This window comes from Streptomyces sp. NBC_01261, assembly GCF_036226385.1.
In the GTDB taxonomy this organism is placed as follows: domain Bacteria; phylum Actinomycetota; class Actinomycetes; order Streptomycetales; family Streptomycetaceae; genus Streptomyces.
Genome location: NZ_CP108463.1, coordinates 3,896,030 through 3,952,945 on the forward strand (window position 1 = coordinate 3,896,030; position 56,916 = coordinate 3,952,945).

Here is a 56,916-nt window from a genome sequence, read left to right on the forward strand (position 1 = left end):
GGGGCCGAAGCGGAGTCCGTACGGGCTGTGTCCGCCGCGCTCGCGGAGATCACGGACCGTCGGCACCGGGCGGGCCGGGCATGCCTCCCTGGCCGGAGCCGAGGGCTGCTCGGGCAGCGCTACGGCCGAGGTCGTGGCGTACACCGTGGTCCTTGTCACCGTGATCGTCCTCCCTGCGGGGTCGGGAAAGGTTCTCCCCACTGAACGTAAAGAGAAGGTAATGCACGGTGTCTCGCGGTTCCGTTCGCGTCCGGCCACAGGCCTGTTACAAAGCCTGTGCGATGATGTGCCCGCCTAACTGCATACCGGCCGCTTGAATCCGCGCGGGAGAGTCCCCAGCCAGCTGTTGCTGGGGCGCCGAAGGAGCAAGTCCCTCCCTTGAATCTCTCAGGCCCCGTTACCGCGCGGGCGAGGCACATCTGAAAAGCGGACCGCCGGCGACGGTGGTCCCACCCAAGGTGCAACCCATGTTCCGCGTGCGGTCATGGCGAACCTCTCAGGTCCCGATGACAGATGGGGAGGAACGACCTCGCCGTCATGCCTTGGGAGACCGACCGATGAGCAGTACCGCCACCCCCGAGAAGCGCCGTACCGCGCTCGACGCGCTGCACCGCTCGCTCGGTGCGACGATGACCGACTTCGCCGGCTGGGACATGCCCCTGCGCTACGGCTCGGAGCGCGACGAGCACCTCGCCGTCCGCACGAAGGCCGGCCTCTTCGACCTCTCCCACATGGGCGAGATCACGGTCACCGGACCGCAGGCCGCCCAGCTCCTCAACTACGCCCTCGTCGGCAACATCGCCTCCGTGGGCCTCGGCCGCGCCCGCTACACCATGATCTGCCGGGCCGACGGCGGCATCCTGGACGACCTGATCGTCTACCGGCTGGCCGACACGGAGGCTGCGTCTTCCACCTACATGGTGGTCGCCAACGCCTCCAACGCCCAGGTGGTGTTGGACGCGCTGGTGGAGCGTGCCGAGGGCTTCGACGCCGTCGTCCGCGACGACCGGGACGCGTACGCCCTGCTCGGCGTCCAGGGTCCCGAGTCCCCCGGCATCCTCAAGTCGCTCACCGACGCCGACCTCGACGGCCTGAAGTACTACGCCGGTCTGCCGGGCACGGTCGCGGGCGTCCCCGCGTTGATCGCCCGCACCGGGTACACCGGCGAGGACGGCTTCGAGCTGTTCGTCTCCCCCGCCGACGCGGAGAAGTTGTGGCTCGCGCTGACCGAGGCCGGAGCCCGGGTCGGGCTGATCCCGTGCGGCCTGTCCTGCCGCGACACCCTGCGCCTGGAGGCGGGCATGCCGCTGTACGGGCATGAGCTGTCGACCTCGTTGACGCCGTTCGACGCGGGGCTCGGCCGGGTCGTGAAGTTCGAGAAGGACGGCGACTTCGTCGGGCGTACTGCCCTGGAGGCCGCCGCCGAGCGCGCCGCCTCGCAGCCGCCGCGCGTCCTCGTCGGGCTCGTCGCCGAGGGCCGCCGGGTCCCGCGCGCCGGGTACCCCGTCGTCGCCGCCGGCCAGGTGATCGGCGAGGTCACCTCCGGCGCCCCCTCCCCCACCCTGGGCAAGCCCATCGCCATGGCCTACGTCGACGCCGCGCACTCCGCGCCGGGCACGACCGGTGTCGGCGTGGACATCCGGGGCAGTCACGAGCCGTACGAAGTCGTGGCGCTGCCGTTCTACAAGCGCGAGAAGTGACAGTCGTCGTAGCGTCACGTCCGTGACCCGGGGCGGATCGCCCCTGTCCGCCGATGTCCTCCGTAGTACCCCATTCATCAGCACTCCCCCGCGTACAGGAGAATTCAGGCCATGAGCAACCCCCAGCAGCTGCGCTACAGCAAGGAGCACGAGTGGCTGTCGGTCGCCGAGGACGGCGTCTCGACGGTCGGCATCACCGAGTTCGCGGCCAACGCGCTCGGCGATGTCGTCTACGCCCAGCTCCCCGACGTCGGCTCCACGGTGACCGCGGGCGAGTCCTGCGGTGAGCTGGAGTCGACGAAGTCGGTGTCCGACCTGTACTCGCCCGTCGGTGGCGAGGTCACCGAGATCAACGAGGACGTCGTGAACGACCCGTCGCTGGTGAACTCGGCCCCCTTCGAGGGGGGTTGGCTGTTCAAGGTGCGCGTCGCGGAGGAGCCGGGCGACCTGCTCTCCGCCGACGAGTACACCGCGTTTTCCGCCGGCTGAGGAGTCGTACACCTGATGTCTGTTCTGAACACGCCCCTGCACGAGCTCGACCCGGACATCGCCGCGGCCGTCGACGCCGAGCTGCGCCGGCAGCAGTCCACGCTGGAGATGATCGCCTCGGAGAACTTCGCTCCGGTCGCGGTCATGGAGGCGCAGGGCTCGGTCCTCACCAACAAGTACGCCGAGGGGTACCCGGGCCGTCGTTACTACGGCGGCTGCGAGTACGTCGACGTGGCCGAGCAGATCGCGATCGACCGGGTCAAGGAGCTGTTCGGCGCCGAGTACGCCAACGTGCAGCCGCACTCGGGCGCCTCCGCGAACCAGGCCGCGCTGTTCGCGCTGGCCCAGCCCGGCGACACCATCCTCGGCCTGGACCTGGCGCACGGCGGCCACCTGACCCACGGGATGCGGCTGAACTTCTCCGGCAAGCAGTTCAACGTGGTCGCCTACCACGTGGACCCGACGACCGGTCTGGTCGACATGGCCGAGCTGGAGAAGCTCGCCAAGGAGCACCGCCCGAAGGTGATCATCGCGGGCTGGTCGGCGTACCCGCGCCAGCTGGACTTCGCGGAGTTCCGCCGGATCGCGGACGAGGTCGAGGCCTTCCTGTGGGTCGACATGGCGCACTTCGCGGGCCTGGTCGCGGCCGGGCTGCACCCGAACCCCGTCCCGTACGCGGATGTCGTCACGTCCACGACCCACAAGACGCTGGGCGGCCCGCGCGGCGGGATCATCCTGGCGAAGAAGGAGTTCGCGAAGAAGCTGAACTCCTCCGTCTTCCCGGGCTTCCAGGGCGGTCCGCTGGAGCACGTGATCGCCGCGAAGGCCGTCTCCTTCAAGGTCGCGGCGACCGAGGACTTCAAGGAGCGGCAGCGGCGTACCGTGGAGGGTGCGCGGCTGCTGGCCGAGCGCCTGGTGCGGGACGACGTGAAGGCCGTAGGGGTCGACGTCCTGTCCGGTGGTACGGACGTGCACCTGGTCCTGGTCGACCTGCGCACCTCCGAACTGGACGGTCAGCAGGCCGAGGACCGCCTCCACGAGGTCGGTATCACGGTCAACCGGAACGCCGTCCCGAACGACCCGCGGCCCCCGATGGTCACCTCGGGCCTGCGCATCGGCACCCCGGCGCTGGCGACCCGCGGCTTCACGGCCGAGGACTTCGCCGAGGTGGCGGACGTCATCGCCGAGACGTTGAAGGCGCCCGCTCCCTTCGGGGAGGCCGAAGTGGCCGCCCTCAAGGCGCGGGTGACCGCGCTGGCCGAGAAGTACCCGCTGTATCCCGGGCTGTAGTCGCCCGCTGGGGGCGCCGCGCACACTGGAAGGTGTGCGCGGTGTCCTACCCCTTGCACCACCCCGCACGTCTTGCGTTCTGAGGAGTCACCGTGGCCATCTCGGTCTTCGACCTGTTCTCGATCGGCATCGGCCCGTCCAGCTCCCACACGGTCGGCCCGATGCGGGCGGCCCGCATGTTCGCGCGCCGGCTGCGCAACGAGGACCTGCTGGACTCCGTCGCCTCCGTCCGCACCGAGCTGTACGGCTCCCTCGGCGCGACCGGCCACGGCCACGGCACCCCGAAGGCGGTGCTGCTCGGCCTGGAGGGCGAGTCACCGCGCACGGTCAACGTGGAGAAGGCGGACGAGCGGGTCGAGCAGATAAAGGAGGCGGGCCGCATCCGCCTCCTGGGCGAGCACGAGATCCCGTTCTCCTACGACTCCGACCTGAAGCTGCACCGGCGGAAAACCCTGCCGTACCACGCGAACGGCATGACGCTGTGGGCGTACGACGCGGCGGGCACCGAGCTGTTGTCGAAGACGTACTACTCGGTGGGCGGCGGTTTCGTCGTCGACGAGGAAGCGGTGGGCGCCGACCGCATCAAGCTGGACGACACGGTCCTCAAGTACCCGTTCCGCACGGGCGACGAGCTGCTGCGCCTCACCCAGGAGACCGGCCTGTCGATCTCCGCGCTGATGCTGGAGAACGAGCGCGCCTGGCGCACGGAGGAGGAGATCCGGGCCGGGCTGCTGGAGATCTGGCGCGTGATGCAGGCATGCGTGTCGCGGGGCATGTCGCGGGAGGGCATCCTGCCGGGCGGCCTCCGGGTCCGCCGCAGGGCCGCCATGTCGGCACGCCAACTCCGGGCGGAGGGCGACCCGTTGGCGCACGCGATGGAGTGGATCACGCTCTACGCGATGGCCGTGAACGAGGAGAACGCGGCGGGCGGGCGCGTGGTGACGGCCCCGACGAACGGCGCCGCCGGCATCATCCCGGCGGTCCTGCACTACTACATCAACTTCGTGCCGGGCGCCGACGAGGAGGGCGTGGTCCGCTTCATGCTCTCCGCCGGCGCCATCGGCATGCTCTTCAAGGAGAACGCCTCCATCTCCGGCGCCGAGGTCGGCTGCCAGGGCGAGGTGGGCTCCGCCTGCTCGATGGCGGCGGGCGCGCTGGCCGAGGTCCTCGGCGGTTCCCCGGAACAGGTCGAGAACGCGGCCGAGATCGGCATGGAACACAACCTCGGCCTCACCTGCGACCCCGTCGGCGGCCTCGTCCAGATCCCCTGCATCGAGCGCAACGGCATGGCCGCGGTGAAGGCGGTCACCGCGGCGCGGATGGCGATGCGGGGGGACGGGTCGCACAAGGTGTCCCTCGACAAGGTCATCAAGACGATGAAGGAGACCGGGGCGGACATGAGCGTGAAGTACAAGGAGACGGCCCGGGGCGGGCTCGCGGTGAACATCATCGAGTGTTGAGGGAGTGGAGGCCGAACAGCGGGTTCTTGTCTTTCAGCGCTATCGGGGCCTTCCCTGCTCACACGGCGGAAAGTCCCTGGAATCTCCCTGGGATGTCTCCCAGGACAGGCGCCTGACCTGAGGAATCGCAACACCTTCGATGGCCGCTCCGCTTCGCGCAGGCCGTCGACAACCGCGAGGATGTATCAAATCGATCCCCTAATGCCAACATAGGGGCACCATTCGATACAGAGTGCTGCGGAGAACTCACGCCTGGAGCAGCGACTGGCCGGCCTCGCCCCCACGTTCACGACGGCACAGGCATGTCAGGCCCTGCTCTCTCCCCCCCCCCCCGTGATCTGGCGTCCTTGGTCGCGGCGGGAGAGATAGACGAACTGTCCCGGGGGGTCTACCGACGGGCAGACGCACCAGAGACAGCGCACGCCGATCTGCTGGCCGTGTGCGCGCGGGCTCCGCGCGCCGTCGTGTGCGGCGAGTCCACCCTGGCCCTGCATGAGCTCATCGACGACATCCCCACAGCGGTACACATCGCTGTGCCACGCGGTACACGCCGCCCCACGATCTCCTACCCCCCAACCGTGGTGGCGCAGTACGCCCCGGCGACCTTCGCCCTCGGCGTCGAACGATTCGAAGCAGCCCCGGCAGAGACCGTCCCCATGTACAACGCCGCCCGCAGCGTCGTCGACGCCATGCGCCACCGCAGCCGTATCGGCGAGACCCTCGCCCTGTCCGCACTCGGCCGCTACCTGCGCTCCAACGGCCGTAGCGGCGTCGGCGAACTCCACCATGTCGCAAGCGAGTTGGGTGCTCTCTCCGTCATCCGCCCTGCCGTCGAGGCGATGCTCGCCTGATGGCCGACCCCACGCGTGACACCACCGCCGGCCGCGTCTACAACGACCTGCGCAACCTGGCCCGCCGCACCAGCCGCTCAACAGACGAAATCATGGTCGAGTACGTCCTCGAACGCTTCCTCTACCGCCTGGCCGCATCGCCCCTCGGCCGCGAACACTTCGTCCTCAAGGGCGGCCTGCTCCTCGCCCAGTTCGGCGCACGCCGGATGACCCGCGACATCGACATCCTCGGCCGCTCGTTCCCCGGCACCGAGACCGAGACCGAGACCGTCCACAGGATCGCGGCCATCGCCGCTACCGGGATCGACGACGGAGTCGTATTCGATCCCGCGACGCTGAAGACCGTGCCCATCCGCCGTCGGTGCGCCACACTTCTCCGTTCCGGGCGATGCCCCGAAGCGACAGGGAAAAGTCGACGGTCACCGGCGGCCCGCGCGGACCGGGCTCGCCGAGGTGCCCGAGTTGGTCAGGGAGTCGCGGGACGCGGGCATGAAGGTCGACCTCGACATGGGCGGCGTCGGACCGGGCAGCGGTAACGGTGGCGGTCCCGCGGGTATCGCCGGACTCGCCGCCTACCGGTTCGTGCAGGAAGGGCTGACGAACGCGAGGAAGCACGCCCCCGGTACGCCGGTCAGGATCACGGTGGCGGGCGGCCCCGGCGACGGGCTCACCCTGGAACTGACCAACCCGGCCGATCCCGCCCACCCGGCGGGACGAGGTGGCCCGCGCGACGGCGTCCCGGGTTCCGGGCAGGGGTTGATCGGTCTCGCGGAACGCGTCGCGCTGGCGGGCGGCCGGTTCGGTCACGGCAGGGACGGAGCGGAATACGCGCTTCGGGCCTGGCTACCCTGGCCCGCATGATCCGTGTGCTGCTCGTCGACGACGACCCGCTGGTCCGCTCAGGACTCCGCCTCATGCTCAGCGGCGCCGACGACATCGAGGTCGTGGCCGAGGCGGCGGACGGCGGCGAGGTGCCCGCCCTGGTCGACGAGCACGCCCCCGACCTGGTGCTGATGGACATCCGGATGCCGGGCGTGGACGGCCTGAGGGCGACCGAGCTGCTGCGGGCCCGGCCCGGCGCACCGGCCGTCGTGATGCTGACGACCTTCAAGGACGACGAGCAGGTCCTCGGTGCGCTGCGCGCGGGCGCGGCCGGTTTCCTGCTCAAGCACACCCCGCCCGCCGAGATCGTCGCGGCGGTGCGCCGGGTGAAGGCGGGCGAACCGGTGCTCTCCCCCGCGGTGACCGAGCAGCTCATCGCCCGGGTCACCCAGGGCGGCGATACGACAGGCCCGCGTCGGCCGGAGACCGCCGAGGCCAGTATCCGCCTCGACCGGCTGGGCGACCGGGAACGCGAGGCCGCCGTGGCCTTCGGCCGAGGCAGGACCAACGCGGAGATCGCGGCCGAACTGTACATGAGCATGGCCACCGTCAAGGCCCATGTCTCCCACATCCTCACCAAGCTGGAACACACCAACCGGGTCCAGATCGCCCTGACCGTGCACTACGCGGGGCTGGTCTGAGCGGCACCCTCCCGTCTCGGCTTCCAGGGCGACGAGTTGTGGTGGACCGAACCCCGGCCGCGGGAAGACGGACACCGTGAGCACGAGCGGGTCGTTTCCGTCGGCCGTCGGTACTTCCCTGTGAGAACCGCCCACGCGCCGCCACGAGGACTATGCTGCTGTACGCACGTCCCAGACCCCGGCGGCTCGTCGTAGCTCGGTACAGATGCTCGACACAGATGGTCGCGGGAAGCGGATTCTTCGTCCGTCACCCGGCGCATCCCCGTACGCCCCCCTGTCGGCAGCGCGCCCTCGGCGCCGGAACTCCCGTCGCCACCACGCCCGTTGCCGGATGGTCCCCCGAACCGAGGCGTCATGCCCCGCACGCAGCTCACCGTCTACCGCCATGACCGAAGGAAACGGGCACTGATCACCCTGGTCGGCGAGATCGACCTGGATTCGGCCCCGCTGGTGCGCACGGCACTGGTCGAGTGCCTGCGCGACGGCATCCGTACCCTCGACGTCGACCTCACCCCCGTCTCCTTCTGCGACTGCAGCGGCCTCAACGTCTTCCTCCACGCGGCACAGAAGGCCGCCGAAGTCGGAGGCACCCTGCGCCTGCACCACCCGCCACCGACACTCGGCCTGATCCTCGACCTCACCGGCTCCCAATTCCTGCTCCTCGGCGTGCCGTTGGGGTGTCTGTCCTCCCCTGTCGACGGTGTCCCGGACCCTGCCACCGCCCACACACCGCCGCACCCAACCCTTCCCCTCGCCTCCCTGCTCTCGGGCGACGTACGGTGACCGCCCGGCCGGGGCGGATCCGGACCCCTCCCACGAGGGGCCCAACAGACTTACAGACGCCGGGACTTGGGGACGACCTCCGGACGCGGTGGCTCGCATGAGGGCCGACAGTCGGTCGGCCCGGATCCAGGTGCTGGTCGCCGAGCAGGCGGCGCGGCGTGGTGGGCGGGCCGCCGTGGTGGACGTGTGCACCGCCGCCGTGTCCGCGCTCCCGGTCGGCGGGGCGGGGCTGTCCGCGATGTCCCGCACCGCGGCGAGCCATCCGCTGTGCAGCACCGACGACATCAGCGAGCAACTGGAGGAACTGCAACTGACGTTGGGCGAGGGCCCGTGCGTGGACGCGTTCCTGGACGGTTCGGCCGTCCTGACGCCGGACCTCCTCACCGGTCGACTCCAGGACCGCTGGGCGGTGTTCGCGGACGCGGCCCTGGAAGTCGGGGCACGCGCCGTCTTCGCCCTCCCTCTGCAAGTGGGCGCGATCAGCCCGGGAGTCCTGGACCTGTACGCCGACGTGCCGACCGTACTGGACGCCGAACAGCTCGCCGACGCCCTCGCGTTCGCCGATCTCGCGACGCTGCTCCTGCTCGACGCCCGGATCGACGGGACGGGCGGACCGTCCGGCCAACAGGCCCCGTCCGAGAGGGACTTCGGGGACCTGGACGGATACCGCGCGGAGATCGACCAGGCCACCGGCATCCTCACCGTCCAGCTCGGCATCGGCATCGACGAGGCCTTCGTACGACTGCGCGCGCACGCCTATATGCGGGGGCGCCGGCTCGCCGACGTGGCCGCAGACGTCGTGGCCCACCGGCTCCGATTCTCCCCGCACGCCGAGCCGGACCATGACGACGAGGACACCTGACGTGTCGGCCGACCCACAGCCGGACGACGCGTCGACGGCGGCCGGCGGACGTGCCGCACTTCCCGCCCCCTCCCGGCGGGACCCGGTCCCCAACGAAGGTGACACGATGAATCAGCAGCTCCTGGCCAAGACCTTCGTCGAACTGGCGGACAACCTGGTCGCCGACTTCGATCTGATCGACTTCCTGCGCCTGCTCACCGACCGCTGCGTGGGCATGCTCGGAGCCGACGCGGCGGGCGTGCTGCTCGCGGACCGCGACGGCGAACTGCGTGTGATGGCGGCCTCCGACGAACAGGTACGGCTCCTGGAGCTCTTCCAGCTCCAGAACGACGAGGGCCCCTGCCTGGAGTGCTTCCGCTCCGGCACCCCCGTGATCGTCCCCGATCTGACCCGGGAGGCCGAGCGCTGGCCGCGCTTCGTCACGACGGCCCACCGCAGCGGTTTCACCGCCGTGCAGGCGCTGCCGATGCGGCTGCGGGACGAGGTCGTCGGCGCTCTCAACCTCTTCCGGGCCGCCCCCGGTCCGTTCGACCCGGCGGCCACGCTGATCGCCCAGGCCCTGGCCGACGTAGCGACCATCAGCCTGCTCCAGCAGCGCTCCAGTCACCTCAGCACGATCCTCAACGAGCAGCTGCAGACCGCGCTGAACAGCCGCGTCCTGATCGAGCAGGCCAAGGGCAAGCTCGCCGAACGCCTCGGCATCGACATGGAGCGCGCCTTCACCACCCTGCGCGGCTACGCCCGCGCGCACAACCGGCGCCTGTCGGAGGTGGCCCGCGCCTTCGTGGACGACTCCGAGCCGCTGCCCGGCCTGGGGGTATGACGCGGAGACGAGAGGCGCCCTCCGCCGTTTCCTCGCGCGTGTCCTGCACGGCGGCGGGTCCGGTGGGAGCACTCCCTACGCCCCAGCCGCAGCCGGAGTGACCGGGTACCGGTGGACAGGTGGCAGGCCGGGCAGCAACCCCGGCCAGACCGTGTCGATGACATGCGCGCTCGGCGTGAACAGCGGCTGCGGCAGGGTGGGCAGGTCGGCGACCTCGTGCCACTCCCAGCGGTGGATCAACTGAGGTTCGGTGACGGTCGGTCGACCGGTCCAGGCGGTGACGCGGACGGCGCCCGTCAGCCGGGGCATGCCGTGCGTGGAGTCCATCAGGAGGGCGAGCAGCCGTGCGCCTCCCGGGAGCGGGTCGGCCTTCAGTCCGGTCTCCTCCTCCAACTCCCGTACGCCCGCCTCCAGAAAGCCCTCGCCGGCGTCGTTCTTGCCACCCGGCAACTCCCAGACCCCGCGCACCGACCAGCCCAGCAGGATCCGCCCCGCCGGGTCGGTCACGACCACACCGGCACCGGTGAGGGCATGCGGCGAAGGCCGCTTCTTGCCCGCGCAGGTGACGACCGCGGGGGCGGGATCACGCAGGACGACGAACGCGAGACCGCCGGCGTCGTACCGCTCGGCCACCGTCCAACTCCCGCCCAGCGCACGGATCTCCTCGTCGTCGAGGGCGATGGAACGCCTGCCGTCGACCTCCTTCTCCGCCTCCGCGACGGGCGTGATGACACACACGACACCCCCCGGTCGCAGCCGCTCCCGCAGCCGGTTCATCACCCGGGTGCGGTCGTGGACGAAGGCCCAGCCGAGGCGGAGGGTGATCAGGTCGTAGGCGGGATGCGGCAGGGCGTCAAGGCTGTCGCGTTCGATGTCGAGCAGGTGGTAGTTCACCGCCGGGTCGGGGGTGGCGGAGGGTTGGTCTCCGGCACGGGCGCGCGCGAGGGCGGCGGGCGCGAAGTCGACGGCGTCGACCTCGTACCCCGACTCGGCCAGATGGCGGGCGAGTTCGCCCAGCCCGCAGCCGACGTCCAGGGCGTGTCCGCCGCCATCGGGGGCCGGGGCGTGCTCGGCGAGGAGCGCGCGTTCGGAGTCGTGGAGCGGGCTGAAGGTGTTGCCGTCGGCGTAGTGCGCGTCCCATGCGTCGGTCACGGGGTTCTCCCTGCGAGGTGGTGGTCGGTCAGCGGTCGTTGGACAGGGCCAGGAGTTCCGCGAACAGGCCGCCGCCGTGGGCGAGTTCGTCGTAGGTGCCCTGTTCGGCGATGCGGCCGTGCCGCATGACCACAACCCGGTCGGCGATCTTCGTGTTGACCAGTTGGTGGGTGACGACGATCGTCATGCGGCGGGCGGCGATCGCCTTGATCTGTTCGAGGATGGCGTGTTCTCCGCGGGCGTCCATCTGGCTGGTCGGCTCGTCCAGGATCAGCAGGTCCGGCTGCCGGTACAGGGCCCGCGCACACGCCAGCCGCTGCCACTGCCCACCGGACAGTTCGGTACCGCCCCACAACTCACGGGCCAGCAACGTGTCCAGCCCATAAGGGAGTTCGTCCACCGCCTCCCGCAGTCCTACGGCGTCCAGCGCCTCCCGCACCAGCAGGTCGTCGCCGGTGCGGGGCTGGCCGAGGGTGACGTTGTCGCGGACGTTGAGGGGCCACTGGGCGAAATTCTGCGGCACCAGACCCGACAGCTCCCACAGCTCGTCCGGTGCGAGACCGGCGAGGTCGTGCCCGTTCCAGCTGACCGTGCCCTTGTCGGCGAGGAAGATGCCCGCGAGGAGCCGGGTCAGGGTGGACTTTCCGGAACCGTTCTCGCCGACCACCGCGAGGATCTCGCCGCGCCGCACGGTCAGCGAGACCCCGGCCACCGCGGGGATCTCCTTGCCCGGGTAGCAGTAGACGGCCTCGTCGAGCCGGATCTCCTCCACCGGCGTCCCCGGTCCCGACCGCCCTCGTTTCGGGGCGCGTTCGGCGGCGAAGGCGAGGAAGCCCTCCAGGTCGGCGAGATAGAGGGCGGTGTGGAACATCGCGGCGCCGTAGATGACGAGTTGGCCGAGTGCGGCGAGGGTGGTCTGGACGGCGACGACCGCAGTGGCGGCGATGGCGGGTTCGACGCGTCCGGTGGCGGCCAGCCAGGCGAGCGCGGCCCAGGTCCCGATGAGGAAGACCCCGCCGATCGCCGAACTGGCCAGCACGATGCGCAACATGCGCGGCGCCACGTCCAGCACCCGGCGGTCGATGCGTTCGGAGATCGTCCGGTGCCAGAACCCCAGGTAGGGGACCATCCCGTTGGCGCGGATCTCGTCCGAGAACTTCGGGCTGGTCACCCAACCCCGCATGTTCTGGCGGACGTTGCGATCGCCGACGTTGGCGTAGTGCGTCTCGTACTGGACCTTCGCGTGCAGGATCGCGCCCACGCCCGCGGGCACGACCGCGAGCAGCAACAGGGGCAGCATCAGCGGGTGCAGCACGGACAGCACCCCGCTCGCGCTGAGCATCCGGACCACGGCGGCGGTGAAACGCGTGGCGTCCTGCACCATCACATGGCCCCGGATCACCCCCATCTCCGCGGCCTCCTGCCGGTCCGCGAAGCCGTCCTCGGCGCGCGCGGCGGCCTCCACCCGGCACACCGCCTCGACCAGGGAACTGTCCGCCGCCGTGGTCAGCCGCGGGGTGATCCGCCCGTCCGCGTACGAGGACAGCGCGCTCGCTACCCGGCCGACCGCCGCCGCGACGGCGATGACCAGCAGCGCCGGCAACGCCTGATGCAGCCGGTCGCTCACGGGCCCGGCCGCCAACACCGAGCGCATCGCCCGCGCGGTGGACAGCAACAGCACTACGGCAGTGGCGCCGACGGCCAGTTGGCAGCCGGCCAGCAGCAGCACGGCGGCCCGGTCGATGGCCCACGCCATCCGCGCGGTCTGTGTGAGCACGGAGGGCAGCCGTGCGCACAGCTTCCCGAACTCGGCCTCGGCCAAGGGGTTCTGGGCATGGCGGCCCTCGTAGCGGATCTCGGCGGGTTGCGGTGGCGGCACACGCGAGGCGGTCCCGGGCGACGGGGTCCGGCCGGCCGTCCCGGCGGTCATCGGGCCGCCCCCTCGGCACGGCGGGGCATCAACCGACGTTCTGGTAAGCGGTGTTGGCGGTGAGTCATACGGCAGCCTCCCCCGACGGCCCCCGCACTAGCCGCCCGACCATCTCCTGCCGCGCGGGTGCTGCCCCAGGGGCCGCTGGGACGTGTGGTCACGACACGGTGTTCGAGTGGCCGTACAGTCGGCCGTCACCTGACCGAGGGATGGCCGGACAACGCTGAACCGTCCCGGTGGCGCGGGGGATTGGCCACCGGGACGGTGCATCGGGCGGGCTCCTCGGCCGCGTGGTGCGGTCAGGCCGGGGCGCCGACCGGGAGGTCCGACGCGTCGTCGGGGCGTACCTCGCCGTCCTCGTCGACGTCCGGGGGGATCGTCGACAGGGCGCTGGAGTGGAGGTCCTTCGTGCGGAGCATCGTGAAGCCGATGACCGCGGCGATGAAGCCGAGGATCGCGCTGAGGGTCATCGCGCCGTGGAAGACGTTCATGAACGCGTCCTGTCCGGCGGCCAGTACCTTCTCGCGCAAGGGGACCCGCGGCCTTGGCGACGGCGTCGAGGCCACCGGCGCTGACGCCGTGCGCGGCGCTCTCCGCGTCGGACGGGTGCGACGAGGAGCGGCTGACCGTACTGCGGAGCCAAGCCGAGCAACTGCGGCGGGAGTTGGACGCGCTGCTCGCCCGGGTGACCGAGATCCGGCGCTCGACGGCCGGCCACCCCCCGGAGTCCACCGGCACGTCGACCAAGTCCACCGCGCCCCGGCTGATCCGGGTGGCGGAGGAACTCCGCTCCCCGCACGCGAAGGTGGCAGCGCCCGGCACCTCTCGGCGTCCGACACCGAGGGGCAGGTCCGCGCCATCCGAACGGCCCTTCGGGACGCGGAGTTGGAACCGTCCGACATCGGCCATGTGCACGCCCACGCCACCTCCACCCCGGGCGGCGACCTCGCGGAGGCGGACGCGGTGGCGAAGGCGCTGGGCACGCACCCGGTGGTGACCGCGACCAAGTCGATGACGGGCCACATGCTGGGCGCGTCGGGGCGTTCGGCGCGATGTCCGCCCTCCTCGCCCTCCATCACGGGGTAGTCCCGGCCACCCGCAACCTCGACGCCATCGACCCGCGGATCCACCTGGACGCGGTCAACGGCGCGAACCGTGAGGGCGGTTGGGACGCGGCCCTCCCCAACTCCTGCGGCTTCGGCGGCCACAACGTCAGCCTGATCCTGAAGCGGACGCCATGAACGAGGAGTTGGAGCCGGAGCAGCGGGACGTGCCGCCGACGATCGGCGTACTGGGCGCGGGCGGCATCGCCGTGGCGCTGGCGACGATGTTCGCCCGTGCCGGGCACGAGGTGCGGATCGGCGGGCGCGACGAAGACGTCGTGGCGGAGTCCTCGGTCGTGATCCCCACGGCCCTCGGCGTGCAGGGAGCGGTGCAGCGGCTCCGCCCCTGGCGCGCCGAGCTGCGCGGCAGGATCCTGGTGGACATCACCAACCCGTTCACCGGCGGCCATGTCGACTTCGTGAGCCCCTGGGCGACCGGCGGCACCCCCGACCCGTCCGTCCCCGACATCCACGTGATCTCCGACGACGAGGAGGCGAAACGGACGTTCCTGGGCCTGTGCGCGGCGACACCCTTCACGTACGTCGACGGGGGCGGGGTGGACCAGGCGCGCCGGGTGGAACGGATGGCGTTGCGCGAGGTGGGCTCGGCGGGGATGCTCGCGGCCTGAACCGATGGAATCCAGCCCTTCGGGGGCTGGAGTACCGTGGCACTACCGAGCGCACCTCGCACGCCGTCAGCCGTTTCGGCGTCGCCCTCGGGGAACGGCAACGCCGGAGCGCTTCGTGTCCGGCCGGAAATGAGCCGCCCCACATGAGCCTGATGAGTCTCGGAGTACTGCACTCCTCCCGCAAGGAGAACGAGTTCCGGCTGCCGCTGCACCCTCGGCACCTGGACCGGATCGACCCGGACCTACGAAAGCGGATCTTCCTCGAAGAGGGTTACGGCGAACGGTTCGGTATCGCCGACGACGCGCTGCGGCCCCTCGTCGGCGGCCTCCGTTCGCGTGAACGCCTGGTCGCGGAGTGCGACATCATGCTGCTGCCCAAGCCCATGCACGAGGACCTCGCCGAGCTGCGCGAGGGCCAGGTGCTGTGGGGCTGGCCGCACTGTGTGCAGGACGAGAAGACGACGCAGATCGGCATCGACCGCCGGCTGACCCTGATCGCCTGGGAGGCCATGAACCACTGGACCTCCACGGGCGCCTTCAGCGTCCACGTGTTCCACAAGAACAACGAGCTGGCCGGTTACTGCTCGGTGCTGCACGCGCTGCAGCTCGGCGGGCTGACCGGGAGCTACGGCCGCCGGCTGCGCGCGGTGGTCATAAGCTTCGGCGCCACGGCGCGCGGCGCGGTCACGGGGCTGGGTGCGATGGGTGTCTCCGACGTCACGGTGCTCACGCAGCGCGCGGCGGCGGCCGTCGCGTCGCCGATGCCGTCGGTCGTGATGGGCCACTTCCAGGAACGGGAGGACGACCCCACCCGGCTGGAGGCCGTCACCGGGCTCGGGCCGGTGCCGCTCGCGCAGTATCTGGCCGGGTTCGACATCGTCGTCAACTGCGTTCTGCAGGACACCGACGCTCCGCTGACGTTCGTCAACAACGAGGAACTCGCGCTGTTCCAGCCGGGGACCTTCTTCATCGACGTGGCCTGCGACGAGGGCATGGGCTTCGCCTGGGCCCGGCCGAGCGGCTTCGGCGACCCGATGGCCACGGTCGGACCGGGGTGCCACTACTACGCCGTGGACCACAGCCCGTCCCACCTGTGGAACTCCGCGACGTGGGAGATCAGCGAGGCGCTCCTGCCGTATCTGCGTACGGTCATGAGCGGTCCGGCCGACTGGGACGGCGACGTCACGGTCCGGAAGGCCATCGAGATCCGGGACGGAGTCGTCCAGAACCCGAAGATCCTCTCCTTCCAGCACCGGTCGGCCGCCTACCCGCACAGCCCCGAGGCGCAAAGGCCCGGAGGTCATGAGGTGAGGCGGCCTGACGGCAAGCCGGTTGAGGGCCCGGTGGTGGTCTAGTTCCGGTTGACACCGGTGGCCACCGCGTGGCCGATGAAGAGATAGACGAGGGCGGGCAGGCCGTAGTTGACGACAGTGCGCCAGTCCGCCGAGTGGATGGTGAACAGGTTGTGCGACCAGCCTGAAAGCCAGTTGGCCGCGTTGTGGACCCAGTCGACCGAGTTGTTCGCGGTGTTGGCGTCGAACAGATAGAGAGCGATCCACAGGATCAGGATCAGTGCCGCGATGTCCGCGATGACGGAGATGACCGTCCCCGCGGGGCTTCCGCCGTAGCGTCTGGACATGTTCAACGGATGGCCCGGAACGCCGAGTTGAAACCTCTCGGCGTCCGGTGCCGTCAACGCCGGGCCAGTTGCCGCTCGCCGCCGGCACCCGGCTGGTACGGCAGCCCGTAGTGCTTGAAGATCCCTTCCTCCTGCTCGGCGGGCAGCACGTCGTCCGTACCGATCGAAGGGGCCTGCTTCACCAGAGCCTTGGGATACCCGACCTTCACGTAGTCCGGCCCCACGATCGCGTCGTCCAACGGCACGAAGATCAGCCGATGCCGCGTGGGCAACCCGACCCGAACCGTCGCCATGGCCGGCTCATCGGTCGCGGTGTCCACATACACGGCCTCCAGCACCCCGATCTTGTGCGCCTCCGCATCCACGACGTCCCGCTCCCGCCACTCCCGAACATCGGCTGCGTGAATCATGGCCTTCTCCTTCGGACGGCTCGTCCAACAGCGGGGTCCAGAACGCCAGGGCCAGGGCCAGGGCCGGTTCGACCAGCGTAGTCCTCACCGCGGGACGCGGACAGTGATCGGGGACAGTGATCGGGGACGGCGGCCGGTGGCGGATGGCCACCGGACGCCTGTTCGGGAGGTGTGGAGAGGGCTAGCCTGTGGCCTACGGCCCCAGCCCCCGGCAGCGTCGACCCTCGCTCTCCCGTGCTCCTCGGGGGCGCATCTCGCACATCGGTGCCGGATCGCCACGCGGCATCGACGCGCTCCGTGCGGGCGCCTTTCCGCCGCCCGCCGCCTCGCTCGCGTTTCACGACAGGCGGACACATGTACGCGCTGATCGTTCCGGCTTCGACCCCCTTCGTCCTGCTCGCCACCGTCCTGGGCCTGTCCTGGTGGGAGGACCGCATCCTGCCGACACCGGCCCCCGCACCGGCTCCACTCCCCCAACTCCGCGGCGCCGACGCCCCGTTGACCGAGTCTCCGGCTAACGCGGACTCACCGGCCGCCCACCCGGAAAGTGACGTTCGATCACCTGTGCCACCCCGTCCTCGTCAAGGGACGACGTGACCTGGGCGACCGCGTCCAGCACACTCGGGTGGGCGTTGGCGACGGCGTACGGCATGCCCGCCCAGGCCAGCATCGGGAGGTCGTTGGGCATGTCGCCGAAGGCCATCGTCTCGGCGGCGGTGATGCCGCGGTCGGCCGCGAACCGCCGTAGGGCATGGGCTTTGCTCACACCCGCGGCGACGGCCTCGACGAGCCGTTCGCCGTTGGAGTGGTAGACGGTGACCAGGTCGTCCAGTGCCGGGGCGGCGAGGGCGAGCAGCTCGTCGGCGGTCAAGTGCGGGTGCCGGCCGACGAGTTTGGGCGCCGGACGGTCCCACAGGCCGGCCTCGCCGGGCCGCCGGACGGTGATGTCGTCGTCCCAGACCCCTGCCTCGTAGAGGTCGTCGCCGTCGAGTTCGGTGGCGTACTCCACGGCGAGGCCGATGCCCGGGATCGACGCCCGGAGCCGACGAACGGTCTCGGCGAGGGTGCGCGGGTCAATGGCGTGCTCCGCTACGACAGTTCGGGTGCCCATGTCGTAGAGGAACGCCCCGTTGGAACAGATCGCCGTCCCGAACGCGCCGAAGGCGTCCGCGATCGGGCCCATCTGGCGCGGCGGCCGTCCGGTGGCGAACACGAACTCGGCACCCGCGTCCCGGACCCGGGCGAAGGCCTCGACGGTACGGGCGGACACGGTGCCGTCCTCGCGCACGACGGTCCCGTCGAGGTCGGTGGCGACGAGCCGGGGCTGAAGCCGAACACTGCCGCCGGTCGTGTGCGTCATGCGTGACTCCTCGCCGCAAGGTGTTCTCACGGGGTGGTGGCGTGGTCCCCAACTCCCCTGTGAGGATGGGTTGTTCGCGTGCGGCACCCGCGGGGCCGACGTGATCACCTTATGCAGGGCCGGTGCACTCGGCTCGCTCGGTAAAGTGATCCCATCACCCGCCCGGTGGGCCGGTCGGCGTCGTCCTCGCCCAGGGGGACACGAAAGGGAGAGATGACCATCGCCCCCGCCAGCGATCCCGCACTCGTCCGCGCCCTGCTCGCCGCGCAGTTCCCGCACTGGTCCCACCTCCCCCTGAGACTCCTGGAACCCGCCGGTTCGGACCATGTCATCCACCGCCTCGGCGACACCATGTCCGTACGACTGCCCCGGAGCGACTGGGCGGACGGCGAGGCCGCCAAGGAACACGCCTGGCTCCCCCTTCTCGCGCCCCGACTCCCCCTGACCGTCCCGGAACCGCTCGCCCTCGGCACACCGGGCTGCGGCTACGCGTGGCACTGGTCCGTCACCCGCTGGCTCGACGGGACGACGGCGACCGTGGAGGGCCTCGCCGACCCGGAGCTGGCCGCCGCTCAACTCGCCGATTTCCTAAGGGCGTTGCAACACATCCCCGCCGCCGACGCCCTGACCCCCGGACCTCACCCCGAGCTGACCCGCCCCTCGCTGGCCACCCGCGACCAGTCGACCCGGGTGGCGATCAGGGCCGTGGACGGAGTCTTCGACACGGCCGCCCTGACCGAGGTCTGGGACAACGCGCTCGACGCCCCCGCCTGGGACCGCGCACCCGTCTGGTGCCACGGCGACTTCCACACGGGCAACCTGCTCACCGTCGACGGCCGGATCTCCGCCGTCATCGACTTCGGCGGCCTGAGCATGGGCGATCCCGCCTGCGATCTCGTCGTCGCCTACACCTTGTTGTCGGCCACGACCCGCCCGCTCTTCCGCACCGCACTCGCCCTGGACGACGCCACCTGGACGCGCGGCATGGGCTGGGCCCTGACCACCGCGCTGAACGCGTACACGAGTTACGCGGCCACCGAACCCAACGTGGCCCGACAGACCACCCGCCAGCTCACCGAGGTCCTCACCGAGCACGCGGCACGCGGGCGTCATCCCAACACACCGGCGGGTGCCCGCAGTTCGGAATGAAGCGGGAGCCGGACCCTGAAGGTCGCCCCCCGTCCGGGCGCCGAGTCGATCTCAACTCGCCCCGCGTGCGCGGCGACCAGGGAGTCGACGATGGCCAGACCCAGGCCGGCGCCACCGGTGGCGCGAGTGCGGGACGTGTCGGCGCGGTAGAAGCGTTCGAAGATGTGGGCGGTCCGGGCCGGCCTGAGCCCCGGCCCCTCGTCCGCCACCTCCAGGACCGCGTCCCCGCCGGCCGTGCCCACACCGATGCGGATCGGGGTGCCGGGCGGGGTGTGGGCGACCGCGTTGCCGACGAGGTTGGTCACGACCTGGCGCAGCCGGGCCTCGTCGGCCAGGGCGGGAGCCGAGGCGGGGGCGCCCGTGCCGTGCGGGCCGGTGAGGGTGACCGGGCGGGTCGCGTCCAGGGCCCGTACGTCGTGCAGGGCGTCGGCGGCGAGGGTGCGCAGATCCGTGGGAGCCAGTTCGAGGACCGGGCCGGAGTCGCCGGTGGTTCCCAGGCTCAGCTCGTCGAAGCGGGCCGGCAGCAGCATGTCCTCCACCAGCCGGGCGAGCCGGTCCGACTCCCGGGCGATACGGGCCATCGTGGTGTCGATGTCCTCCCGGTCGGAGACCGCGCCCATGCGACGCAGATCCGTGAGGCCCTTGATACCGGCCAGCGGGGTGCGCAGCTCGTGGCCGGCGTCGGCGACGAAGCGGGTCATCCGCGCCTCGGACTCCGCGCGGGCGGCGAACGCGGTCTCCACCTGCGCGAGCATGCCGTTCAGCGCAGTGGCCAGACAGCCCATCTCCGCGCGCGGGCCCACCAGTTCGAGCACGCAGCGAAACAGGTCACCGGCCGCGATCTCAGCCGCCCATGCGGCCATGTCGAGGGCTGCCGCGTACCGGTCCGCCATGGCCGTACCGGCCGACTCGGGGTTACGGAAGTCGAACCTGAGGGCGACCTCCACACCAGGACGGGTCATCGTACGAGAATATGATTCTCGCCATGAAGAATGAAATATGCAGAAAAAGACAACAATCCTCCCTGACCTCCGCGGAAGCCTATGTTCCTCCAGGGGCTACCGGGCGGTAACCGCTTCGCCCTACGCTGCTGCCGCCACCAAGGCTCCAACTAGGCCACGGCGAAGGGGACTTGACACTCATGAAGGCGATAAGACGGCTGGCGGCGCTGCTGGGTACCGCCGCCCTGCTGCTGACGGGGGCCGCGGGCAACGCCCACGCGGCGGCGGCGAAGTTCTCCGAGACGACGACGATCGGGACGCACAACGCGTACGAGAAGGACAAGTACACGTACTGGGCGCAGGCGTTGGACTCCGGGGCCTCGCTGCTCGAACTCGACGTCTACGTCGACAGCTTGAGCAAGCGGTGGCGGGTCAGCCACAGCGACCTGTTCTCCAACGACAACAACTGCGAGCACGCGAGCACCCCCGCCGACCTGTACAGCAAGGACCGCGACCAGGACCTCGGCAGCTGCCTGGACAACATGGCCGCCTGGAACACCCTGCACCCGGACCACGCGCCCATCATCATCAAGGTGGAGATGAAGGTGGGTTTCAACCAGACCATCGGCCTGGGCCCGACCGCCTTCGACACCCTGGTCTCGCAGAAGCTCGGCAGCAGCGTCTACAAGCCGTCCGACCTGCTCGGCTCCTCCTACTCCACGCTCGACGCGGCGGCCCAGGCGAACGCGTGGCCCTCACGTGACGCCCTCAAGGGCAAGTTCATCTTCGAGTTGATCCCCGGCACGGTCGAGCAGGCCAACCCGTTCGACCACTACTGGACCGACCAGGAGTACGGCGACCATCTCCGCGACCTGTACGCGGCCGGCACGATCGCCCAGGCGCAGGCCTTCCCGGCGGTGCTGGGCGCGGCCAACGGCGATCCCAGGGCGACCCGTTGGACGTCGGACACGTCGATCCGCCCGTGGTTCGTCTTCTTCGACGGTGACGCGGCGACGTACGTCAACAACGGCTACGACACGTCGTTCTACTCCACGAACCACTACATCCTGATCATGACGGACGCGTACGCGGTGGCCCCGGCGATCTCCTCAACCGCCCCCACGGACGCGGAAGTCGCCGCCAAATTGGCACTACTGGCAGCGGACCACGCAAGCGTGATCACTTCTGACTGGTCGTCGAAATCGGCGTCGGTCCTGTCCTCGGCGGCCACCAGAAGCTGAGGTTCCGGATAGCGGGGACGGGGCACAAGTCCCCCATGTTGCATGGCATCGACGTAAGCGCGTTCCAGTCCACCGCGTACGACACGGACGGCTCCTCCTTCGTCTTCATCAAGGCGACGGAGGGCCATTCGTACGTCAACCCCAGACTCACGGCCCAGACGAAGACGGGCCGTGACGCGGGACTGGTCGTCGGCTTCTACCACTTTCTCTGGCCGGGCGACATCACCGCCCAGGCGGAGTACTTCGTCGGCAAGGCCCCTGAAAAAGCGGGCGACTTGCTGGCCGTCGACTGGGAGACCACCGGCGACGGCACCCACGCCACGAACGCCGAGAAGGACAGCTTCATCCGCAAGGTGAAGTCCCTCCGCCCGAACAACCGGGTGATCCTGTACACGAACCGCGACTTCTGGCTCACCATCGACAAGACGTCCTACGCGGGCGACGGCCTGTGGATCGCCGACTACACGACAGCCGGCAAGCCCCGCATCAAGGCGGACTGGAAGTTCCACCAGTACACGTCGGACCCCCACGACAAGGACGTCGCCGACTTCACGACCAAGGCGTCCCTGCAGACGTGGGCGAAGGACGCCTGACGGTCGTGCGAGCCGGGCCGGTCAGCCCTTGAAGTCCCCGGTCCGCTCCCGCGAAGCCTCCGCCAGCCCCTTCTCGACCCCGGCCACGCCCTCCCGCAGCCCGTACACCGGCGTCCCCGGCTGCTGCCGCCAGGAGTCGTCGAGGGTGCCCGCGTCGACCGTGTCGAAGCCGAGGTCGTCGATCAGGGCCCGGACCACGCGCTTCGCGGCCTCGTCGTCGCCGGCCACCGGGAGGGCGAGGCGGTCGGGGTCGCCGGACGGACGGGGGCGGTCCAGGATGTCCTGGGCGTAGGTGCCGTTGAAGGCCTTGATCACGGTGTGGCCGATCTGCCGCGCGGTCCAGCGGCTCTCGGTGAGGTCGTCGTCGAGGATCGCGGCGATGCGGCCGTCGCGCCCGGGGTAGTAGTTGCCGGTGTCGATGACGGCGACGTGCTCCGCGGCGCCGTCCAGGAAGCCCTTGGGCAGGTCCGGGACCGCCTTCAACGGGACGGTGACCACGACGACCTCGGCCCCCTTCGCCGCCTCCTCGACGGGTACGGGCGTCGCGCCCGTCTCCTCGGCCAGCGCGGTGAGTGTCTGCGGGCCGCGCGAGTTGGCGACGGAGACGTCGTGCCCGAGCGCGGTGAGCCGCCGGGTGAGGTTGCCGCCAATGTTGCCCGCGCCGATGATGCCGATCTTCATGACAGACCCTTCGCCGATCCGGATTCCATACGATCCATGCATGCGCATGCGTCTGGGGGCCTCAACCCCGGGTCTCCGTCACCTATTCCGCCCCCTCCGCCGTACGAGTGACGGCGACCCGCGGCACCTGCGCACCGAACGGATCCTCCAGCTCCGCCCGCAGCACCTCCGCCGCCGTCTCCGCCGCCCCCTCCACGACCGCCCGCACCAGCGCCTCATGCGCTTCGTCCCCGGTGTTCGGATCGTGCGCGCGCAGCTCCGTCAGCGCCAGCAGCTCCACCAGCCCCTTCCGCAGCACCGGCGTGAACTGGCCGAAAATATCGGCTAGTACGGGATTGTGGGCGGCGGCGACCACGGCCGCGTGGAACGCGATGTCGGCGTCGACGAACGCGCTGTCGTCGGCTCCGGCAGCGGCCCGGCGGTCCTCCAGCGCGCGCTCCATCGCCGTCACGTCCTCGGGCGTACGACGGCTCGCCGCCAGCCGGGCCGCCTGGACCTCGATGCCCATCCGCACCTCGTAGACGTCGGTCACCGCGGCCCGCCGCAGCCGGGTCGGCCAGTCCTCGGCGGGCTCGGTGGCGACGACGAACACCCCGGCGCCCTGCCGCGGCCGGACCAGGCCCGCCCCCGCGAGCGCTCGCAACGCCTCACGGACCGTGGAACGGCCCACGCCCAACTCCGTTGCCAGAGTGGTCTCGCCGGGCAGTCTGCTGCCGACGGGCCACTCCCCGGCGGTGATCTGCGCGCGCAGCCGGTCGGCGGCCTGTTCGACGAGGGGACTGGGGCGGACGGGACCTAGCGGCACGGGCAGCTCACCAACTCGGAGATCATCGGGTTCATCGACACTCAGGAGATTCTCACTTGTCTGAGGACCTGAGGTGTGGCTAGCCTACCGGCATGACGCTTCGCGGTCTCCTTCTTCTCGGCTGCCGCGGCGGGGCCTGACGCGACCGGCACCCCGCCGCGGGTCGCCGTGCTGCCGGTCACCGTCCGACCGAGCCGAGAGCAGTCAGCAGACGATGACCACCGCATCCCCCTTCCGCTGGAACCCCCAGCGCCCGAGCCCGATGCCGTACGACCGCTACCGCCCCTTCCACGAACGCGTGAACGTCCCTTCCGGGGGCCGGAGTTGGCCCGCTGCCCGGATCGACCGCGCTCCCCTCTGGGTCCCCGTCGACCTGCGCGACGGCAACCAGGCGCTCGCCGAGCCGATGGACACCCCGCGCAAGCGCCGGCTGTTCGACCTGCTGGTGGCGACCGGTTTCAAGGAGATCGAGGTCGGCTACCCCTCCGCGAGCCGCACCGACTTCGACTTCGTACGGCATCTGGTGACCTCCGGGGCCGTGCCGGACGATGTCACGCCGGTCGTGTTCACCCCGGCCAGGCCTGAGTTGATCGACCGCACCTTCGACGCGGTCGAGGGACTGCCCCGCGCGGTGGTCCACCTGTACATCGCGACCTCGCCGGTGTGGCGTGAGGTCGTACTGGGCCGGGACCGGGGCGAGGTGTGGGCGACCGTGCGCGCGGCGGCCGAGCACATGGCGCGCCGGGCCGGGGACGCGCCCGGCATCCGCTTCCAGTTCTCCCCGGAGACCTTCAACCTCACCGAGCCCGACTTCGTCCTCGAACTGTGCGACGGGCTCACGGAGTTGTGGGACGCGAGCCGGGACCGGCCGGTCACGCACAACCTCCCGGCCACGGTCGAGATCGCGACGCCGAACGTCTACGCCGACCAGATCGAGTACGCCCACCGGAACCTGTCCCGGCGCGACGCGGTGATCCTCTCCGTCCACCCGCACAACGACCGCGGCACCGGCGTCGCCTGCGCCGAACTCGCCGTCCTGGCCGGTGCCCAGCGCGTCGAGGGCTGTCTGTTCGGCAACGGCGAACGCACCGGCAACGTCGACCTGGTGACCCTCGCCCTCAACCTGTATGCCCAAGGCGTGGACCCCATGGTCGACTTCGGGAACATCGACGCGGTCCGGGAGACCGTCGAGCACTGCAACCGGCTGCCGGTGCATCCCCGCCACCCGTACGCCGGCGAGCTGGTGTACACGGCGTTCTCGGGTACCCACCAGGACGCGATCAGCAAGGGGTTCGCGCAACACGCCCGCAGGGCAGTGGAGTCGGGGCTCCCCGAGGGACGCGTCCCCTGGTCCGTCCCCTACCTGCCCATCGACCCGGCCGACGTGGGCCGTTCCTACGAGGCGGTGATCCGCGTCAACTCGCAGTCCGGCAAGGGCGGAATGGCGTACCTGCTGCGCACCCACCACGGCCTCGACCTGCCGCCGCGTATGCGGCCCCACTTCTCCCGGGTCGTCCAGGAGGCGACGGACGCGAGCGGGCGGGAGGCGACACCGAAGGAGTTGTACGAGCTGTTCCGGGAGACCTACGTGGTCGAAGGACCGCCCGAACAGGGCGAGTTGGCGGGCCTGGGCACCTCCGCCCTGGTCGAGACGCTCGCTGCGGCCGGCTGCGCGGTGGACGTGCTGGAACTCACCGAGGACGGGACGGCCGCCTACGCCGAGTGCCGGGTGAACGGCGTCACGGTGTGGGGTGCGGCGGAGGGTCCGGCGGCCTCCGTACGGGCCGTCCTCTCCGCGGTGAACCGGGTGCCGCGATGACGGACGTGCTGCGCGCCGAGAACGTCCAGGTCGTACGCGACGGCCGCCCCATCCTGGCCGAGGTCTCCCTCACCGTCCGCGCCGGCGAGCACTGGGCCCTCCTCGGCGCCAACGGGGCGGGAAAGTCGACCCTGTTGAGCCTGCTCGGGGCGCAGGTCCACCCGACAGGAGGGACGGTGGAGGTCCTCGGCCGACGCCTGGGCCGGGTCGACGTACGGGAGTTGCGGTCCTACGTCGGTCACGTCAACCCCCGCCACCCGCTCACCGAACCCCTGCGGGTGCGGGAGGTGGTCCTGACCGGGGTGACCAACTCCGTGGCTCCGCTTCCCCGTTGGCGACCGACGCCCGCGCAGCTGGCGCGGGCCGAGCGGCTCATCGGGACGTTGGGGCTGACGGAACTCCGTGACGCCCGCTGGCCCACCCTCTCCCAGGGGCAGCGCGGCCGGACCCTGATCGCCCGTGCGCTGATGCCCGAGCCCCGGCTCCTGCTGCTCGACGAACCGGCCACCGGCCTGGACCTCCCGGGCCGGGAGCGGCTGCTCGACGCTCTGGACGGGCTGCGCCGGGAGCATCCGGACCTGGCCACGGTCCTGGTCACCCACCACCTGGAGGAACTGCCCGTCGGCACCACCCACGCCCTGCTCCTGCGCGACGGCCGCCCCCTCGCACAGGGCCCGGCGGACGAGGTCCTCACCAGCGACCAGGTCGGCAAGTGCTTCGACCTGCCGCTGGTCCTGGAACGGCACGAGGGCCGCTGGAGCGTACGGATCAGGAACACCCGACGCCGGACATGACGGAGGGGCGCCCGTCCACCGTGGGACGGGCGCCCCTGCCGCTCAGGCGAAGATCACTCTCGGGTCACTTGTTCAGGTGGGCCCAGAACTCGTCGAACGACAGGACCTTGTCCCCGTTGAGGTCCCGGCTCTTGATGATGGCCTCGGCAACTGTCTCGGTGACGTTCCAGTCGCCTCCCTGGGCCAGGGCGGTCTTGAACTCGGCCGCGGTGATGACACCGTCACCGTCCGTGTCGATCCGCTGGAAATGCTTGCGTGCTTCCTCGATGTCCGCCACCGGATCCGCCCCTTCGTAACGCTTTACTGCCTGTTGACGGACGTCAGACTAACCGGCCGCGCGCGCCCGTAGTGCGGCGACCACCCACGCGAACTCCGGCCGGTGCGCCGCCGCGGGCCCGCCGCCCTTCACCGTGGCCAGCAACTCCCGGTAGCGGGCGAGCCGTTCGTTGGACGCCGACTCCATCCGTTCGAGTACGGCGGCCGGGTCACCGCCGTCGCCCAGCACCTCCCGCAGGATCGCCTCGGCCTCCGGCGACCCGGGGGCGATGCCCCGCTCCCTGGCCTCCGCACCCAGTTGCACCAGCCGCATGGGAAACCAGGTGGACCGGCCGCGGACGGCGGCGCGCTCCTGGTCCGAGGCGTTGAACTCGACGGCCTTGCGCATCTGCGCCCGGAACTCCGGGTCCTGCACCATCTCCGCCAACTCCACCCAGGCGTCGACCTGTTCGGGGGTCGGGTCGTCGGGCAGATCCACCGCGATGGAGCGCATCCGCTCCTTGATGCACGGATCGACGGCGTCGAGTTCGTGGAACAGTTCCTCCACGAACTCCTCCATGATCCGCCTGCGTTCGGCCGCCGACAGCCGTGCGAGTTTGTTCATGAGCGTCATCTCCTCCGCGGTCGAACCGCGTCTCGCGACGGTCGACAGCACCGCCCGGGTCACCCTCAGCGACCTGATCTGCGCGTCCAGCGCCACCACATGCGCGGCGGCCACCTCCGCGACCGTCGTCTCCCCGGCCAGCACCTTGCGTACGTCGGCCAGGCCGAGGCCCAACTCCCGGAGGGTGCGGATCAGTTCGAGACGCGCGGCGCACTCGGCGTCGTAGAGCCGATAGCCGCCCGCGGAGCGGGTCACCGGGGTGAGGACGCCCTCGTCGGACCAGTAGCGGATGGTGCGCACGGTCAGTCCGGTAGACCTGGCCAGCTCCCCGATGGTGAGGAGTCCGGTGCCGTCGTACGGGGGGTGTGGGGGGTCTCCCCCCGGATAGAGCAGCATGTCTGTGAGTGTGGGCCTTCCAGTGGGTGGAGACTCAAGCGGCGCAAGGAGCCTGGTGATGGAGACTCTTCGGGACATTCTCGACGCGGTGGCCCGGGACGACCTCCCGCCGGCGGACGGCCGCGTGACCGTCGTACCGCAGCTGTCCGGGCGGGACGCGGGAGTGCTCGCCTTCACCGCGCACGCCGTCGTCTTCATCGACGAGGACCCGCGGTGGGTCCACGACACCCTCGCCGCCGTTCCGTGCGACGCGCTCGCGGCACCGATGAACCCGTGGTTCCTGACGGCCCTGCTCGACCGTACGGGCCGCAGGGCGGAGACGATCGACGCGATGCTCGTGGGTTCCCCGCTGCCGGGCGAACCCCCGCTGCCCCTGCGGGAGATCGCGGACGGCGACCATCCGCGCATCGTGTACGCCCGCGGCCGGCGCGACGACGTCCGCGCGTGGACGACGGAGGGGGGCGTGATCGTACTGGGGCGCGGGGTCGGGGGCCGGCTTGAGGTCTCCGTCGAGATCGACGAGGACGTACGGCACCGGGGGCTGGGCCGCGCCCTGGTGGCCGCCGCCCGTCACCTCACCGCCGAGCCGCTGTGGGCGCAGGTCGCACCGGGGAACGCCCGCAGCATGCGGGCGTTCCTGGCGGCGGGCTACCGTCCGGTGGGGTCGGAGGCGGTGCTGCTCAGCGCCCGCTAGACCGTACTCGTACCGGATGAGACGCGGCGGGTCTCAGCGGAAGATGCCCGTGTGGCCCAGCGAGTAGCGGCCCGGCTGCGGGTACACCGCGAGGCCGTGCGGGCCGCCGCCGACCTTGATGCGGGCGAGCTGCGTGCCGGTGCGGGTGTCGATGGCGTAGACCTCCGAGTTGTAGCGGCCGGAGAGCCACAGGACCTTGCCGTCGGCCGAGACGCCGCCCATGTCGGGGCTGCCGCCGTTGGGGAGGTGCCACTTCTTGGTGAGCTTGTTCTTGGTGAAGTCGAAGATGGAGATGGTGCCTTCGCCGCGGTTGGAGATGTACATCTCGCGCGAGTCCCGGCTGATGTACAGGCCGTGGCAGCCCTTGCCGGTGGGCAGGAAGTCCGGCTTGGCGAAGGTGTCGCCGTTCAGGACCCACATGCCGTTGGCCATCATGTCGGCGATGTAGAACCTCTTGCCGTCCGGCGAGATCTTGACGTCCTGCGGCATCGAGCCGTGGAACGGCAGTTTCTGCTGCCCGATGACCTTCATCTTCTCGGTGTCGACCTTGAGCAGCTCACCGCTGAACTCGCAGGAGACGATGAAGTACCGGCCGTCCGGGGAGAAGTCGGCGTGGTTGACGCCGTAGCAGCCGACGTGGACCGCCTTCACCGTCTTCATCGTGTGCGCGTCCCGGAACACCAACTGCCGGTCCAGCGAGGCCATGACGATCGCGTACTTCCCGTTGGGCGTGAAGTACAGGTTGTACGGGTCGTGCACGTCGACGGGCTTGCCCGCCCTGCCCGTCCGCGGGTCGATCGGGGTGAGGGTGTTGCCCCGGTCGTTGTTGACCCACAGGGTCTTCAAGTCCCAGGAGGGGACGACGTGTTGGGGCTGGACACCGACCGGGATGGTCTCGACGACCTTGTACGTCCTCGGGTCGATCACCGAGACCGTGTTGGAGTTGGTGTTGGGGACGTAGACCCGAGAGGGGAAGTCCCGTACGACCGGGGAGAGTTGGTTGGGGCGGTCGGCCGCGTACACGTCGGCCGGGTCGAGCACCGGCGGCATTCCGGGCAGCGCCCGCGCGACCTGCGCCTTCTGCTGCTGCTGCGGCTGGAGCGCGGCCTTGGTGCCGAGGGCCTCGTCGGCGTGGTCCTGCGAACCGCAGCCGGCGAGGGCGGCAAGGGCGATCCCGGCGACGAGGGCGCGGGTGAGGGGGATGTGTCGCATCAGCTCAGCAGCTCCGTGGTCGTCACCGCGCGCAGTCCGCGGCGGTGGAGTTCATCCAGTACGGCGGGGAGCGCGGCGACCGTGTCGGCGTACCCGAAGTGCATGCTGACGACCGACCCGTTGCGGACCTCGGCGAGCACCTTGCGGGTGACGGCGGGGGCGCCGGGTGCGGTGAAGTCGAGGGAGTCGACGTCGTAGGACAGCACGTGCGGGTAGCCCACGCGGTGGGCCAGGCGCTGGACGAGCGGGGACGCGGCCGGGGCGCGCGAGGGCCTGAACCAGGTGCCGATCGAGCCGGTGAGCCGCTTGAGGCGGTCGGCGCAGCCGGTGATCTCGGCCAGCGCGTCGGTCTCGGACAGGGTGTTGACGGCGATGTGCCGCTGGGTGTGGTTGCCCAGGTCGTGGCCGCCGTCGAGGATGCGGCGGGCCATCTCGGGGTGGGTGTCGAGCCAGGTCCCGACGGCGAGGACGGTGATGTGCGCGCCGTGTTTCTCGGCCTCGGTGAGAAGGGCGGTGGCGATCTTGGGGTCGCCCTGCCCGTGGAAGGTGAGCGCGACCTTGGGGTGGTCGCGGGGTCCGTGGGTGATCTGCGCGGGCTGCTGGGGGAAGGCGCGGGGGGCGGGTGCGGGGGGCGGCGTCGCCCTGGCGGCGGGCGCGGGTCCGCTGGCGGGGGCGGCGGCAGGTGCGGTGGAGCCGGTCGTGGCACACCCGGCGGCAAGAGCGCCCCCGGCGACAAGCCCGGCACCCGCACGCAACGCCGTACGGCGGTCGGTCGTGGTCACCCGCCCCATTTAAGGGGCGCCGAGTAAGAAACCGGGGCATTAACCCGTACGGGGGACCCGCACGGGTCGCGCCCCGAACGGAGTTCCGTGACAGGGCTCTCAGCCGACCGAAAGCAATCAACTCCGGTCCGGCGCACCCCCAAGGGGCGCGGGGAACCGCGCGACCAGCCACAGCGCGCCTGCGGAAAACCGACAACCTGACCCGGCATCCACAGCGGTTCGCTCAACGATCAGAGACGCGCATCTCGAACCAAGTCGTCTTTCCGCGGGGCAGCAAATCCACGCCCCACCGATCGGAGAGCTTGTCGACGAGGAACAACCCCCGCCCGCTCAGATCCATCTCCTGAACCGGCATCAGACACGGCAGCCCACGCGAGGGATCACGAACCTCAACCCGGATCCACCCCCGCCGCCGCTTCATCCGCAGCCCGAACACCCGCGCACCGGTGTGCCGGACGGCGTTTCCGACAAGCTCCGAGACAAGTAAGACGGCGTCCTCGGTCAGTTTCGGACTGAGCCCCCAGTGCCGCAGAACGACGATCTGGGTGAGCCGGCGGGCCGTCGCCGCGGACTCCGGACGGGACGGCAGCGGAACCTCCGCCTCCGTCGGATTGCCGAACAACTCGATCGCCTTGAGCGCCCGCTCGTCCTCGACCGCAGGCGACCAGCGCGCCGCGGTCGCACGGCCTTGTCCCCGCGGCTGTCCGATACCTTCCAGCCCCGCCATGCGTCCATCATGGCCGCCCCGAACGGGCTCCGGGGCGGTTCCGGAGGAATACGCCCCCCGGAAGCCTCCGTTCCGCGACATCCGATTGGCATGTGCCAACGGCATTTCAGGGCTCGCGACAGCCCCTCCGACCTGCGGTGAAGGCTCTGTTGGAGGCAATCGACAGGCTCCCTCGACAAGGCAGGCTTAAGGTCACGTTAAGGTTCCCATAAACCGCGCCGCCGAGGGGCCCGTATGAGACATCACGTCAATTGCAAGTGGTTGAGCGGTATTTGACGGTCCGGTTCACCTGAACTTGGCCTTGCCGGGGCCCTCTTCGACGAAGCTCCGCATCCCGCGCTCACGGTCCTCGGTCGCGAACAGCCCCGCGAACCACGTGCGTTCGACGGCCAGCCCGGTCTCGATGTCCGTCTCCAACCCCGTGTCGATCGCCTCCTTCGCGGCACGCAACGCGATCGCCGGACCCTGCGCGAGCTTCGCCGCCCACGCATACGCCTCGGCATACACGTCGGCAGCGGGCACCAGCCGGTCCACCAGACCCAGTTCGAGCGCCTCATCGGCCTTGACCATCCGACCCGTGAAGACCAGGTCCTTCGCCTTCGAGGGACCGATCAGCCGCGCCAGCCGCTGCGTACCACCAGCCCCCGGAATCAACCCCAGCAGAATCTCCGGCTGCCCCAACCTCGCGTTGTCCGCCGCGATCCGGAAGTCCGCACACAACGCCAACTCGCAACCCCCACCCAGCGCATAGCCCGTGATCGCCGCGACCACCGGCTTCGGAATACGGGCCACCGCCGTGAACGACTCCTGCAACGCCCGCGACCGCACGACCATCCCCGCATGGTCCATCCGCTGCATCTCCTTGATGTCCGCACCCGCGGCGAACACCTTCTCCCCGCCGTAGACCACCACGGCCCGCACATCGTCGCGACGCGAGACCTCCTCGGCGAGTTCCTTGAGGCGGTCCTGGGTGGCGACGTCCAGCGCGTTCATCGGCGGGCGGTCGAGGCGGATGGTGCCGACGCCCTCGGCGACTTCGAGATTCACGGTCATGGGGGCATTATCGGGGGTCTGGGGGTCGTCCCCCAGATGGGCGCAGCACGCGCGCCAACACCTGCGGGCCCGGTGCTGTGTGTCACAGCACCGGGCCCGCAGGTCAGGCCAACTCAGCCCAGCTCAACTCCCGTAAGGCTTACGCCTTCCACTTCGCCCACGACATGTTCCAGCCGTTGAGCCCGTTGTCCGGCGCCACGGTCTCGTCGTTGGAGTGCTTGACGACGACCACGTCGCCGATCATCGAGTGGTTGTAGAACCAGGCGGCCGGCACGCTGCTGCTGTAACCGCCCTTGACGTCCTGGAGGCCGACGCAGCCGTGGCTGGCGTTGTAGTTGCCGAAGGCGCCGCCGCCCCAGTAGTTGCCGTGGATGAAGGTGCCGGAGTTGGTGAGGCGGATGGCGTGCGGGACGTCCTTGATGTCGTACTCGCCGCCGTAGCCGACCGTTTCACCGTTCATCCGGGTCACTTCGAGCTTCTCGCTCATGACCATCTGGCCGTTCCAGGTGTCGTAGCCGGGCTTGCCGGTGGTGACCGGGATGGTCCTGACGGTCCTGCCGTCCTGGGTGACCTTCATGGTGTGCTTCTTGGCGTCGACCACGGAGACCTGGTTGCGGCCGATGGTGAAGGAGACCGTCTTGGTCTGCTTGCCGTAGACGCCCGGGCGGCCCTCGACGCCGTCGAGGTTGAGCTTGACGGTGACCTTGGTGCCGGACTTCCAGTAGTTCTCGGGGCGGAAGTCGAGGCGGTCGTTGCCGAACCAGTGACCCTCGACGTCGACGGCCGGCACGGTCGTGATGGTGATGGCCTTCTTCACGTCGTCGGGGTGCGTGATGCCCCGGGTGAAGTTGACCGAGAACGGCATCCCGACGCCGACCGTGGAGCCGTCCTCCGGGGTGAAGTCGCCGATGAAGGTGTTCTTCGGGGTCAACGTGGTGAAGCTGGAGTCCTCGGCGGCGACCCGGCCGTCGGAGTCCTTGGCGACCGCGTGCACGGTGTACTTGGTGGCGGCGGCCAGGTGCGTGGCCGGCGTCCAGCTCGCGCCGCCGCCGGTGATCGCGCCGGAGACCTTGGCGCCGTCGGTGTCCTTGACCTCGACCTCGGTCAACTTGCCCTTCGCGGCGCTGATCTTGAGGGCGCCGCTGGTGTCGACGGACTTCGAGCCGTTCTTCGGGGCGATGGTGACGACCGCCTGCGACTGCTTGGTCTCGGCCGTGTCCGACCCCTTGGCCTTGCTGTCGCTGGAGCCGGACCCGGAGTTGGAACCGCCGCCTCCGCACGCGGTGACGGCGAGCAGCAGCACGCCGAGTATCAGCGCCAGCAGTCCCTTGTTTCTCCGGCCGCGCGCGTCAACCGACGCCCCCGATATCGGTCGCACGTTCAAGACTTTCTCCCCTCGCCGGGCCCGGTCCGGCCCGCACCCCTTCGCGCATCTGACGTGCACGTCCGCGCATATTAACCGCCAGGTTTTGAGCTTCATGTCAGGCGAGTGTCACCATTCGGTCGCAACTTCAACTGCCGCCTGACACAGGGACCCGGCGCCTTCCCGGGTCACCTCAGCGCACTGCCCGCCTTCCACTCCCTCCAACCCATGTTCCACCCGCCGAGGCCATTGTCCGGAGCGACCTGTTTGTCGTTGCTGTGCACAACCTCGACGACGTCCCCGACGATGCTGCGGTCGAAGAACCATCCGGCGGGGGTGTCCGAGCTGCCGCCCTTGACGTCCCGCAACCCGACGCACCCGTGGCTGACGTTGACGCGTCCGGGGGCGGTCGGCGCCCAGTAGTTGCCGTGCAGGAAGGTGCCGGAGTCGGTGAGCTTCATGGCGTGCGGGACGTCGGGGATGTCGTACTCGCCGCCGAAGCCGACCGTGCGGCTGTTCATGCGGGTCACCTCCAGCATCTCCATGACCACCATTTTCCCGTTGTACGTGGTCTTCCCGGGGGCGCCGGCCGTGATCGGCACGGTGGCCAGCAGGTCGCCGTCGCGCCGCACCTCCATGGTGTGCTTGGCGGCGTCGACGAGGGAGACCTGGCTGCGGCCGACGGTGAAGGAGAACGTCCTGTACTGGAGGCCGTAGACGCCCTGTGCCCCTTCCACGTCCCGCAGGCGGAGGGAGACGGTGACCTGGGTGCCGGGTTTCCAGTAGGTCTCGGGGCGGAGGTCGAGGCGGGTCCTGCCGAACCAGTGCGGGCGGATCTCGACGGCCGGTTTCGCGGTGACGTGGATCGCGCGCTCGACGGCGGCCCGGTTCTCGATCTCCCGGTTGAAGCCGAGGGAGACGATCATCCCGGTGCCGACGGTGGCACGGTTCTCCGGGGTGACGTAGGCGATGAACCGCTCGTCGGGGACGTAGGTCGTGAACGTGGTGTGCCGGGCGGAGCGGCGGCCGTCGCCGTCGAGGGCGACCGCGTCGACGGTGTACTCGGCGGCCAGCGCGAGCTTCCCGTCCTCGGGTTCCCAGCGCAGTCCGTCGTCGGAGATGTGGCCGGGGACGGGGGTGTCCTGGGCGTCCTGCTCCTTCACGACCTGCACGGACTCCAGCCGCCCGCTGGGCACCCGGACCAGGAGCCGCTGGTCGGGTTTCACCGCCTTGCCGGCGTCCTCGGGCGAGATCCGGATCACATCCTCGGGCGACGGTGCCTTGCCGAAGATCTCGCCGATACCGCCCCCGCCCGAGCCGTCCGAAGTACAGCCGGTGGCTCCGGCCAGCAGTCCTGCCCATGTCAGTACGGCGGCCAGTGCGACCCCCGCGCGTCGCGCGCGCCCTTGTGCATGCCTCACGGGGTGCCCAACGAGCGGGCACGCTCCGGGGAAACGTGAGTGCGACCCAAGCTCTGGGCAGAACAGTGGGGAGGATGACAGGACAGGGGCTCGCGAACGGGACGTCGCGCGGTCTTCACCTCGTCGTTCCATGAGCCGCGGGAGGCCGGACGGTGTCGAGCGCAGCCGAGCAGGAGGCCGTGCAGGAGGGGCGCGTCGACGACGGCGTGCCGATGGAGCGAGCCGTCGTCGAGGCGGCCGTGCCGTCGCCGCGCGCCGCGCCCGTCCTGACCGGCGCCCCGCACACGGGACCGCCGGTGCCCGTGTGGCCGGGGACGCCGATGCCGTTGGGGGCCCGGTACCGGGTCGGCCCGGACGGGGTGGCGGGCACCAACTTCGCGCTGTGGGCGGGGGGTGCGGAGGCGGTCGAGCTGTGTCTCTTCGACGCGGAGGGCGTGGAGACGAAGGTGCCGCTGACCGAGCTGACGCACGAGATCTGGCACGGCTTCCTGCCGGGCGTGCTGCCCGGACAGCGCTACGGCTTCCGGGTGCACGGCCGCTGGGACCCGTGGACCGGCGCCCGCTGGAACCCGGCGAAGCTGCTCCTGGACCCCTACGCCCGCGCGGTGGACGGCGAGTTCGGGCTGCCGCCCGAGGTGTACGCGCACGTCCGCGACTGGCCGCAGCAGCAGGTCGCGGACACCGTGCGCGACGACCGCGACTCCGCCCCCCACGTCCCGAAGGGCGTCGTCGTCCACGACGACACCACCGACGACGAGTGGATGGACGACCGCCGCCCGAAGACACCGTGGGCGGACTCGGTCATCTACGAACTCCACGTCGGCGGCTTCACCAGACTGCACCCCGGGATACCCGAGGAACTCCGGGGCACCTACGCCGGGTTGGCGCACCCGGCGGCCATCGAGCACCTGGTGAAGCTGGGCGTGACGGCCGTGGAACTGCTCCCCGTCCACCAGTTCGCGCACGAGGACCATCTGCTGCGCAGGGGGCTCAAGAACTACTGGGGTTACAACTCCATCGGCTACTTCGCCCCGCACGCGGGCTACGCGGCGACCGGTACCGCCGGGCAGCAGGTCGGCGAGTTCAAGCGGATGGTGCGGGCGCTGCACGAGGCCGGGATCGAGGTCATCCTCGACGTGGTGTACAACCACACCGCGGAAGCGGGCGAGTTGGGCCCGATGCTGTCGCTCAAGGGCATCGACAACCGCGGCTACTACCGCCTCCAGAGCGACGCCCGCCGCTACACGGACTACACCGGCTGCGGCAACACCCTGCACGTCGTCCAGCCGCACGTGCTCCGGCTGATCACCGACTCCCTGCGCTACTGGGTCACCGAGATGGGCGTCGACGGCTTCCGCTTCGACCTCGCGGCGGCGCTGGCCCGCTCGATGCACGACGTCGACATGCTGTCCCCGTTCCTCGCGGTGATCGCCCAGGACCCGGTGCTACGACGGGTGAAGCTGATCGCCGAGCCCTGGGACGTCGGCTCGGGCGGCTACCAGGTGGGCGCGTTCCCGCCCCTGTGGACGGAGTGGAACGACCGCTACCGCAACGCCGTCCGGGACTTCTGGCGGGGCGCTCTGCCGGACGTACGGGACCTCGGGTACCGGCTGTCGGGATCCAGCGACCTGTACGCGTGGGGCGGCCGTCGCCCCTACGCCTCGGTCAACTTCGTCACCGCGCACGACGGTTACACCCTCCGCGACCTCGTGTCGTACGAGCGCAAGCACAACGAGGCCAACGGCGAGGGCAATCGGGACGGGACCGACGACAACCGCTCCTGGAACTGCGGGGTCGAGGGCGAGACCGACGACGAGCGCGTGAAGGCGCTGCGGCGACGGCAGTTGAGGAACCTCCTCACCACCCTCCTCCTCTCCACGGGCGTGCCGATGCTGGTCGCGGGTGACGAGCTGGGGCGGACGCAGCGGGGCAGCAACAACGCCTACTGCCAGGACAACGAGATCAGTTGGGTGGACTGGGGCCTGCGGGAGGACCCCGGCTGGGCGGCGCTGACCGACCTCACCGCCCGGCTGATCGACCTGCGCCACCGTCACCCGGTGCTGCGCCGCCGGGCGTTCTTCTCCGGGCGGGCCCATTCGGCGGACGGCATAAGGGACTTGGCCTGGTTCACCGAGCGCGGCACGGAGATGACGGAACGGGACTGGTACGCGCCCGCCGCCACCCTCGGCATGTACCTCTCGGGCCGGGACATCCCCGGCCGCGACGAACGCGGCGCCCCGATCGTCGACGACAGCTTCCTCGCCGTGCTGCACGCGGGCCACCGGCCGGTGAGTTTCGTGCTGCCGGGGCCGCCGTGGGCGGACCGGTACGAGGTGGTCGTCGACACGTCACGGGAGGAGCAGGGGGAGGCGCCGGGGGTGGTGCACCGGGCGGGGGCGGCGATCACGGTGCCGGCGCGGGCCGTGCTGTTGCTGAAGGTCGGCTGAGGGACGGCTGAGGGGCGAGCGGGGTTCCGGCCGGGGTGACGTTTCAGGTCCGTGAACTCCCGGGCGGACGGCTGGGCTTGGGGTGGGCCCGGTGATCACATGGAGGGCACGCCCCCCACGGCTTCCGCTGTCTCCCGCCGTCTTCCCCACAAGGACCTCTCATGCCCGAGATATCCCGCCGCGCCTTCGGCGGCCTGGTCGGCGGCGGTGCCGTCACCGCCGTCGCCGGTACGGCCACCACCGCCGAGGCCGCCGAACCCGCCCCCGCCGAGCGCCCGTTCACGGCCCGCCCCGGCACCTCCGGCAAGCGGCCCAACCTCCTCGTCATCCTCGGCGACGACCTCGGCTGGGCCGACCTCTCCGCCTACGGCGCCCCGCACATCAGGACGCCGAACCTGGACCGGCTGGCCCGGCAGGGCGTGCGGTTCACCGACGCGTACTCGGGCTCGGCGACCTGCTCCCCGACCCGGTTCAGCCTCTACACCGGGCGATATCCGGGCCGTACTCCGGGCGGGTTGGCCGAACCGATCGCCAACAGGACACAGGGACTTGACCCGAGCCACCCCACCCTCGCCTCCCTGTTGAAGAAGGCCGGTTACTCCACCGCCCTCATCGGCAAGTGGCACTGCGGCTGGCTGCCCGACTACAGCCCCACCAAGTCGGGTTGGGACGAGTTCTTCGGCAACCACGGGGGCGTGCTGGAGTACTTCTCCAAGCTCGGCCAGCTCGGCGACTACGACCTGTACGAGGGCGACGCCACCTACGAGGACCTGCGCTACTACACGCAGGTGCTGACCGAGCGGGCGGTGGAGTACGTCGGCCGCAAGCACCACGAACCCTGGCTGCTGAACCTCAACTTCACCACCCCGCACTGGCCTTGGCTCGCGGAGGGCGACGAGGAGACCGGCGCCGGGATCGCCGCGAAGATCCGGGCGGCCACGACCCCGGCCGGGATCACCGCCGCGCTGCTGCACAACGACGGCGGCTCGGTCGCCAAGTACACGGAGATGGTGCAGAGCCTCGACGCGGCCGTCGGCGAGGTGCTCACCGCGCTGCGCCGGTCCGGGCAGGAGGAGAACACGCTGGTGTACTTCGCCAGCGACAACGGCGGTGAACGCTGGTCGTACCTCTGGCCGTTGAGCGGCGAGAAGTCCTCCCTGCTGGAGGGCGGCATCCGGGTCCCGACGATCGTCCGCTGGCCGCACCGCGTCGACGGCAACCAGGTCAGCCACGAGCCGAACTTCTCCCCCGACTGGACGGCGACCTTCCTGGAGCTGGCCGGCGCCCGCCCCGACCCGGCGTACCCGCTGGACGGCACGAGCCTGGCGGGCTATCTCCTGAAGGGCGAACAGCCGCCCGAGCGGGCGCTGTTCTGGCGGGTGCGGGCCAACCGGGCGCTGCGGCGCGGGGATTGGAAGTACTACCGGGACGCCGACGGCGACGACCATCTGTACGACCTCGCCGCCGATGTCCGTGAACAGGCCGATCTCGCCCCGGACAAGCCGGAGTTGCTCGCCGAACTGAAGGCGGCCTGGGAGAAGACCGCCTCCGGTCTTCTCCCCTATCCGAGCTAGCCGAGAATCCCCCGGTCGTACGCCACCGCGACCGCCGCCGCGCGGTCCTTGACGCCCAACTTGCCGTACAGGTGGGTGAGATGGGTCTTCACGGTCGCCTCGCTGATGAAGAGTTCGCGGGCGATCTCGCGGTTCGAGGTGCCCTTGGCGACCAGGGCCAGGACCTCGCGTTCGCGGGTGGAGAGCGGTTCGTTGCCCGGGGACTGGGGGCTGCGGACCGCGGAGACCAGGCGGGAGGCGACGGCGGGTGAGAGGACCGTGCGGCCCTCCGCCGCCGCGCGGACCGCGGTGAACAACTCGTCGCGCGGGGCGTCCTTCAGCAGATAGCCCGTCGCGCCCGCCTCGATCGCGGGGAGGGTGTCGGAGTCGGTGTCGTACGTCGTCAGGACGAGCACCTTCGCGCGGGCGGCGCGCCGGGTCAGTTCGCGGATGGCGTCGACGCCCGCGCCGCCCGGCATCCGCAGGTCCATCAGGATGACGTCGGGGTCGAGGTCGGCGGCCCGCTGCACGGCCTCGACGCCGTTGGACGCCTCGCCCAGGACGCGGAATCCGGGCGCGGACTCGAACATGCCGCGCAGACCGTCCCGTACTACGGGATGGTCGTCGACGATCAACAGGGAGATCAGCAACTCGTCACTCATGGCGGACCAACGGTACGCGAGCCGACAGGGCCGTGCCGTGACCGGGCTCGGCCTCGATCGTGAGGGAGCCCGCGACGCGTTCGGCGCGGGCGCGCATGCCGTCGAGGCCGAAGCCGCCGGTGCGGGTGCGTTCGGGGAGGGCCAGCGGGTCGAAGCCCTGTCCGTCGTCGCGGATGTCGAGGATGACCTCATCGCCCAGGAAGGAGAGGGTCACGCCGACGCGGGTGGCGCGGGCGTGCCGGGCCGCGTTCGACAGGGCCTCCTGCGCGATGCGCAGCAGGGTCGCCGAGATCTCGTCGTGGAGCTGCTCGGTGATGCCGGTGACGGTGAACTCGGCGCGGACGCCGGTGCGTTCACCCCACTCCGCGACCGTGTTCTTCAGGGCCTCGGGCAGTCCGTCGTTCTCCAGCGCGATGGGCGCGAGGTTCTGCACGGAGCGGCGGGCCTCGCCGAGGCTGTGCCGGGCGAGCGCGGAGGCACGTTCGAGGTGGGTGCGGGCGGTCGTCAAGTCGGGTGCGTTGGCCACGACTTGGAGCTGGGCGATGATGCCGGTCAGGCCCTGGGCGATGGTGTCGTGGATCTCGGCGGCGAGCCTACGGCGCTCGTCCGCGACCCCTGCTTCCCTTGCCTGCACGAGGAGTTGGGCGTGCAGGGCGGCGTTCTCGTCGAGGGCCTGTTGCAGGGCGGTGTTGGTGCGTTCGAGTTCGGTGATGGTCTCGTTGCGCTCGCGGGAGCGCTCCGACTCCTGCTGGGTGAGATGCGCGATCGCCATCTGCAGACCGGAGTTGGCGGCCACGAGTGCCACGAAGAGGACCCATTGGAGCCCGCTCCCGAACGGCATCCCGCCGGCCTGCGCTCCGGCCACGGTGACCGCGCTCGCGAACAGTCCGACCCGCTGCGCCACCGTGCCCGGGATCAGTTCGTCGGCGTCCATGAAGCCGGAGGCGGCGTAGAACGCGAAGAACGGGTCGATCCAGGTGAGGACGAAGGCGATGGCCCAGCGGACGACGTAGTACGCCGTCCCGGCCCGCGACGGGGTCCGGCCTCGGTCGGGACGGCGGGAGCGGGTGCCGTGCCACCACAGCTGGAGGACGAGCGCGGCGCCGGCCAGCGACCAGCCGATCCACCACTGGGCGGCGGAGTAGTCGAACAGACCGGAGGAGGCGAGCGCGAGGACGACACTGACACCGAGCAGCCCGTACGGTCCCCAGGTGTGGAGCTGCTCCCAGCGCCGGTCGATCTGCCCGTCCTTGGTGGTCATCTCCCCAGTCTGCACGGCGGCTTCCCCTACTCCCAGCGGAACCAGCGCGAGGCGCCGGCCGTCAGCAGTACGGTCCAGGCCACCAGCACACCCAGGTGCGTCCAGCCCGGCCAGTTCCCCGCCGCCGCCCGGTTCAGGGCCTCGGCGGCGGCTCCGAACGGGGTGTAGCCGACGATGCGCGCCATCACGTCCGGCATGGAGTTCACCGGGAGCCACACGCCCGCGCAGAACATCATCGGGAAGAACACCGCCGACCCGATGGCACCGGCGATCTTCGTCGTCCGGGACAGCGCGGAGACCACGGAGCCCAGCGCGAGGGCGGCCAGGACCGCGAGGAGCAGGGCGAGGAGGTAGCCGCCGGGCTGCTTCGGCAGGCGTACGTCGAAGGCGAGCCGGCCGACGATCAGCGCGAGCAGGGCGGAGACGAGGGCCGCCGCGCCGTAGACCGCCATCTGCGCGGAGAGCAGGGCGGTCGGGCGGACCGGGGTGGTGGACATGCGGCGGAGGATGCCGCGTTCGCGGTAGCCGGTGATGTTCTGCGGCATCGACTGGAGCGCGCCGACGATCATGCCGAGCAGGACGGCGACCGGGACGTACACGTCGACGGTGCGCAGGCCGCCGAGGTCGGCGTCGTGCTCGCGGAAGCCGGGGATGGAACCCAGGATCACCAGCAGCAGGGTGGGGAACAGCAGGATCCAGAAGAGGGCGCCCGGTTCACGGCGGAAGAGCTTCAACTCGGTGCGCAGGACTGCGGTGTTCATGCGGAGACCTCCGTCAGGTCCAGGAACGCGTCGTCCAACGTGGCGTCGGACACGCGGAGTTGGTGGGCGGTGATGTGGTTGCGGGCGAGCAGGGTGATGACGGCGTTGACGGTCTCGTCGGAGCCGGAGAGCGTGACCCGGCCGTCCTTGCGCGTCACGGACGTGAGCGCGGGGAGCGCGTTCAGGTCACCGTCGTCCAGCGACGCGGAGGGCGTGAAGCTGATGACGGTGGAGCCCGCCGAGCGCCTGATCAGCCCGTCCGGGGTGTCCAGGGCGGCCACCCGGCCCTTGTCGATCACGGCGATCCGGTCGCACAGCCGCTGCGCCTCCTCCATGAAGTGCGTGACGAGCAGCACGGTGACCCCGCTCGCCCGCACGTCCTCGATCAGCTGCCAGGTGTCACGGCGGGCGCGCGGGTCGAGGCCCGTGGTGAGCTCGTCGAGGACGACGACGCGGGGGTTGCCGATCAGCGCGAGCGCGATGAACAGGCGCTGCTTCTGGCCGCCGGACAGCTTCGCGAAGCGGGTGGTCAACTTCGCGGTCAGGCCCAGGCGTTCGGCCAGCGGCTGCCAGTCGGCGGGGTGCGGATAGAAGGACGCGTACAGCTCCAGCGCCTCGCGGACGGTGAGCTTGGCCTGGAGCTCGCTCTCCTGGAGCTGGGCGCCGAGGACGCGGGCGACCTCCTCGTGGTCGGCGACGGGGTCGAGTCCGGTGACGCGGACCCGGCCCGCGTCCGGGACCCGCAGACCCTCGACGCACTCGACGGTGGTGGTCTTGCCGGCGCCGTTCGGGCCGAGGATCCCGAAGATCTCGCCCTCCTCGACGGCGAACGAGACCCCGTCCACGACGGCCCGGCCGCCGTAGGACTTCCGTAGTGCGGTGACTTCGATGACAGGAGTGGCTGACATGTACCGAGGGTCCCGCCCGAGCCGGGCCCGGCACATCGGCCATCGCGCTCGAAGGGACATCAACCGATCGGTTGATGCGGCCCTACGACCCCTCGAACACCCAGGTCGTAGGACCAACGGCCGATCCGGGTCCGGCCAAAACTCGGTGGGCACTGTCAGTGGTGGTCCGTAGGCTCGCCCGTGATGTCGACGACACATGCACCCACCGAAGACGGCACCGACCGCACCGACCGGTCCGACCGTTCCGCGATCCGTACGCTCGCGCGGCTGTGGCCGTACGTCCGCCCCGTGCGGGTACGGCTGTCCGCCGCGGCCGGGGTCGCCGTCGTCGCGTCCTGTACGGGACTGGTGTTCCCGCTCGTCCTGAAGTGGATGGTGGACGGGCCGGTCGCCGACCGGGACACGGCGGGTGTGTGGCTCGGGGCGCTGTATCTGCTGCTGCTCGGGATCGCGGAGGCGGTCCTGTTCGGGCTGCGCCGGTGGCTGGTCGCAAGGCCGCTGTCGCACGTCGAGGCGGAGATGCGGGCGGACCTGTACCGGCATCTGCAACGCCTGCCGGTGTCCTTCCACGACAGATGGCCGTCGGGCCAGCTCCTCTCCCGGGGCACGACCGACCTGATGCTGCTCCGGATGTTCCTCGCCTTCCCTCTGACGTTCCTGCTGGTCAACGCCGTGACGATCCTGGTGGGCGTGATCATCATGCTGCTCCAGGACTGGACACTGGGGCTGGTGATCCTCGGGCCCGCCCTACCGGTGGTCATCACGTGCGTGATCTTCGAGCAGCGGTACGCGCACGTGGCCCGCCGCGCCCAGGACCAGGTCGGCGACCTGACGACGGTCGTCGAGGAGAGCGTCCTCGGCATCCGCATCATCAAGGGCTTCGGCCGCCACCGCACCCAGGCCCGCGCCTTCCGCGACCTCTCCCGCACCCTGCGCGGCACCGAACTCCACAAGGCCCGACTCCTCGCCGCGATCTGGGGCGTCATCGTGACCCTCCCCGAACTCGCGCTCGGGGCCGCGCTGGTGGTGGGGACGGTGCAGGTCGCGGACGGGGGTCTGTCGGCGGGCACGCTGGTGGCGTTCCTGTCCACGGCACTCGCGCTGCGCTGGCCGGTGGAGTCGATCGGCTTCCTGCTGGCGATGAGCCAGGAGGCGGCGACGGCGACGGAGCGGTTCTTCGAGGTGATGGATGAATCACCGGAAGCGGAGGCGCCCTGCAGGGGCGCGGGGCTGTATCGAGATGCGACTCCGCCGCGGGGCGCGACCAGCCACAACGGACCCGCACCCGACAACGACGGCATCCGCTTCTCCTCAGTCTCCTTCCGCTACCCCGACGCCCCGCCCGATTCCCCACCGACCCTCGACCGCATAGACCTGCACATCAGACCCGGCGAGTCCATGGCCCTGGTAGGCGCGACAGGCACCGGCAAGACCACATTGACGGCGCTCGTCCCCCGCCTCCACGAGGTGACCTCCGGCCGGATCACACTGGACGGCAAGGACATCACCGCCATGCCCCGGGAAACGCTGCGCGCGATCGTCGCCGTGGCCTTCGAGGAACCGACGTTGTTCTCGGCCAGTGTCGGGGAGAACGTACTCATGGGAGCGGAAAAGGCGGCGGGAGAACCCGAGTTGGCACGAGCGCTGGCCGTAGCGCAGGCGGACTTCGTCCACGCGTTGCCCCAGGGCACGGACACCCAGGTGGGCGAACAGGGCCTGAGCCTCTCCGGCGGCCAACGCCAACGCCTCGCCCTGGCAAGGGCGGTGGTGGGCGAACCCCGCTTCCTGGTCCTCGACGACCCGCTCTCCGCACTGGACGTCCACACGGAGGCGGCCGTTGAGGCGGCCCTCCGCCAAGTCCTCGCCGACACAACGGCGTTGATCGTGGCCCACCGCCCGTCCACGGTCCTCCTCGCCGACCGCGTGGCCCTGCTGTCCGACGGCCGCATCACGGCGGTCGGCACCCACCAGGAACTCCTGCGGACGAACGCGGAGTACGCGTACCTGATGTCGGGCGCCGAGCGCCCCGAAGGGGCGCGGGGCGGTATCGACATGCGGCCCCGCCGCGGGGCGCGGCCAGCCCCCACCGACCCGCAGACACAGAACCGCCCAGCCGGTGAGCAGGAGGACGAACGATGACCGCCCCCACCACATCGGCGCCCACCACCGACAACACCCCCGACTCTCCGCACAAGCCCGCCGCGGGCGACCTCTTCGATCAGGACACCCTGCCCACTCCTCCCGGCGCGACCGCCACACTCCTGCGCTCCCTGCTCGCCCCGATGAAGGCACGCGTCACCGTCACGACCCTCCTCCTCCTGCTCCAGCAGGCGGCCGTACAGGTGGGCCCGCTCCTCGTGGCGTACGCCATCGACCGCGCGGTACCGGCGTTCCGGAATGACGACCACGGCCCGCTGATCGCCGTGGGAGCGGGTTACCTGCTCTGTGCGCTGCTCTCCGGCGGACTCCAGTACGCGTTCATCGGCGCCTCCGCCCGCGTCAACCAGGACGTGCTGCTCGATCTGCGCGGCCGTATCTTCCGGCACGCGCAGGCGCTCAGCATCGACTTCCACGAGCGGTACACGTCCGGTCGGCTCATCTCCCGTTCCACCACGGACATCGAGGCCCTGCGTGAACTGCTCAGCGAGGGACTCCAGGAACTGATCACGGTCATCCTGTCGTTCGTGTACATCTCGGCGATGCTGCTCTGGCTGGACCTCGGTCTGGGTGCGGTCGCGGTGGCGTCCTTCGTGCCGTTGTACCTGCTGGTGCGGGTCTATCAGCGGCGCGCGGTACGGGTGTACGCGATCCGGTCCACGGCGATCGCGCGCGTGATCGTGAAGTTCGTCGAGACGATGAACGGCATCCGCCCGGTCCGCGCGTTCCGCCGCGAGGCCGTGAACGACGCCGACTTCCAGGTCCTCAACCAACGGCACGAACGCTCCAACGGCGACGCCCTGTTGGAGATGGCCCGCTACGTCACCGGCTCCCGCCTGGTCGCCAACACGGCCGTCGCGGTGATCGTGCTGTGGGGCGCGACCCGGGTCGCGGACGGTTCGTTGGAGCTGGGTGTACTGGCCGCCGCGGTGCTGTACCTACGGCGGCTCTACGACCCGATCGACCGTCTCGGCATGTTCCTCAACTCCTACCAGTCGGCCGCGGCTTCCCTGGAGAAGATCGCGGGCCTGCTGGCCCAGACCCCGTCGGTCCCCGAACCCGCAACCCCCGTCCAGCTCCCGGCACTTGAGTCGGACCAGCCCGGCCGCGAGGTCGTCTTCGACGGCGTCCGCTTCGCCTACCGCACCGGCGGCGAGGTGCTGCCCGTCTTCGACCTCGCCCTCCCCGCCGGCCAGACGGTCGCCGTGGTCGGCTCGACGGGCGCGGGCAAGTCCACCCTGGCCAAGCTCCTCGCCCGCTTCTACGACCCCTCGGACGGGCGGGTCCTGCTCGACGGCGTCGACCTGCGCGAGCTGTCCGCGCCCGAACTGCGGCGCGGGGTGGTGATGGTGACGCAGGAGGCGTTCCTGTTCTCCGGCACGGTCGCCGAGAACATCGCGATCGGCCGCCCGGACGCCCCGCGTGAGGAGATCGAGCGGGCCGCGAAGGCGATCGGCGCGCACGACTTCATCAGCGCGCTGCCCGACGGCTACGACACGGACGTACGCAAGCGGGGCGGACGTATCTCCGCCGGTCAGCGCCAACTCGTCGCGTTCGCACGGGCGTTGCTCGCCGACCCCGCCGTCCTCATCCTCGACGAGGCGACCAGCTCCCTCGACGTCCCGGGCGAACAGGCCGTACAGCGCGCCATGTCGACGGTCCTGCGCGGCCGTACGGCGGTCGTCATCGCGCACCGGCTGTCCACGGTCGAGATCGCGGACCGGGTCCTGGTCATGGAACACGGCCGGGTCGTCGAGGACGGCACCCCGACCGAACTGATCGCGGGGACGGGCCGGTTCGCGGACCTGCACCGGGCTTGGCGGGAGAGCTTGGCGTGAGGACGGGGGCGTGGTCCCGCGGTGCGTGCAGCACTGCGCCGCGCATGGTCCTGCGCCACGCATTGGTCCTGCGCCACGCATGGTCCCGCGCCACGTGAAGTCCCGCGCCACGTATGGTCCCGCGCCACGTGCAGCCCCGCGCCACGTATGGTCCCGCGCCACGTGAAGTCCCGCGCCACGTGAAGTCCCGCGCCACGTGAAGTCCCGCGCCACGTATGGTCCCGCGCCGCGCGTAGTCCCGCGCCACGTGCAGCCCCGCGCCGCGTATGATCCCGCGCCACGTATAGTCCCGCGCCACGTATGGTCCCGCGCCACGCGTAATCCCGCGCCACGTGCAGCCCCGCGCCGCGTATGATCCCGCGCCACGTATAGTCCCGCGCCACGTATGGTCCCGCGCCACGCGTAATCCCGCGCCACGTGCAGCCCCGCGCCGCGCGTGCTCCCACGGCGCGCGTGCTCCCACGATGAGGGGTTCGATCGCGCGGCGGGCAGGGCGGTCGAAACCCGAGTAGCCGGTCCCCGCGTAGCCGAAACCCGCGTAGCCGAAACCCGAGTAGCCGGTCCCCGCGTTCCCGGTCCCCGGGGCGGTCGCGCGGCCGTGTCGGGTGACCAGGTGGCCGGACGGCGAGGGCGTTCCGCTGCCCGAGCGCGGCGGGCGGTGTCGGGCCGAGCACCGGCAGGACCGGTCCGGCCTCGGCGCGGGCGTCGACCATGCGTCGATGGACGGCGATGCCGAGGTCCGCGGGTCGGGAAGCGGCGGCGGATCGCACCCTGGGCCGACGCCCACCTCAGCCGCGCAGCCACGCACCGGCGTCTCCTCGCCTGACGTGCCGAAACACGCGACGGCCGCGACGGCCGCGTCCAGCGGAGCTCTTCCCCACACCGAGCACCCACTCTCCCGGCCAGGTCCGCACGCCCCACCCCTCATCGCCGCCATTCACCGCACCCCGCACCCCTGTGCAGCCGCGCGCCACACCCCTCCGCCCCTCTCACCTCGCCTCCCCTCACCCCCACCCCTCCCCGCTTGCTAACCGGAACCCCGTTCCGTATCGTTACCGGAACAACGTTCCGCTTACCCATTGTGAAGGACGCAGCCATGCGATACCGCACCCTCGGCCGCACCGGCGTACAGGTCAGCGCCCTCGCGCTCGGCGCCATGAACTTCGGCAGGATCGGGCGGACCACGCAGGAGGAGGTCACCGCGATCGTGGACGCCGCTCTCGCGGGCGGGGTCAATCTCATCGACACCGCGGACGCGTACAGCGGCGGCGAGTCGGAAGAACTGCTCGGCAAGGCGATCGCCGGTCGGCGCGACGACATCGTGCTGGCCACGAAGGCGAGCCTGCCGATGGACGAGGAGCGCAACCATCAGGGCGCCTCGCGCCGTTGGCTGGTCGCCGAGCTGGACAACAGCCTGCGCAGGCTCGGCGTCGACCATGTGGACCTGTACCAGATCCACCGCTGGGACCCCCGCACCAGCGACGAGGAGACCCTCTCCGCGCTGACCGACCTCCAACGCGCCGGAAAGATCCGCTACTTCGGCTCCTCGACCTTCCCCGCGTACCGCATCGTCCAGGCGCAGTGGGCCGCCCGCGAGAACCACCTGGGCCGTTACGTCACCGAGCAGCCCGGCTACTCGATCCTCCAGCGCGGGATCGAGACCCACGTACTGCCGGTGACCGAGGAGTACGGCCTCGGCGTCCTGGCCTGGAGCCCGCTCGCCTCGGGCTGGCTGTCCGGCGCGATCCGCGAGGGCCGGTCCATCACCACCAGCCGCTCCACGTTCATGCCGCAGCGCTACGACACCACCGTCCCCGCCAACCGGGCCAAGCTCGACGCCGTCGAGCGGCTGGCCAAGGTCGCCGACGAGGCCGGGCTCACGATGATCCAGCTCGCGCTCGGCTTCGTGACCGCGCACCCCGCCGTCACCAGCGCGCTGATCGGCCCCCGGACCCTGGACCACCTGCACAGCCAGCTCGCCGCCGCCGACACCGTGCTCGCCGCCGACGTACTCGACGCGATCGACACGATCGTCGCCCCCGGCACCGACCTCGCCGCCCACGAGAAGAACGACACCCCGCCCGCGCTGCTGGACCCGGCCCTGCGCCGCCGCTGAGACCCACCGGACGACAACCGGACGACAAAGAGAACGGAAGCACAGCCATGTCCGACCCGAACCCCGCGATCGTGTCCGTGAAGCCGGTCGTCCTGCCCGCCCCGGGCCGCGGCGAGGACCTCCAGGTCCGCGTCTCCGCGCCCGTGACCGGCGACGATCTGCCCGTCGTCGTCCTCTCGCACGGCTTCGGCTGGTCGATGGACGGCTACGCCCCGCTGGCGGACCACTGGGCCGCGCACGGCTTCGTGGTCGTCCAGCCCACCCACCTCGACTCCAGGACGCTCGGCATCCCGCACGAGGACCCCCGCTTCCCCGAGATCTGGCGTATCCGCATCGAGGACCTCAAGCGCGTACTGGACGAACTCGACGTCCTGGAAGCCTCCGTGCCGGGCCTCGCGGGACGCCTCGACCACGACCGCATCGCCGTGGCCGGCCACTCCTGGGGAGCCCAGACAGCGAGCACGCTGCTGGGCGCCCGCGTCCTCGACCCCGACGGCGTACCCGGCGAGGACCTGTCCGATCCCCGCGTGAAGGCGGGCGTACTGCTCGCCCTGACCGGCCTGGGCGACGACCTGACCCCGTTCGCCGCCGAGCAACTCCCGTTCATGAGGCCGTCGTTCACCACGATGACCCCACCGGCGCTGATCGTCGCCGGAGACCACGACCAGTCCCGGCTCTCCACCCGCGGCCCGGACTGGTTCACCGACCCGTACACCTACAGCCCCGGCGACAAGACCCTGCTCACCCTCTACGGCGCGGAGCACTCGCTGGGCGGCATCCCCGGCTACGAGGTCGCCGAGACGACGGACGAAAGCCCCGCCCGCGTCGCTCTGCTCCAGCACCTCACCACAGCGTTCCTGCACGGCGCCCTCCGCTCCGACGACACCGGCTGGAAGGCGGCAGCCGCCGCACTGGACCAAGACCCCGCCCCCCTGGGGAAGTTGCGGAGCAAGTAACGGGTCCCAGGAGAACCGCACCTCCCCGCGTGCCGGCCCCATGGCCTGCGGGCCCCGATATTCGATGGGCAACCGCGCTCACGCTCGGTAATCTTCGTTGCCTCCAACCACCCCCGGATCGCTCACGGCTGCGCGCCCGGCAGCCCGAGCAAGGAGGCACATGATCGACGCGTACGAGGATCCCGGGACACCCGACTGCCGGGGCGGCTGGCGGTTTCTGTGGTGGCTGGTGCGGCAGCAGCCCGTGCGGGCGGTGTCCGGGGCGCTGCTGTCGAGTGTGTGGATGGTGCTGATGGCGGCGGCGCCGTATCTGATGTCCCGAGCCGTCGACGACGGGCTGGTGCCGGGGGACATGGGCGCGCTGGCCTGGTGGACCGGGGCGCTGTTCGTGGTCGGGGCGGTCAACTCGTGGCTGAGCATCATGCGGCACCGCACGATGACCCGGGTCCGGATCGACGCCAACTTCCGTACGGTCAAGCTGATCGTCGGCCAGACGGTCCGGCTCGGCGCCGTGCTGTCCCGCCGGGCGCAGGCCGGTGAGGTGATCACCACCGGCGTCGGCGACGTGTGGACGATCGCCCAGTCCCTCACCGTCGTCGGCCCCGGCTTCGGCGCCCTCGTCGTCTACGGCGTGGTCGCGGGCGTGCTGTTGTCGATCTCGGCGCCGCTGGCCGCCGTGGTCCTGCTGGGTGTGCCGGTGATCGCGTTGCTCGCGGGGCCGTTGACGTTGCGGTTGCAGAGCGTGGAGACGGAGTACCGGGAGCGGCAGAGCGTGCTGACCGCGCGCATCGGCGACCTCGCGGGCGGCCTGCGCGTCCTCAACGGCCTTGGCGGCAAAGGGCTGTTCGCGGACGCGTTCCGCAATGACTCGCAGCGGCTGCGGGCGCAGGGCTACCGGGTGGGCGCGGTGGCCAGCTGGGTGCAGGCGATCGGGGTCGGGCTGCCGACGCTGTTCCTCGCCGTCGTGACCTGGCTCGCGGCCCGGCTGGCGGCCCAAGGGCAGCTCAGTATCGGCGAGTTGGTCGCGGTGTACGGCTATGTCGCGGTGCTGATCGGCCCGGTGGCGTTCTTCGTGCAGATGGTCTACGAGTTGAGCCGGGGCGTGGTGTCCGCGCGGCGGGTCGTAGCGCTGCTGCGGCTCGAACCCGTTCCGGACAACGGGGAGTTGGACGCGCCCGCCGAGCCCGCCGTCCTGCACGATCCCGACTCGGGGGTGCGGGTGCTGCCGGGGCGGCTGACCGCGCTGGTCGGGACGCGGCCCGCCGACGCGCTGGCCGTGGTGGACCGGCTCGGACGGTACGCACCGTCCGTGGCCACCTGGGGCGGGGTGCGGCTCGACGCGATTCCGCTGGACCAGGTGCGGGCCCGGATCCTGGTCGCCGACAACGAGGCCGACCTGTTCGCCGGACCGCTGACGGAGGTCGTGTCCGGGCGCCACGAGCGGTCGGCGGAGGCGGTGGCGAAGGCCGTGCACGCCTCGGCCGCCGCCGACATCGTGCAGGGGCTGCCGGAGGGCCTGGACTCGGCGGTGGCCGCGCAGGGGCGCAGCCTCTCCGGGGGACAGCGCCAACGGGTGCGCCTGGTACGGGCGTTGCTCGCCGCGCCGGAGGTGCTGCTCGCGGTGGAGCCGACCTCGGCCCTCGACGCACACACGGAGGCGGCGGTCGCGCTACGGCTGCACGCGGAGCGCACGGGGCGTACGACGGTGGTGACCACGACGTCCCCGCTGGTCCTCGACCACGCGGACACCGTGCACTACCTGGTCGACGGCAAGGTCGCGGCCAGCGGCGGCCATCGCCGGCTGCTGGCGGAGGAACCCGGCTACCGCGCGCTGGTGGCCCGGGACGCGGAAGACGCGGAAGAGGAAGAGGTCGTACGGTGACGCGGTCCTCGTCGGCGAAGGGGACACCGTCCTCACTGGCCAAGGGTCAACTGCCCGTCGCGGGGCGGGCGGAGGTACGGCGGGCCGCGCTGCGGCTCGTACGGGCGGACCGGCGGGCGTTCGCCGTCGTGCTGGTGGTGAACGCGCTGGCCGCCGGGGCCGGGCTCGCCGGGCCGTGGCTGCTCGGGCGGATCGTGGACGACGTGCGGGCCGGGGCCGGGGTGGGGGTCGTGGACCGGCTGGCGCTCGTCATCGTGGCGTGTGCGCTGGCCCAGTTGCTGCTGGCGCGGTGGGCACGGTACGTCGGGCACCGGTTCGGTGAGCGCACGCTGGCGCGGGTGCGGGAGGACTTCGTGGAACGGGCGCTGGCGCTGCCCGCGTCGGTGGTGGAGCGGGCCGGGACGGGTGACCTGACCGCGCGCGGTACGGCGGACGTGGCGATCGTGGGGACGACCCTGCGCGATGTCGGGCCGGAGCTGCTGGTCTGCTCGGTGCAGGCGCTGTTCGTGATGGGCGCGGTGTTCGTCCTCGACCCGCTGCTCGGGCTGTTCGGGGTGCTGGGGCTGACGCCGGTCTGGTTCGCGCTGCGCTGGTATCTGCGCCGGGCCCGGGACGGCTATCTCGCGGAGGGCGCGGCCAATTCGGAGGTCGCCGAGATCCTCACGGCGACCGTGGCCGGGGCCCGCACGGTGGAGGCGTTCCGGCTCCAGGAGCGGCGCGTCACCGCGAGCCGCGACACGCTGCGGACGGCTCTGCGGAGCCGCCTGTACACGCTGTTCCTGCGGACGGTGTTCTTCCCGGCGGTCGAGGTGTCGTACACGATCCCGGTGGCGGGCGTGCTGTTCGTCGGCGGCTGGCTGCACGGGCGCGGGGAGGTGGGCCTGGGCGCGGTGGTGGCGGCGGCGCTGTATCTGCGGCAGTTCACCGAGCCGCTGGACCAGATCCTGATGCGGATCGAGCAACTCCAGAGCAGCGGCGCCTCGTTCGCCCGCGTGGAGGGACTGGCCGGGGCGCCCCGCACGGAGGGCGACGACGACGCCCCGGCACCGGCGGACGACCGCATCGACGTGACGGGCGTGCGGTACGCCTACGAGCGCGGCGGCGAGGTGCTGCACGGCGTCGACCTGACCGTACGGCCGGGTGAACGGCTCGCGGTGGTCGGCCCGTCGGGCGCCGGGAAGACCACGCTGAGCCGGCTGCTGGCGGGTGTGGACGCGCCGACCGAGGGCACGGTGACGGTCGGCGGGGTGCCGGTCCACGGCCTCTCACCGGAGACGCTGCGCCGCCAGGTCGTGCTGGTCACCCAGGAGCACCACGTCTTCCTGGGCTCGGTGCGCGACAACCTCCTGATCGCCGAACCGTCCGCCACGGACGAGGAGTTGTGGGCGGCGCTGAACGCGGTGGGCGCCGAGGAGTGGGTCCGGGACCTGCCGGACGGGCTCAACACCCGTCTGGGCCCGCACGGTTCGGTCACGGACGGCTCACAGGCCCAGCAACTCGCCCTGGCACGCGTGGTGTTGGCCGACCCGCACACGCTGATCCTGGACGAGGCGACGGCCCTGCTGGATCCGGCCACCGCCCGTCACACCGAGCGCGCCCTGGCCGCCGTACTGGAGGGCCGCACCGTCATCGCCATCGCCCACCGGCTGCACACCGCCCACGACGCGGACCGGGTCGCGGTGATGGAGAACGGCCTGCTGACCGAACTCGGCCCGCACGAGGAACTGGTGGCGGCGGAGGGGGCGTACGCGGCGCTGTGGCACTCGTGGCACGGGGAGCCGCCGACGGCCACATGACCGGGAGGGGTCCGTATAGCGAACATGAATATCCGGACAACGAACGAATTCCGGCCAACATCCTGACGCGCTCCTGACAGAAAGCGCGGACTGGTGCCACTCTTCCCACTGGCGCTTCACAGCAACCCCACAGTTTCACCCCTGTGATCCCTGTGATCTCCCCTGGTCGCGCGATCCGCGACCGTCTCGAAGGAGTCAGTGTTGAGAAGCAATTCCTCGCGCAGACGCACCTCCCACATAGTCGCCGTAGCCGGCGTCACCGCTCTGCTCGCCGCAGCCGTCCAGGCCGGCGCGACCTCCTCCGCCGCTCCGGCCAAACCCCTTGCCAGCAAGGGGAATCCGGCGCACATGGCTCTCTCGCTCTCCCCCTCGCAGCGCGCCGAGCTGCTCCGCGACGCCTCGACGGCGCGGACCTCGACGGCCAAGGACATCGGCCTCGGCGCCAAGGAGGCGCTCATCGTCCGTGACGTCGTCAAGGACGCCGACGGCACGGTCCACACCCGCTACGAGCGCACCTACGGCGGACTCCCGGTCCTCGGCGGCGACCTGGTCGTCGACACCGCCAAGTCCGGTGCCACCGAGCGCGTCATCAAGGCGACCAACGCCACCCTCAACGTCGCCGACCTCACCCCGAGCGTCACGACCGGCGCCGCCGAGAAGCAGGCGGTCTCCCGCGCCAAGGCCCTCGGCTCCACCAAGTCGGCCGCGGACTCGGCCCGCAAGGTGATCTGGGCGGCGAGCGGCAAGCCCGTCCTCGCCTACGAGACGGTCGTCGGCGGCTTCCAGGACGACGGCACCCCCAACCAGCTGCACGTCATCACCGACGCGGCCACCGGCAAGAAGCTCTACGAGTACCAGGGCATCGAGAACGCCACCGGCACCGGCAACACCCAGTACAGCGGCTCGGTCCCGCTGACCACCACCCAGTCGGGCTCGAACTACACCCTGACCGACGGCGACCGCGGCGGCCACAAGACGTACAACCTGAACCACGGGACGTCCGGCACCGGCACGCTGTTCTCCCAGACCAGCAACACCTGGGGCAACAGCACCACGTCGAACGCGGCGACGGCCGGCGCCGACGCGCACTACGGCGCGGCGGAGACCTGGGACTTCTACAAGAACACGTTCGGCCGCACCGGCATCAAGAACAACGGTGTCGGCGCCTACTCCCGTGTCCACTACGGGAATTCGTACGTCAACGCGTTCTGGGACGACAGCTGCTTCTGCATGACCTACGGCGACGGCTCCGGCAACGCGGACCCGCTGACGGCCCTCGACGTGGCGGGGCACGAGATGAGCCACGGCGTCACCTCCAACACCGCCGGGCTCAACTACTCCGGTGAATCGGGCGGGTTGAACGAGGCGACCTCCGACATCTTCGGCACCGGCGTCGAGTTCTACGCCAACAACTCGACCGACGTGGGCGACTACCTCATCGGCGAGAAGATCGACATCAACGGCGACGGCACGCCGCTGCGCTACATGGACAAGCCGAGCAAGGACGGCGGCTCCGCGGACAGTTGGTACTCGGGGGTCGGCAACCTCGACGTCCACTACTCGTCGGGCATCGCCAACCACTTCTTCTACCTGCTGAGCGAGGGCAGCGGCGCCAAGGTCATCAACGGCGTCAGCTACAACTCGCCCACCTCGGACGGGCTTCCGGTCACCGGCATCGGCCGGGACAAGGCGCTGCAGATCTGGTACCGCGCGCTCACCACGAAGTTCACGTCCACCACCAACTACGCGGCGGCCCGCACCGGGACGCTGGCCGCGGCCGGTGAGCTGTACGGCACGACGGGCGCCGAGTACAAGGCGGTGCAGGACGCGTGGGCGGCCGTCGCGGTCGGTGCGCGCTCCGGTGGCGGTGGCGGTACCGGTACGTCGTTCGAGAACACGGCCGACGTGTCGATTCCGGACAACGGGGCGGCGGTTACCTCCTCGGTCACCGTGTCCGGGCGGACGGGCAACGCGCCCACGAACCTCTCGGTCACGGTCGACATCGTGCACACCTGGCGCGGTGACCTGGTGATCGACCTGGTCGCTCCGGACGGGTCGACGTACCGCCTGAAGAACTCCAGCTCGTCCGACTCGGCGGACAACGTGCAGGCGACCTACACGGTCAACGCGTCCTCCGAAGTCGCCAACGGCGTCTGGAAGTTGAAGGTCCAGGACGTGGCAGCACAGGACACCGGATACATCAACAGCTGGAAGCTTACGTTCCCGTAAAAACCAGCCGTCCACTTCCGGCCGCACGAACTGGGCGCCGCCTCGGGGTTTCAACTCCGGGGCGGCGCTCTGTTGTGGACGTTTACATTGCCGCAACGTTTCCCGGACAGTCGATTTTCAGCCAACATCACTTGGGGGTCCTGACATGTACGCGCCCCTGATGCCACTCTTCCCTCACGCCGCTTCAGCACAGCCAATTCACAACCCGCTCCGGTCAGTAACCCCACGCTGCCGGACTCCCCCACAGAGGAGCTTGCGTGACCCCCCTCTACGCGCGTCACAAGCGCACCACCCTGGCCATCGCCACCGCGGTCGCCGCTGGAGCCCTGCTCGCCACCGGTGTCTCCACCGGTGCCTCCGCCCAGCCCGCCGCGGGCAAGGCGGCCCCCCTCGCCGCCGCCCCGCAGCTGCTCTCCAACTCCGCGCGCACCGCGCTGGTCCAGGAGAAGCAGGCCGCCGCGCCCGAGACCGCCCAGCAGATAGGCCTCGGCACCAAGGAGAAGCTGGTCGTCAAGGACGTCGTCAAGGACGTCGACGGCACGCTCCACACCCGCTACGAGCGCACCTACGCGGGCCTCCCGGTCCTCGGTGGCGACCTGGTCGTGCACACCGCTCCGTCGGGGAAGACCGAGGGTGTCACCAAGGCGCACGCGGCGGCCATCAAGGTCGCCACCGTCACGCCGAAGATCTCCACCGCCAAGGCCGAGAAGCAGGCGCTGACCATCGCCAAGGCCGCCGGCTCCGACAAGACCGCCGCCGACGGTGCCCGCAAGGTCATCTGGGCCGGCTCCGGCACCCCCGTCCTCGCCTACGAGACGATCGTCGGCGGCTTCCAGGACGACGGCACCCCCAACCAGCTGCACGTCATCACCGACGCGGCCACCGGCAAGAAGCTCTTCGAGTACCAGGGCATCGAGAACGCCACCGGCACCGGCAAGACGCTGTACTCGGGCACCGTCAGCCTCACCACCACGCTGTCGGGCACGACGTACTCGCTGACCGACGCCTCGCGCGGCAGCCACAAGACGTACAACCTGAAGCACGGGACGTCCGGCACCGGCACCCTCTTCACCAACACCACCAACACGTGGGGCACCGGCGCCGCGTCCAGCTCCACCACGGACGTGACCGCCGCCGCGGACGCCGCCTACGGCGCCCAGGAGACGTGGGACTTCTACAAGGACACGTTCGGCCGCAGCGGCATCAAGAACAACGGTGTCGGCGCCTACTCCCGTGTCCACTACGGCAGTTCGTACGTGAACGCGTTCTGGGACGACAGCTGCTTCTGCATGACGTACGGCGACGGGTCGAGCAACACCCACCCGCTCACCTCGCTCGACGTGGCCGGCCACGAGATGAGCCACGGCGTCACCTCCAACACCGCGGGCCTGAACTACTCGGGCGAGTCCGGCGGCCTGAACGAGGCGACCTCGGACATCTTCGGCACCGGCGTGGAGTTCTACGCCAACAACTCGTCCGACGTGGGTGACTACCTCATCGGCGAGAAGATCAACATCAACGGCGACGGCACCCCGCTGCGCTACATGGACCAGCCCAGCAAGGACGGCGGCTCCGCCAACTACTGGTCCTCCTCGGTCGGCAACCTCGACGTGCACTACTCGTCGGGCGTCGCCAACCACTTCTTCTACCTGCTGTCCGAGGGCAGCGGCGCGAAGACCATCAACGGCGTGAGCTACAACTCGCCCACGTCCAACGGCTCCACGGTCACCGGCATCGGCCGCGCCAAGGCGCTGCAGATCTGGTACAAGGCCCTGACGACGTACTTCACGTCCAC

52 protein-coding genes, 1 pseudogene and 2 riboswitches (2 of these 55 only partly in view) are annotated in these 56,916 nt (G+C 70.6%); of the genes and pseudogenes, 31 read left to right on the forward strand and 22 right to left on the reverse strand.

Features of this window, described 5'->3' with window-relative positions:
• Positions 1 to 165: the 5' portion of an AAA family ATPase gene (locus OG226_RS16680; protein ID WP_329353409.1), read on the reverse strand. The gene continues 537 nt to the left of window position 1, outside the view; 165 of the gene's 702 nt are visible here — the first part of the coding sequence; its start codon is at positions 163 to 165; its stop codon lies beyond the left edge, outside the window.
• Positions 166 to 314: 149 nt separating this feature from the next.
• A riboswitch (glycine riboswitch) is annotated at positions 315 to 413 on the forward strand.
• A riboswitch (glycine riboswitch) is annotated at positions 414 to 523 on the forward strand.
• 34 nt (positions 524 to 557) lie between these two features.
• On the opposite strand from OG226_RS16680, the gene gcvT reads away from it, so the two are divergent.
• The 11 genes from gcvT (at position 558) to OG226_RS16735 (ending at position 9,781) form a co-directional block, all read left to right on the forward strand.
• Entirely contained in the window at positions 558 to 1,700 is a 1,143-nt protein-coding gene (gene gcvT, locus OG226_RS16685) for a glycine cleavage system aminomethyltransferase GcvT (RefSeq protein ID WP_329349340.1), read from the forward strand.
• Between the two features lie 111 nt (positions 1,701 to 1,811).
• A complete protein-coding gene (gcvH, locus tag OG226_RS16690; RefSeq protein ID WP_019058529.1) occupies positions 1,812 to 2,189 on the forward strand; it encodes a glycine cleavage system protein GcvH in 378 nt (125 codons plus the stop codon).
• A 15-nt stretch (positions 2,190 to 2,204) separates the two neighbouring features.
• Positions 2,205 to 3,479, forward strand: a complete 1,275-nt coding sequence (gene glyA / locus OG226_RS16695; RefSeq protein WP_328678909.1) for a serine hydroxymethyltransferase — start codon at positions 2,205 to 2,207, stop codon at positions 3,477 to 3,479.
• A gap of 92 nt (positions 3,480 to 3,571) precedes the next feature.
• On the forward strand, positions 3,572 to 4,939 hold the full coding sequence (locus tag OG226_RS16700; RefSeq protein ID WP_328678910.1) for an L-serine ammonia-lyase: 1,368 nt from the start codon (positions 3,572 to 3,574) through the stop codon (positions 4,937 to 4,939).
• Between the two features lie 578 nt (positions 4,940 to 5,517).
• On the forward strand, positions 5,518 to 5,790 hold the full coding sequence (locus OG226_RS16705) for a hypothetical protein (protein WP_329349341.1): 273 nt from the start codon (positions 5,518 to 5,520) through the stop codon (positions 5,788 to 5,790).
• Complete coding sequence (locus tag OG226_RS16710) at positions 5,790 to 6,326, forward strand: nucleotidyl transferase AbiEii/AbiGii toxin family protein (RefSeq protein WP_329349342.1); 537 nt, start codon at positions 5,790 to 5,792, stop codon at positions 6,324 to 6,326. Before OG226_RS16705 ends, OG226_RS16710 begins: the two co-directional genes overlap by 1 nt.
• A complete protein-coding gene (locus OG226_RS16715) occupies positions 6,280 to 6,651 on the forward strand; it encodes a sensor histidine kinase (protein ID WP_328678913.1) in 372 nt (123 codons plus the stop codon). Before OG226_RS16710 ends, OG226_RS16715 begins: the two co-directional genes overlap by 47 nt.
• On the forward strand, positions 6,648 to 7,313 hold the full coding sequence (locus OG226_RS16720) for a response regulator transcription factor (protein WP_329349343.1): 666 nt from the start codon (positions 6,648 to 6,650) through the stop codon (positions 7,311 to 7,313). The genes OG226_RS16715 and OG226_RS16720 overlap by 4 nt, the downstream gene beginning before the upstream one ends.
• Before the next feature lie 354 nt (positions 7,314 to 7,667).
• On the forward strand, positions 7,668 to 8,096 hold the full coding sequence (locus OG226_RS16725) for an STAS domain-containing protein (RefSeq protein ID WP_329349344.1): 429 nt from the start codon (positions 7,668 to 7,670) through the stop codon (positions 8,094 to 8,096).
• A 97-nt stretch (positions 8,097 to 8,193) separates the two neighbouring features.
• On the forward strand, positions 8,194 to 8,958 hold the full coding sequence (locus OG226_RS16730; protein WP_329349345.1) for an ANTAR domain-containing protein: 765 nt from the start codon (positions 8,194 to 8,196) through the stop codon (positions 8,956 to 8,958).
• Between the two features lie 106 nt (positions 8,959 to 9,064).
• Positions 9,065 to 9,781, forward strand: a complete 717-nt coding sequence (locus tag OG226_RS16735; protein WP_329349346.1) for a GAF and ANTAR domain-containing protein — start codon at positions 9,065 to 9,067, stop codon at positions 9,779 to 9,781.
• Positions 9,782 to 9,856: 75 nt separating this feature from the next.
• Here the strand turns inward: OG226_RS16735 and OG226_RS16740 are convergent, their stop codons facing one another.
• The 3 genes from OG226_RS16740 to OG226_RS16750 all read right to left on the reverse strand — a co-directional run bounded on the left by OG226_RS16740 (position 9,857) and on the right by OG226_RS16750 (position 13,393).
• Positions 9,857 to 10,933: a bifunctional class I SAM-dependent methyltransferase/NUDIX hydrolase gene (locus tag OG226_RS16740; protein WP_329349347.1), complete on the reverse strand. Its 1,077-nt coding sequence runs from the start codon at positions 10,931 to 10,933 to the stop codon at positions 9,857 to 9,859.
• Between the two features lie 28 nt (positions 10,934 to 10,961).
• A complete protein-coding gene (locus tag OG226_RS16745) occupies positions 10,962 to 12,863 on the reverse strand; it encodes an ATP-binding cassette domain-containing protein (RefSeq protein WP_329349348.1) in 1,902 nt (633 codons plus the stop codon).
• 299 nt (positions 12,864 to 13,162) lie between these two features.
• Entirely contained in the window at positions 13,163 to 13,393 is a 231-nt protein-coding gene (locus OG226_RS16750) for a hypothetical protein (RefSeq protein ID WP_329353752.1), read from the reverse strand.
• On the opposite strand from OG226_RS16750, the gene OG226_RS16755 reads away from it, so the two are divergent.
• The 4 genes from OG226_RS16755 to OG226_RS16770 all read left to right on the forward strand — a co-directional run bounded on the left by OG226_RS16755 (position 13,353) and on the right by OG226_RS16770 (position 15,950).
• On the forward strand, positions 13,353 to 13,949 hold the full coding sequence (locus OG226_RS16755) for a hypothetical protein (RefSeq protein WP_329349349.1): 597 nt from the start codon (positions 13,353 to 13,355) through the stop codon (positions 13,947 to 13,949). The two genes, OG226_RS16750 and OG226_RS16755, sit on opposite strands and share 41 nt — an antisense overlap.
• Complete coding sequence (locus tag OG226_RS16760) at positions 13,916 to 14,104, forward strand: hypothetical protein (RefSeq protein WP_329349350.1); 189 nt, start codon at positions 13,916 to 13,918, stop codon at positions 14,102 to 14,104. The genes OG226_RS16755 and OG226_RS16760 overlap by 34 nt, the downstream gene beginning before the upstream one ends.
• A complete protein-coding gene (locus OG226_RS16765; protein ID WP_329349351.1) occupies positions 14,101 to 14,595 on the forward strand; it encodes an NAD(P)-binding domain-containing protein in 495 nt (164 codons plus the stop codon). Before OG226_RS16760 ends, OG226_RS16765 begins: the two co-directional genes overlap by 4 nt.
• Before the next feature lie 143 nt (positions 14,596 to 14,738).
• Entirely contained in the window at positions 14,739 to 15,950 is a 1,212-nt protein-coding gene (locus OG226_RS16770) for a N(5)-(carboxyethyl)ornithine synthase (RefSeq protein ID WP_328678921.1), read from the forward strand.
• Here OG226_RS16770 and OG226_RS16775 read toward each other — a convergent pair.
• From OG226_RS16775 to OG226_RS16785, 3 genes are all read right to left on the reverse strand, one after another.
• Positions 15,947 to 16,234, reverse strand: coding sequence for a hypothetical protein (locus tag OG226_RS16775; RefSeq protein WP_328678922.1), 288 nt, complete (start codon positions 16,232 to 16,234; stop codon positions 15,947 to 15,949). The two genes, OG226_RS16770 and OG226_RS16775, sit on opposite strands and share 4 nt — an antisense overlap.
• 53 nt (positions 16,235 to 16,287) lie before the next feature.
• Entirely contained in the window at positions 16,288 to 16,644 is a 357-nt protein-coding gene (locus OG226_RS16780; protein ID WP_327401181.1) for a PRC-barrel domain-containing protein, read from the reverse strand.
• Positions 16,645 to 17,158: 514 nt separating this feature from the next.
• The gene (locus OG226_RS16785; protein WP_328678923.1) at positions 17,159 to 18,004 is read right to left on the reverse strand and encodes an HAD family hydrolase; all 846 of its coding nucleotides are present in this window, start codon (positions 18,002 to 18,004) and stop codon (positions 17,159 to 17,161) included.
• A gap of 213 nt (positions 18,005 to 18,217) precedes the next feature.
• Here OG226_RS16785 and OG226_RS16790 point away from each other — a divergent pair, with 213 nt between their 5' ends.
• Positions 18,218 to 19,153: an aminoglycoside phosphotransferase family protein gene (locus OG226_RS16790; protein ID WP_328678924.1), complete on the forward strand. Its 936-nt coding sequence runs from the start codon at positions 18,218 to 18,220 to the stop codon at positions 19,151 to 19,153.
• Here OG226_RS16790 and OG226_RS16795 read toward each other — a convergent pair.
• Positions 19,114 to 20,004: pseudogene (locus tag OG226_RS16795) on the reverse strand (sensor histidine kinase); the annotation flags it as partial. The gene OG226_RS16790 and the pseudogene OG226_RS16795 sit on opposite strands and share 40 nt — an antisense overlap.
• A gap of 290 nt (positions 20,005 to 20,294) precedes the next feature.
• On the opposite strand from OG226_RS16795, the gene OG226_RS16800 reads away from it, so the two are divergent.
• Together OG226_RS16800 and OG226_RS16805 are read left to right on the forward strand one after the other, a co-directional pair.
• On the forward strand, positions 20,295 to 21,335 hold the full coding sequence (locus OG226_RS16800; RefSeq protein WP_328678925.1) for a phosphatidylinositol-specific phospholipase C domain-containing protein: 1,041 nt from the start codon (positions 20,295 to 20,297) through the stop codon (positions 21,333 to 21,335).
• A 35-nt stretch (positions 21,336 to 21,370) separates the two neighbouring features.
• Entirely contained in the window at positions 21,371 to 21,928 is a 558-nt protein-coding gene (locus OG226_RS16805) for a GH25 family lysozyme (protein ID WP_329349352.1), read from the forward strand.
• 21 nt (positions 21,929 to 21,949) lie between these two features.
• Here OG226_RS16805 and OG226_RS16810 read toward each other — a convergent pair whose 3' ends face one another.
• Together OG226_RS16810 and OG226_RS16815 are read right to left on the reverse strand one after the other, a co-directional pair.
• Entirely contained in the window at positions 21,950 to 22,609 is a 660-nt protein-coding gene (locus OG226_RS16810; RefSeq protein WP_328678927.1) for an NADPH-dependent F420 reductase, read from the reverse strand.
• An 82-nt stretch (positions 22,610 to 22,691) separates the two neighbouring features.
• Positions 22,692 to 23,414, reverse strand: coding sequence for a FadR/GntR family transcriptional regulator (locus OG226_RS16815; protein WP_329349353.1), 723 nt, complete (start codon positions 23,412 to 23,414; stop codon positions 22,692 to 22,694).
• 214 nt (positions 23,415 to 23,628) lie between these two features.
• On the opposite strand from OG226_RS16815, the gene OG226_RS16820 reads away from it, so the two are divergent.
• Both OG226_RS16820 and OG226_RS16825 read left to right on the forward strand, forming a co-directional pair.
• Positions 23,629 to 25,233 carry a 2-isopropylmalate synthase gene (locus tag OG226_RS16820; RefSeq protein ID WP_328678929.1) on the forward strand — a complete coding sequence of 535 codons (1,605 nt, stop codon included), beginning with the start codon at positions 23,629 to 23,631 and terminating at the stop codon, positions 25,231 to 25,233.
• Positions 25,230 to 26,027: an ABC transporter ATP-binding protein gene (locus OG226_RS16825; RefSeq protein ID WP_328678930.1), complete on the forward strand. Its 798-nt coding sequence runs from the start codon at positions 25,230 to 25,232 to the stop codon at positions 26,025 to 26,027. The genes OG226_RS16820 and OG226_RS16825 overlap by 4 nt, the downstream gene beginning before the upstream one ends.
• Before the next feature lie 64 nt (positions 26,028 to 26,091).
• Here OG226_RS16825 and OG226_RS16830 read toward each other — a convergent pair whose 3' ends face one another.
• Both OG226_RS16830 and OG226_RS16835 read right to left on the reverse strand, forming a co-directional pair.
• The gene (locus OG226_RS16830) at positions 26,092 to 26,304 is read right to left on the reverse strand and encodes an EF-hand domain-containing protein (protein WP_033282798.1); all 213 of its coding nucleotides are present in this window, start codon (positions 26,302 to 26,304) and stop codon (positions 26,092 to 26,094) included.
• Between the two features lie 48 nt (positions 26,305 to 26,352).
• Positions 26,353 to 27,303, reverse strand: a complete 951-nt coding sequence (locus tag OG226_RS16835; protein ID WP_328678931.1) for a MerR family transcriptional regulator — start codon at positions 27,301 to 27,303, stop codon at positions 26,353 to 26,355.
• A 58-nt stretch (positions 27,304 to 27,361) separates the two neighbouring features.
• Here OG226_RS16835 and OG226_RS16840 point away from each other — a divergent pair, with 58 nt between their 5' ends.
• Positions 27,362 to 27,997 (forward strand): GNAT family N-acetyltransferase, encoded by a 636-nt coding sequence (locus OG226_RS16840; RefSeq protein WP_328678932.1) that lies wholly within the window; start codon positions 27,362 to 27,364, stop codon positions 27,995 to 27,997.
• 33 nt (positions 27,998 to 28,030) lie between these two features.
• On the opposite strand, the gene OG226_RS16845 is transcribed toward OG226_RS16840, so the two are convergent.
• From OG226_RS16845 to OG226_RS16870, 6 genes are all read right to left on the reverse strand, one after another.
• Positions 28,031 to 29,209 carry a YVTN family beta-propeller repeat protein gene (locus OG226_RS16845; protein WP_328678933.1) on the reverse strand — a complete coding sequence of 393 codons (1,179 nt, stop codon included), beginning with the start codon at positions 29,207 to 29,209 and terminating at the stop codon, positions 28,031 to 28,033.
• A complete protein-coding gene (locus OG226_RS16850; RefSeq protein WP_329349354.1) occupies positions 29,209 to 30,000 on the reverse strand; it encodes a polysaccharide deacetylase family protein in 792 nt (263 codons plus the stop codon). Before OG226_RS16850 ends, OG226_RS16845 begins: the two co-directional genes overlap by 1 nt.
• Positions 30,001 to 30,214: 214 nt before the next feature.
• On the reverse strand, positions 30,215 to 30,718 hold the full coding sequence (locus OG226_RS16855; protein ID WP_033282803.1) for an ATP-binding protein: 504 nt from the start codon (positions 30,716 to 30,718) through the stop codon (positions 30,215 to 30,217).
• Positions 30,719 to 31,003: 285 nt separating this feature from the next.
• Positions 31,004 to 31,771 (reverse strand): enoyl-CoA hydratase/isomerase family protein, encoded by a 768-nt coding sequence (locus tag OG226_RS16860; RefSeq protein ID WP_329349355.1) that lies wholly within the window; start codon positions 31,769 to 31,771, stop codon positions 31,004 to 31,006.
• A gap of 139 nt (positions 31,772 to 31,910) precedes the next feature.
• Complete coding sequence (locus OG226_RS16865; RefSeq protein ID WP_328678936.1) at positions 31,911 to 33,155, reverse strand: L,D-transpeptidase; 1,245 nt, start codon at positions 33,153 to 33,155, stop codon at positions 31,911 to 31,913.
• Between the two features lie 167 nt (positions 33,156 to 33,322).
• Positions 33,323 to 34,555 (reverse strand): L,D-transpeptidase, encoded by a 1,233-nt coding sequence (locus OG226_RS16870; RefSeq protein WP_329349356.1) that lies wholly within the window; start codon positions 34,553 to 34,555, stop codon positions 33,323 to 33,325.
• A gap of 152 nt (positions 34,556 to 34,707) precedes the next feature.
• On the opposite strand from OG226_RS16870, the gene glgX reads away from it, so the two are divergent.
• On the forward strand, positions 34,708 to 37,002 hold the full coding sequence (gene glgX / locus OG226_RS16875; protein ID WP_328678938.1) for a glycogen debranching protein GlgX: 2,295 nt from the start codon (positions 34,708 to 34,710) through the stop codon (positions 37,000 to 37,002).
• 161 nt (positions 37,003 to 37,163) lie between these two features.
• A complete protein-coding gene (locus OG226_RS16880; RefSeq protein WP_328678939.1) occupies positions 37,164 to 38,576 on the forward strand; it encodes a sulfatase family protein in 1,413 nt (470 codons plus the stop codon).
• Here OG226_RS16880 and OG226_RS16885 read toward each other — a convergent pair.
• The 4 genes from OG226_RS16885 to OG226_RS16900 are packed head-to-tail and all read right to left on the reverse strand — an operon-like array spanning position 38,573 to position 42,147.
• Entirely contained in the window at positions 38,573 to 39,217 is a 645-nt protein-coding gene (locus OG226_RS16885; protein WP_328678940.1) for a response regulator transcription factor, read from the reverse strand. The genes OG226_RS16880 and OG226_RS16885 overlap by 4 nt on opposite strands.
• On the reverse strand, positions 39,210 to 40,478 hold the full coding sequence (locus OG226_RS16890; protein WP_328678941.1) for a sensor histidine kinase: 1,269 nt from the start codon (positions 40,476 to 40,478) through the stop codon (positions 39,210 to 39,212). The genes OG226_RS16885 and OG226_RS16890 overlap by 8 nt, the downstream gene beginning before the upstream one ends.
• Before the next feature lie 26 nt (positions 40,479 to 40,504).
• Positions 40,505 to 41,239 carry an ABC transporter permease gene (locus OG226_RS16895; protein WP_328678942.1) on the reverse strand — a complete coding sequence of 245 codons (735 nt, stop codon included), beginning with the start codon at positions 41,237 to 41,239 and terminating at the stop codon, positions 40,505 to 40,507.
• Positions 41,236 to 42,147, reverse strand: coding sequence for an ABC transporter ATP-binding protein (locus OG226_RS16900; protein WP_328678943.1), 912 nt, complete (start codon positions 42,145 to 42,147; stop codon positions 41,236 to 41,238). Before OG226_RS16900 ends, OG226_RS16895 begins: the two co-directional genes overlap by 4 nt.
• Positions 42,148 to 42,330: 183 nt before the next feature.
• Here OG226_RS16900 and OG226_RS16905 point away from each other — a divergent pair, with 183 nt between their 5' ends.
• The 8 genes from OG226_RS16905 to OG226_RS16940 all read left to right on the forward strand — a co-directional run.
• Positions 42,331 to 44,286, forward strand: a complete 1,956-nt coding sequence (locus OG226_RS16905; protein ID WP_328678944.1) for an ABC transporter ATP-binding protein — start codon at positions 42,331 to 42,333, stop codon at positions 44,284 to 44,286.
• Entirely contained in the window at positions 44,283 to 46,142 is a 1,860-nt protein-coding gene (locus OG226_RS16910) for an ABC transporter ATP-binding protein (protein ID WP_328678945.1), read from the forward strand. Before OG226_RS16905 ends, OG226_RS16910 begins: the two co-directional genes overlap by 4 nt.
• A 1,096-nt stretch (positions 46,143 to 47,238) precedes the next feature.
• Positions 47,239 to 48,258 (forward strand): aldo/keto reductase, encoded by a 1,020-nt coding sequence (locus OG226_RS16915; protein WP_328678946.1) that lies wholly within the window; start codon positions 47,239 to 47,241, stop codon positions 48,256 to 48,258.
• Between the two features lie 47 nt (positions 48,259 to 48,305).
• The gene (locus OG226_RS16920) at positions 48,306 to 49,214 is read left to right on the forward strand and encodes an alpha/beta hydrolase family protein (RefSeq protein ID WP_328678947.1); all 909 of its coding nucleotides are present in this window, start codon (positions 48,306 to 48,308) and stop codon (positions 49,212 to 49,214) included.
• A gap of 160 nt (positions 49,215 to 49,374) precedes the next feature.
• Positions 49,375 to 51,096, forward strand: coding sequence for an ABC transporter ATP-binding protein (locus OG226_RS16925; RefSeq protein ID WP_328678948.1), 1,722 nt, complete (start codon positions 49,375 to 49,377; stop codon positions 51,094 to 51,096).
• Positions 51,097 to 51,131: 35 nt separating this feature from the next.
• Positions 51,132 to 52,892, forward strand: coding sequence for an ABC transporter ATP-binding protein (locus OG226_RS16930; RefSeq protein ID WP_329353411.1), 1,761 nt, complete (start codon positions 51,132 to 51,134; stop codon positions 52,890 to 52,892).
• Between the two features lie 201 nt (positions 52,893 to 53,093).
• Complete coding sequence (locus OG226_RS16935; protein ID WP_329349357.1) at positions 53,094 to 55,121, forward strand: M4 family metallopeptidase; 2,028 nt, start codon at positions 53,094 to 53,096, stop codon at positions 55,119 to 55,121.
• Positions 55,122 to 55,378: 257 nt separating this feature from the next.
• Positions 55,379 to 56,916, forward strand: the 5' portion of a protein-coding gene (locus tag OG226_RS16940; protein ID WP_328678950.1) for a M4 family metallopeptidase. Its footprint extends 118 nt past the window's final position; the window shows 1,538 of its 1,656 coding nt (coding positions 1-1,538); its start codon is at positions 55,379 to 55,381; its stop codon lies beyond the right edge, outside the window.

Bases quoted from the DNA above. Each gene is read 5' to 3' on its own strand.
- gcvT (WP_329349340.1), top strand. From the start codon at position 558: ATGAGCAGTACCGCCACCCCCGAGAAGCGCCGTACCGCGCTCGACGCG.
- gcvH (WP_019058529.1), top strand. From the start codon at position 1,812: ATGAGCAACCCCCAGCAGCTGCGCTACAGCAAGGAGCACGAGTGGCTG.
- glyA (WP_328678909.1), top strand. From the start codon at position 2,205: ATGTCTGTTCTGAACACGCCCCTGCACGAGCTCGACCCGGACATCGCC.
- OG226_RS16710 (WP_329349342.1), top strand. From the start codon at position 5,790: ATGGCCGACCCCACGCGTGACACCACCGCCGGCCGCGTCTACAACGAC.
- OG226_RS16715 (WP_328678913.1), top strand. From the start codon at position 6,280: ATGAAGGTCGACCTCGACATGGGCGGCGTCGGACCGGGCAGCGGTAAC.
- OG226_RS16720 (WP_329349343.1), top strand. From the start codon at position 6,648: ATGATCCGTGTGCTGCTCGTCGACGACGACCCGCTGGTCCGCTCAGGA.
- OG226_RS16725 (WP_329349344.1), top strand. From the start codon at position 7,668: ATGCCCCGCACGCAGCTCACCGTCTACCGCCATGACCGAAGGAAACGG.
- OG226_RS16730 (WP_329349345.1), top strand. From the start codon at position 8,194: ATGAGGGCCGACAGTCGGTCGGCCCGGATCCAGGTGCTGGTCGCCGAG.
- OG226_RS16735 (WP_329349346.1), top strand. From the start codon at position 9,065: ATGAATCAGCAGCTCCTGGCCAAGACCTTCGTCGAACTGGCGGACAAC.
- OG226_RS16745 (WP_329349348.1), bottom strand. From the start codon at position 12,863: ATGACCGCCGGGACGGCCGGCCGGACCCCGTCGCCCGGGACCGCCTCG.
- OG226_RS16755 (WP_329349349.1), top strand. From the start codon at position 13,353: ATGAACGCGTCCTGTCCGGCGGCCAGTACCTTCTCGCGCAAGGGGACC.
- OG226_RS16760 (WP_329349350.1), top strand. From the start codon at position 13,916: ATGTCCGCCCTCCTCGCCCTCCATCACGGGGTAGTCCCGGCCACCCGC.
- OG226_RS16765 (WP_329349351.1), top strand. From the start codon at position 14,101: ATGAACGAGGAGTTGGAGCCGGAGCAGCGGGACGTGCCGCCGACGATC.
- OG226_RS16770 (WP_328678921.1), top strand. From the start codon at position 14,739: ATGAGCCTGATGAGTCTCGGAGTACTGCACTCCTCCCGCAAGGAGAAC.
- OG226_RS16775 (WP_328678922.1), bottom strand. From the start codon at position 16,234: ATGTCCAGACGCTACGGCGGAAGCCCCGCGGGGACGGTCATCTCCGTC.
- OG226_RS16780 (WP_327401181.1), bottom strand. From the start codon at position 16,644: ATGATTCACGCAGCCGATGTTCGGGAGTGGCGGGAGCGGGACGTCGTG.
- OG226_RS16785 (WP_328678923.1), bottom strand. From the start codon at position 18,004: ATGACGCACACGACCGGCGGCAGTGTTCGGCTTCAGCCCCGGCTCGTC.
- OG226_RS16790 (WP_328678924.1), top strand. From the start codon at position 18,218: ATGACCATCGCCCCCGCCAGCGATCCCGCACTCGTCCGCGCCCTGCTC.
- OG226_RS16800 (WP_328678925.1), top strand. From the start codon at position 20,295: ATGAAGGCGATAAGACGGCTGGCGGCGCTGCTGGGTACCGCCGCCCTG.
- OG226_RS16805 (WP_329349352.1), top strand. From the start codon at position 21,371: ATGTTGCATGGCATCGACGTAAGCGCGTTCCAGTCCACCGCGTACGAC.
- OG226_RS16810 (WP_328678927.1), bottom strand. From the start codon at position 22,609: ATGAAGATCGGCATCATCGGCGCGGGCAACATTGGCGGCAACCTCACC.
- OG226_RS16820 (WP_328678929.1), top strand. From the start codon at position 23,629: ATGACCACCGCATCCCCCTTCCGCTGGAACCCCCAGCGCCCGAGCCCG.
- OG226_RS16825 (WP_328678930.1), top strand. From the start codon at position 25,230: ATGACGGACGTGCTGCGCGCCGAGAACGTCCAGGTCGTACGCGACGGC.
- OG226_RS16835 (WP_328678931.1), bottom strand. From the start codon at position 27,303: ATGCTGCTCTATCCGGGGGGAGACCCCCCACACCCCCCGTACGACGGC.
- OG226_RS16840 (WP_328678932.1), top strand. From the start codon at position 27,362: ATGGAGACTCTTCGGGACATTCTCGACGCGGTGGCCCGGGACGACCTC.
- OG226_RS16845 (WP_328678933.1), bottom strand. From the start codon at position 29,209: ATGCGACACATCCCCCTCACCCGCGCCCTCGTCGCCGGGATCGCCCTT.
- OG226_RS16850 (WP_329349354.1), bottom strand. From the start codon at position 30,000: ATGGGGCGGGTGACCACGACCGACCGCCGTACGGCGTTGCGTGCGGGT.
- OG226_RS16855 (WP_033282803.1), bottom strand. From the start codon at position 30,718: ATGGCGGGGCTGGAAGGTATCGGACAGCCGCGGGGACAAGGCCGTGCG.
- OG226_RS16860 (WP_329349355.1), bottom strand. From the start codon at position 31,771: ATGACCGTGAATCTCGAAGTCGCCGAGGGCGTCGGCACCATCCGCCTC.
- OG226_RS16880 (WP_328678939.1), top strand. From the start codon at position 37,164: ATGCCCGAGATATCCCGCCGCGCCTTCGGCGGCCTGGTCGGCGGCGGT.
- OG226_RS16885 (WP_328678940.1), bottom strand. From the start codon at position 39,217: ATGAGTGACGAGTTGCTGATCTCCCTGTTGATCGTCGACGACCATCCC.
- OG226_RS16890 (WP_328678941.1), bottom strand. From the start codon at position 40,478: ATGACCACCAAGGACGGGCAGATCGACCGGCGCTGGGAGCAGCTCCAC.
- OG226_RS16895 (WP_328678942.1), bottom strand. From the start codon at position 41,239: ATGAACACCGCAGTCCTGCGCACCGAGTTGAAGCTCTTCCGCCGTGAA.
- OG226_RS16900 (WP_328678943.1), bottom strand. From the start codon at position 42,147: ATGTCAGCCACTCCTGTCATCGAAGTCACCGCACTACGGAAGTCCTAC.
- OG226_RS16905 (WP_328678944.1), top strand. From the start codon at position 42,331: ATGTCGACGACACATGCACCCACCGAAGACGGCACCGACCGCACCGAC.
- OG226_RS16910 (WP_328678945.1), top strand. From the start codon at position 44,283: ATGACCGCCCCCACCACATCGGCGCCCACCACCGACAACACCCCCGAC.
- OG226_RS16915 (WP_328678946.1), top strand. From the start codon at position 47,239: ATGCGATACCGCACCCTCGGCCGCACCGGCGTACAGGTCAGCGCCCTC.
- OG226_RS16920 (WP_328678947.1), top strand. From the start codon at position 48,306: ATGTCCGACCCGAACCCCGCGATCGTGTCCGTGAAGCCGGTCGTCCTG.
- OG226_RS16925 (WP_328678948.1), top strand. From the start codon at position 49,375: ATGATCGACGCGTACGAGGATCCCGGGACACCCGACTGCCGGGGCGGC.